49 protein-coding genes (2 of these 49 only partly in view) are annotated in these 57671 nt (G+C 61.7%); 37 read left to right on the top strand and 12 right to left on the bottom strand.

The window, feature by feature from the left end:
• The 8 genes in view from STHERM_RS08045 to STHERM_RS12565 are tightly spaced (at most 53 nt apart) and all read left to right on the top strand, a layout consistent with a single transcriptional unit that may run on beyond the window.
• Positions 1-1013, top strand: partial view of a GTP-binding protein gene (locus tag STHERM_RS08045; protein ID WP_013314396.1) — the 3' portion only. 805 nt of this gene lie to the left of the window's left edge; 1013 of the gene's 1818 nt are visible here — the last part of the coding sequence; its start codon lies off the left edge, out of view; it ends in the stop codon at positions 1011-1013.
• Positions 1014-1022: 9 nt separating this feature from the next.
• The gene (locus STHERM_RS08040) at positions 1023-1463 is read left to right on the top strand and encodes a precorrin-2 dehydrogenase/sirohydrochlorin ferrochelatase family protein (protein WP_013314395.1); all 441 of its coding nucleotides are present in this window, start codon (positions 1023-1025) and stop codon (positions 1461-1463) included.
• On the top strand, positions 1435-2472 hold the full coding sequence (locus tag STHERM_RS08035; RefSeq protein ID WP_013314394.1) for a glutamyl-tRNA reductase: 1038 nt from the start codon (positions 1435-1437) through the stop codon (positions 2470-2472). Before STHERM_RS08040 ends, STHERM_RS08035 begins: the two co-directional genes overlap by 29 nt.
• Positions 2381-4399 carry a uroporphyrinogen-III C-methyltransferase gene (cobA, locus tag STHERM_RS08030; RefSeq protein ID WP_013314393.1) on the top strand — a complete coding sequence of 673 codons (2019 nt, stop codon included), beginning with the start codon at positions 2381-2383 and terminating at the stop codon, positions 4397-4399. Before STHERM_RS08035 ends, cobA begins: the two co-directional genes overlap by 92 nt.
• The gene (gene hemB / locus STHERM_RS08025; RefSeq protein ID WP_013314392.1) at positions 4386-5357 is read left to right on the top strand and encodes a porphobilinogen synthase; all 972 of its coding nucleotides are present in this window, start codon (positions 4386-4388) and stop codon (positions 5355-5357) included. The genes cobA and hemB overlap by 14 nt, the downstream gene beginning before the upstream one ends.
• Entirely contained in the window at positions 5350-6609 is a 1260-nt protein-coding gene (hemL, locus tag STHERM_RS08020; protein WP_013314391.1) for a glutamate-1-semialdehyde 2,1-aminomutase, read from the top strand. The genes hemB and hemL overlap by 8 nt, the downstream gene beginning before the upstream one ends.
• Before the next feature lie 53 nt (positions 6610-6662).
• A complete protein-coding gene (locus STHERM_RS08015) occupies positions 6663-7598 on the top strand; it encodes a ribonuclease Z (protein ID WP_013314390.1) in 936 nt (311 codons plus the stop codon).
• A 2-nt stretch (positions 7599-7600) separates the two neighbouring features.
• Positions 7601-8524, top strand: a complete 924-nt coding sequence (locus STHERM_RS12565) for an ABC transporter ATP-binding protein (RefSeq protein WP_013314389.1) — start codon at positions 7601-7603, stop codon at positions 8522-8524.
• On the opposite strand, the gene STHERM_RS11900 is transcribed toward STHERM_RS12565, so the two are convergent.
• A complete protein-coding gene (locus STHERM_RS11900) occupies positions 8499-8666 on the bottom strand; it encodes a hypothetical protein (RefSeq protein WP_158304553.1) in 168 nt (55 codons plus the stop codon). The genes STHERM_RS12565 and STHERM_RS11900 overlap by 26 nt on opposite strands.
• Positions 8667-8687: 21 nt before the next feature.
• On the bottom strand, positions 8688-9119 hold the full coding sequence (locus tag STHERM_RS11895) for a hypothetical protein (protein ID WP_158304552.1): 432 nt from the start codon (positions 9117-9119) through the stop codon (positions 8688-8690).
• On the opposite strand from STHERM_RS11895, the gene STHERM_RS08005 reads away from it, so the two are divergent.
• Complete coding sequence (locus STHERM_RS08005; RefSeq protein WP_013314388.1) at positions 9048-10685, top strand: GldG family protein; 1638 nt, start codon at positions 9048-9050, stop codon at positions 10683-10685. The two genes, STHERM_RS11895 and STHERM_RS08005, sit on opposite strands and share 72 nt — an antisense overlap.
• Entirely contained in the window at positions 10672-11547 is an 876-nt protein-coding gene (locus STHERM_RS08000) for a DUF4340 domain-containing protein (protein WP_013314387.1), read from the top strand. Before STHERM_RS08005 ends, STHERM_RS08000 begins: the two co-directional genes overlap by 14 nt.
• Here STHERM_RS08000 and STHERM_RS07995 read toward each other — a convergent pair.
• Positions 11499-12698, bottom strand: a complete 1200-nt coding sequence (locus tag STHERM_RS07995) for a hypothetical protein (RefSeq protein ID WP_237223237.1) — start codon at positions 12696-12698, stop codon at positions 11499-11501. The two genes, STHERM_RS08000 and STHERM_RS07995, sit on opposite strands and share 49 nt — an antisense overlap.
• A gap of 58 nt (positions 12699-12756) precedes the next feature.
• Here STHERM_RS07995 and amrB point away from each other — a divergent pair, with 58 nt between their 5' ends.
• The 7 genes from amrB to STHERM_RS07955 all read left to right on the top strand — a co-directional run bounded on the left by amrB (position 12757) and on the right by STHERM_RS07955 (position 20472).
• Complete coding sequence (gene amrB / locus STHERM_RS07990; protein WP_041623458.1) at positions 12757-13584, top strand: AmmeMemoRadiSam system protein B; 828 nt, start codon at positions 12757-12759, stop codon at positions 13582-13584.
• A 13-nt stretch (positions 13585-13597) separates the two neighbouring features.
• Positions 13598-15031 (top strand): RtcB family protein, encoded by a 1434-nt coding sequence (locus STHERM_RS07985; RefSeq protein ID WP_013314384.1) that lies wholly within the window; start codon positions 13598-13600, stop codon positions 15029-15031.
• A gap of 214 nt (positions 15032-15245) precedes the next feature.
• Positions 15246-16097 carry an NAD(P)-dependent oxidoreductase gene (locus STHERM_RS07975; protein ID WP_013314383.1) on the top strand — a complete coding sequence of 284 codons (852 nt, stop codon included), beginning with the start codon at positions 15246-15248 and terminating at the stop codon, positions 16095-16097.
• A 104-nt stretch (positions 16098-16201) separates the two neighbouring features.
• Positions 16202-17938, top strand: coding sequence for a threonine--tRNA ligase (gene thrS / locus STHERM_RS07970; RefSeq protein WP_013314382.1), 1737 nt, complete (start codon positions 16202-16204; stop codon positions 17936-17938).
• Positions 17939-17973: 35 nt separating this feature from the next.
• On the top strand, positions 17974-19494 hold the full coding sequence (locus STHERM_RS07965; RefSeq protein WP_013314381.1) for a carboxypeptidase M32: 1521 nt from the start codon (positions 17974-17976) through the stop codon (positions 19492-19494).
• Entirely contained in the window at positions 19475-20161 is a 687-nt protein-coding gene (locus STHERM_RS07960) for a hypothetical protein (RefSeq protein ID WP_071650344.1), read from the top strand. Before STHERM_RS07965 ends, STHERM_RS07960 begins: the two co-directional genes overlap by 20 nt.
• Positions 20162-20178: 17 nt before the next feature.
• Entirely contained in the window at positions 20179-20472 is a 294-nt protein-coding gene (locus STHERM_RS07955; RefSeq protein ID WP_013314379.1) for a WGR domain-containing protein, read from the top strand.
• A gap of 5 nt (positions 20473-20477) precedes the next feature.
• Here STHERM_RS07955 and STHERM_RS07950 read toward each other — a convergent pair whose 3' ends face one another.
• Positions 20478-22370: a methyl-accepting chemotaxis protein gene (locus STHERM_RS07950; RefSeq protein WP_013314378.1), complete on the bottom strand. Its 1893-nt coding sequence runs from the start codon at positions 22368-22370 to the stop codon at positions 20478-20480.
• Positions 22371-22467: 97 nt separating this feature from the next.
• Positions 22468-23781 (bottom strand): alpha-amylase C-terminal beta-sheet domain-containing protein, encoded by a 1314-nt coding sequence (locus STHERM_RS07945; protein WP_013314377.1) that lies wholly within the window; start codon positions 23779-23781, stop codon positions 22468-22470.
• A gap of 368 nt (positions 23782-24149) precedes the next feature.
• On the opposite strand from STHERM_RS07945, the gene STHERM_RS07940 reads away from it, so the two are divergent.
• The 3 genes from STHERM_RS07940 to STHERM_RS07930 all read left to right on the top strand — a co-directional run bounded on the left by STHERM_RS07940 (position 24150) and on the right by STHERM_RS07930 (position 29859).
• Entirely contained in the window at positions 24150-26153 is a 2004-nt protein-coding gene (locus STHERM_RS07940) for a glycogen-binding domain-containing protein (protein ID WP_013314375.1), read from the top strand.
• An 18-nt stretch (positions 26154-26171) separates the two neighbouring features.
• Entirely contained in the window at positions 26172-26756 is a 585-nt protein-coding gene (locus tag STHERM_RS07935) for a hypothetical protein (protein WP_013314374.1), read from the top strand.
• A gap of 85 nt (positions 26757-26841) precedes the next feature.
• The gene (locus STHERM_RS07930; protein WP_237223235.1) at positions 26842-29859 is read left to right on the top strand and encodes a glucodextranase DOMON-like domain-containing protein; all 3018 of its coding nucleotides are present in this window, start codon (positions 26842-26844) and stop codon (positions 29857-29859) included.
• Between the two features lie 160 nt (positions 29860-30019).
• Here the strand turns inward: STHERM_RS07930 and STHERM_RS07925 are convergent, their stop codons facing one another.
• Positions 30020-30829, bottom strand: a complete 810-nt coding sequence (locus tag STHERM_RS07925) for a CDP-alcohol phosphatidyltransferase family protein (RefSeq protein ID WP_013314372.1) — start codon at positions 30827-30829, stop codon at positions 30020-30022.
• A 147-nt stretch (positions 30830-30976) separates the two neighbouring features.
• Here STHERM_RS07925 and ileS point away from each other — a divergent pair, with 147 nt between their 5' ends.
• The 5 genes from ileS to STHERM_RS07900 all read left to right on the top strand — a co-directional run bounded on the left by ileS (position 30977) and on the right by STHERM_RS07900 (position 36754).
• The gene (gene ileS, locus STHERM_RS07920) at positions 30977-34123 is read left to right on the top strand and encodes an isoleucine--tRNA ligase (protein ID WP_013314371.1); all 3147 of its coding nucleotides are present in this window, start codon (positions 30977-30979) and stop codon (positions 34121-34123) included.
• 2 nt (positions 34124-34125) lie between these two features.
• Positions 34126-34944, top strand: coding sequence for a hypothetical protein (locus STHERM_RS11890; protein WP_013314370.1), 819 nt, complete (start codon positions 34126-34128; stop codon positions 34942-34944).
• Between the two features lie 65 nt (positions 34945-35009).
• On the top strand, positions 35010-35624 hold the full coding sequence (hisH, locus tag STHERM_RS07910) for an imidazole glycerol phosphate synthase subunit HisH (protein ID WP_013314369.1): 615 nt from the start codon (positions 35010-35012) through the stop codon (positions 35622-35624).
• 9 nt (positions 35625-35633) lie between these two features.
• A complete protein-coding gene (gene hisF, locus STHERM_RS07905; protein WP_013314368.1) occupies positions 35634-36419 on the top strand; it encodes an imidazole glycerol phosphate synthase subunit HisF in 786 nt (261 codons plus the stop codon).
• Positions 36420-36520: 101 nt separating this feature from the next.
• Complete coding sequence (locus STHERM_RS07900; protein WP_041623454.1) at positions 36521-36754, top strand: FmdB family zinc ribbon protein; 234 nt, start codon at positions 36521-36523, stop codon at positions 36752-36754.
• 42 nt (positions 36755-36796) lie between these two features.
• On the opposite strand, the gene thiI is transcribed toward STHERM_RS07900, so the two are convergent.
• Together thiI and STHERM_RS07890 are read right to left on the bottom strand one after the other, a co-directional pair.
• On the bottom strand, positions 36797-37978 hold the full coding sequence (gene thiI / locus STHERM_RS07895) for a tRNA uracil 4-sulfurtransferase ThiI (protein WP_013314367.1): 1182 nt from the start codon (positions 37976-37978) through the stop codon (positions 36797-36799).
• A gap of 94 nt (positions 37979-38072) precedes the next feature.
• Positions 38073-39227: a cysteine desulfurase family protein gene (locus STHERM_RS07890; RefSeq protein WP_013314366.1), complete on the bottom strand. Its 1155-nt coding sequence runs from the start codon at positions 39225-39227 to the stop codon at positions 38073-38075.
• 348 nt (positions 39228-39575) lie between these two features.
• Between STHERM_RS07890 and STHERM_RS07885 the strand changes: the two genes are divergently transcribed.
• Positions 39576-39896 carry an ArsR/SmtB family transcription factor gene (locus tag STHERM_RS07885; RefSeq protein ID WP_013314365.1) on the top strand — a complete coding sequence of 107 codons (321 nt, stop codon included), beginning with the start codon at positions 39576-39578 and terminating at the stop codon, positions 39894-39896.
• A 103-nt stretch (positions 39897-39999) separates the two neighbouring features.
• On the opposite strand, the gene STHERM_RS07880 is transcribed toward STHERM_RS07885, so the two are convergent.
• Entirely contained in the window at positions 40000-41472 is a 1473-nt protein-coding gene (locus STHERM_RS07880) for a polysaccharide biosynthesis/export family protein (RefSeq protein ID WP_013314364.1), read from the bottom strand.
• 124 nt (positions 41473-41596) lie between these two features.
• Positions 41597-41902, bottom strand: coding sequence for an RNA recognition motif domain-containing protein (locus tag STHERM_RS07875; RefSeq protein WP_013314363.1), 306 nt, complete (start codon positions 41900-41902; stop codon positions 41597-41599).
• 420 nt (positions 41903-42322) lie between these two features.
• On the opposite strand from STHERM_RS07875, the gene STHERM_RS11885 reads away from it, so the two are divergent.
• Positions 42323-44257: a glycosyl hydrolase family 18 protein gene (locus STHERM_RS11885; RefSeq protein ID WP_013314362.1), complete on the top strand. Its 1935-nt coding sequence runs from the start codon at positions 42323-42325 to the stop codon at positions 44255-44257.
• Positions 44258-44370: 113 nt separating this feature from the next.
• On the top strand, positions 44371-45414 hold the full coding sequence (aroB, locus tag STHERM_RS07865) for a 3-dehydroquinate synthase (protein WP_013314361.1): 1044 nt from the start codon (positions 44371-44373) through the stop codon (positions 45412-45414).
• Here the strand turns inward: aroB and STHERM_RS07860 are convergent, their stop codons facing one another.
• Complete coding sequence (locus STHERM_RS07860; RefSeq protein ID WP_013314360.1) at positions 45415-47928, bottom strand: helicase-related protein; 2514 nt, start codon at positions 47926-47928, stop codon at positions 45415-45417.
• Positions 47929-47979: 51 nt separating this feature from the next.
• The gene (gene hisS / locus STHERM_RS07855) at positions 47980-49293 is read right to left on the bottom strand and encodes a histidine--tRNA ligase (RefSeq protein WP_013314359.1); all 1314 of its coding nucleotides are present in this window, start codon (positions 49291-49293) and stop codon (positions 47980-47982) included.
• A 121-nt stretch (positions 49294-49414) separates the two neighbouring features.
• Here hisS and pcnB point away from each other — a divergent pair, with 121 nt between their 5' ends.
• The 9 genes from pcnB to STHERM_RS11505 all read left to right on the top strand — a co-directional run.
• On the top strand, positions 49415-50482 hold the full coding sequence (gene pcnB, locus STHERM_RS07850; protein WP_237223233.1) for a polynucleotide adenylyltransferase PcnB: 1068 nt from the start codon (positions 49415-49417) through the stop codon (positions 50480-50482).
• Between the two features lie 27 nt (positions 50483-50509).
• Positions 50510-50869: a nucleotidyltransferase family protein gene (locus tag STHERM_RS07845; protein ID WP_013314357.1), complete on the top strand. Its 360-nt coding sequence runs from the start codon at positions 50510-50512 to the stop codon at positions 50867-50869.
• Positions 50870-50886: 17 nt separating this feature from the next.
• Positions 50887-51177 carry a DUF86 domain-containing protein gene (locus STHERM_RS07840; protein WP_237223231.1) on the top strand — a complete coding sequence of 97 codons (291 nt, stop codon included), beginning with the start codon at positions 50887-50889 and terminating at the stop codon, positions 51175-51177.
• Positions 51178-51295: 118 nt separating this feature from the next.
• Positions 51296-52801 (top strand): hypothetical protein, encoded by a 1506-nt coding sequence (locus tag STHERM_RS07835; RefSeq protein WP_013314356.1) that lies wholly within the window; start codon positions 51296-51298, stop codon positions 52799-52801.
• Positions 52802-52854: 53 nt separating this feature from the next.
• Positions 52855-53904, top strand: a complete 1050-nt coding sequence (locus STHERM_RS07830; protein ID WP_158304551.1) for an MraY family glycosyltransferase — start codon at positions 52855-52857, stop codon at positions 53902-53904.
• 61 nt (positions 53905-53965) lie between these two features.
• Positions 53966-55285 (top strand): glycosyltransferase family 4 protein, encoded by a 1320-nt coding sequence (locus tag STHERM_RS07825; protein ID WP_237223229.1) that lies wholly within the window; start codon positions 53966-53968, stop codon positions 55283-55285.
• 2 nt (positions 55286-55287) lie between these two features.
• Positions 55288-56424, top strand: coding sequence for a GDP-mannose 4,6-dehydratase (gene gmd, locus STHERM_RS07820; protein WP_013314353.1), 1137 nt, complete (start codon positions 55288-55290; stop codon positions 56422-56424).
• A gap of 16 nt (positions 56425-56440) precedes the next feature.
• Positions 56441-57553, top strand: a complete 1113-nt coding sequence (locus tag STHERM_RS07815) for a GDP-L-fucose synthase family protein (RefSeq protein WP_013314352.1) — start codon at positions 56441-56443, stop codon at positions 57551-57553.
• Positions 57554-57566: 13 nt separating this feature from the next.
• On the top strand, positions 57567-57671 hold the start of the coding sequence (locus tag STHERM_RS11505; protein WP_071650343.1) for a flippase. 1242 nt of this gene lie beyond the right edge of the window; the window shows 105 of its 1347 coding nt (coding positions 1-105); its start codon is at positions 57567-57569; its stop codon lies off the right edge, out of view.

Raw genomic sequence — 57671 nt, 5'->3', positions numbered from 1 at the left:
TCTATCCCTCGGGGAAGAGGAGCAGGGTGAAGCGCATAGAGTCGTTCAATGAGGAGCCGCCCTCCCTCCTCTCGGCAGGGGAATCGAAGGGGTTTACCCTCGAGACCCAGGTGTACGTGCGTCCTGGCGAGCTTGCGGCCAAGGTGGGCGAGCCTTCCCCCGAGGTGGCCTCTGCCTTCAGGGTGACCCTCTTCTGGCTCTCCCCTCATCCCATGGTGAAGGGCAAGCGCTACACGCTCCGCCTCGGGGCGGCGAGGGAGGCCGCCTACCTCTCGGAGATCAGGGCGGTGGTGGATTCCTCGGAGCTCACCACCGAGAGGGAGAAGGAGGTGGTGGAACAGTACGATGTGGCCGAGTGTGTCCTCTCGACCCTCAAGCCCGTGGCCTTCGACCTCTACCACCGGGTTCCTCCCACAGGGAGGTTCGTGATCATCGACGAGTATGAGATTGCAGGCGGTGGGGTGATCCTCGAGGCCCTGCCGATCTCCGGTGTGGACTCCTACGTGCGGGCGAGGGAGGAGCGGTGGCGGAGGGGAGAGGTGGGCGCCGATGAACGGGCGATGCGCTACGGACAGAGGCCCTATGTGCTCCTGGTTACGGGCGAGGAGCCCTCGTGTCTCGATGCCCTCGCGAGGAGGGCTGAGCGGACCCTCTTCGAGAGGGGGTGGAACGTCTACTATCTCGCCTCGGAGAACCTCATGCGAGGGCTTGAGGCCGACCTTGTGGTGGAGGACAGGGAGGAACACCTGCGGCGTATGGGAGAGGTGCTCAGGCTCCTTGCGGACACAGGGCTCGTGGTCATCACCACGGTGGTGGGGATGGAAGAGGAGGAGGTGGCCCTCCTGCGTGAGGTGGCCCGTCCCGCGGAGGTGCTCGTGGTGGAGGTGGGGAGCAAGCTCCCCGATGAGCTGCTCGCGGCGAGGCTCAGGGAGGGGGTGTGCGAGGAGGATCTGGTGGAGGACCTCGCCCGGCTCCTCAAGGATCGGAGGATCCTCCTTGAGTATCACCTGTAGGAGGCGGTGGTGAAGCTCCCCTTGCTCCTTGAGTGTGAGGGTCTCCCTGTCGTGGTGGTGGGGGCAGGGAAGGTGGGGCTTAGGAAGGCGCGCACCCTCATGGAGGCGGGGGCGCGCGTGCGGGTGGTGGATCCGGTGGCAGAGCCCCCGGCCTGGTTCAGGGGGGAGTGGCGGCGGGAGGGCTTCCTTCCGGCCCATCTCGAGGGTGTCGTCCTCGTGGTGGCGGCCACCTCCGATGCGGGTCTCAACGCCCGCATCTGCGAGGAGGCGCGTGCCCGGGGGATACTTGCCTGCAACGCGGGGGGAAGGGAGGGGCGGGTGGTCTCGTTCATGACCTCGTTCCGGTGGAACGGTCTGGTCGTGGCCTTGGGATCGGAGGAGGGGGAGGTGCGGAAGACCATCACGGCGAGGAGGATGCTCTATGATCTGCTTATGGGGAGTCCACATTGAGCGGGAGGGGGAGGGGGCGATCGCGCGCCTCTACCTCCCACCGGCAGGGGTGATCCCCTTTCTCCATGGGCTCGGGGTGGGGGAGGCGATGCTCCTCCAGACCTGTAACCGCTGGGAGCTGGTGGTCCCTGATTCCCCCCGGGCCATGGCACGGGTAGGATCGTGGTGCGAGGAGAGGGGCGGCTTTCCCGGGAGGATCTACCGTGGAAGGGAGGCCTTTTTCCACCTCTGCCGGGTGGTTGCGGGCATGGACTCGGTGGTTCCGGGAGATACCGAGATCGTCTCCCAGTTCAAGGCTGCCTGGCGGCAGGTAGCGGAGGCGGGAACGGTGGGGCCTGTGCTCCTCAACCTGTGTCAGCAGGTCCTGGGGGTGGCGAAACGCATCCGGTCGTGCTGCACCCTCTCGCAGGGATACCGTTCGGTGGCGGGCCTGGCTGCGTGGTGGATGAGGGAGCAGCTCGGACCGGGGGGGAGGATCGCGGTCCTGGGGACAGGTCGTGTGGCGAGGGATGTGCTCAGGTACGGGGTCCAGATGGGACTTACGGCGGCGATGGTGGCAGGAAGACGCTACGAGGCCGCCTGTGCCCTGGCGGAGGAGTGCGGGGGGGAGGCGGTCCTCCTGGAGGACCTCCCCCTCGTGTTGGAGCGCGCAGACGCGGTGGTGGGGGCGAGCGCAGCCCCGCATCTTCTCCTGCGGCGTGAGGACCATGCGCCACTCATCGCAGCCCGGGAGAGGCCCCTCCTCCTGGTGGACCTTGCGGTGCCCCACGATATCGACCCCGGTCTTGCGGAGCTTCCCCAGGTGACGTATGTTGACGTGGTGGATCTCGGCCGCCGCCGACAGGAGGTGTGGGAACGCCGGAGGGATGCCCTCGTGAGGGCTGAAGAGATCCTTGAAGAGGAGGGTTCGGCTCGGTATGCGCGTCTTGAGGCTTGGTACCAGAGGAAGCAGGCTCGCCCTCGCCCAGGTGAGGGAGTGGATCGCGCGGTGGAGAGACGCCTCGCCTGAGGCGGGGGAGGTGGAGTGGGAGCCTATGGTCCTCCATCCCAGAGGTGATCGCGACAAGCGCACCCCCCTCCACCTCGTAGAGGGCTCGGACTTCTTCACCGATGCCCTCGATGAGGCCCTCCTGGAGGGGAGGATCGACGTGGCCCTCCACAGCGCGAAGGACCTCCCCGACGAGCTCCGGGAGGGGCTCTCCCTTGCGGCGATCACCCCCCTCGAGGGGCCGCGCGAGGACGTCCTCGTGCTCCACCCCCGATGGGCGTCCGCCTCCTCTGTGGACGAGCTTCCGGCCGGATTGCGTATCGGCACCAGCAGTGCGAGGAGGAGGGAGCAGCTCTCCCACCTCCGGAGCGACTGGGAGCTCGTGGACATACGGGGCACCATAGAGGAGCGCCTCGCACGCGTCTCTTCCGGCGAGATAGACGGGGTGGTGATGGCCAAAGTGGCCCTCACCCGACTGGCACTGGAGGTGCCTCACCTCCCCCTCCCCTTTGTCCCCCACCCCCTGCAGGGCAGACTTGCGGCAGTGGTGCGGGAGGGGGACGAGGAGGTGCGCCGCCTCTGCGCGGTCCTCGACGATCGGGGCCGATGGGGTAGGGTGGCGATCGTGGGTGCAGGGCCCGGCACTGCAGACTTCCTCACGCTGAGGGCCGAAAGACTCCTTCGGGAGGCGGATCTCGTCCTCTACGACGACCTCGTCTACCCCGAGCTTCTCGCAGGGAGGACGGCCGAGCTCGTGGCGGTGGGGAGGCGGAAGGGAAAGGAGCGGTACACCGTGGAGGAGGTGTGTGACCTGATGATCCAGGCCGCCTATGCGGGAAAGAAGGTGGTCCGCCTCAAGGGCGGGGATCCCTCCCTCTATGCGAGGCTCGAGGAAGAGCTCTCCTGGCTGAGGGCGGCGAGGATACCCTACGAAGTGGTGCCGGGGATAAGCGCCTTTCAGGCCGCCTCCGCCTGCACAGAGATCCCACTCACGAGCAGGGAGGGTGCCTCCTCCCTCCTCATCTCCACAGGGTATCCTCCGGAGCGGGCCCTCATCCCCCCGCCGGATGGGCGGCTTTCCTGTGTGTACTACATGGCGGGTGAGGAGTTCCCCCGGATATGCGCCCGCTTCCTGGAGGCGGGGTGGGATCCTCACACCCCTGCGGTGGTGGTGAGTGCGGCGGCCCGGCCCGAACAGACCCACCTCTCCCTCACCCTGGAGGACGGCGCGCGGTGGACCGGATCCCTCCCGCGTCCCGCGCTCCTCCTGGTGGGGGCGACCGGCGTCTCCCGGTCGTGGTGGGAGGACCGTCCCCACATCCTCGTGACCGGGACGCGCGCTGCCCCCTGGCGGGCGCGGGGGGAGGTGGTGCACATCCCGTGCATCGCCACGGTCCCCCGACGCGATGGGAGGGTCCAGGAGGTGATGGAAGGCCTCTCCTCATACACCATGCTCATCTTCACCTCCCGCCATGGGGTGGCCCACTTCGTGGACCGCCTCCTGGAGCACGGTGATCTCCGCCTCCTTGCGGGCATGCGCGTGGTGGCCATAGGCAGGGTCACTGCCGAGGCCCTTAAGGACCGGGGGCTCGTTCCAGACCTCATCCCGGAGGAGGACTCGGCAGAGGGGCTCGTCTCGCTCGCAGCGAAGGAGAACTGGAGGGATGAGAAGATCCTCATCCCCTGTTCCTCGCTCTCGGATCCCTTTTTGCAGGAGGAGCTTTCCCGGCAAGGGAATACCGTGGATGCGGTCCCCTTCTACGATACCGTCCCCGCCCCCTATCCAGAGGCCCTTCCGCTGGAGGTGGGCGCCTTCGACGAGGTGGTCTTCCTCTCGCCCTCCGGCGTGAGGGTCTTCAGGGAGCGCTTCGGCGCCCTTCCACCGGGGATCCGCATCCATACCCCAGGAGCCACCACAAGGAGGGCAGTGGACGATGCTACCTCTTAGAGCCTTAAGAAGGGATGAGGCCACGAGAGATCGGATTGCAGAGACCGCGTGGTCGAGGGACCAGCTCATCCAGGCGCTCTTCGTGACCACCGAGAGCAAGGGGAAGGAGCCCGTTCCCGGCTTCCCGGGGGTCTATCGCCATGGCCTCGAGAGCCTCCTCCACGAGGCAGAGGCCCTGCTGGATGCCGGGATCCGGAAGGTGCTCCTCTTCGGCGTGGTGCCCCCCTCGTACAAGGACGAGACGGCCTCGTGGGCCCTTCGGGCGGATGGGCCTGTCCCCACAGCGGTCCGCGAGCTCAAGCGGCGATTCCCCGAACTGGAGGTCTTCACCGACGTGTGCGTATGTGGCTACACCTCGCACGGCCACTGTGGCCTCGTGCGTGGGGGGGAGGTGCGCAATGACGAGAGCGTGGTCCTCCTCGCCCGGATGGCCGCGGTCCATGGAGAGGCGGGGGCGGACTGGGTGGCGCCGTCCGCCATGATGGACGGTCAGGTCGAGGCGATACGCAGGGCCCTCGACGGGAGAGGACTGTCCCGGGTAAGGATCCTCTCCTATGCGGCGAAGTACGCCTCCAGGCTCTACGGCCCCTTCAGGGAGGCGGCCGGATCGGCTCCGGCCTTTGGAGACAGGCGCTCCTACCAGATGGACGTGCGCAACGGGGCCGAGGCCGTGGTGGAGGTGTGGGCCGACCTGGTGGAGGGGGCCGATGCGGTCATGGTGAAGCCGGCCCTCTTCTATCTGGACGTCATCCAGAGGGTGCGGGCGGCCTTTCCCCGCGTGAGGCTCGCGGCCTACCTCGTCTCAGGGGAGTACGCCATGCTCGTGCGTGCGGAGGAGGAGGGGAGTGTCCCCGGGGCCTTCAGGGAGGCGGTGACCGCGGTCTTCCGTGCAGGGGCCGATCTTCTCATCACCTACGACACACGCCGTATCGCCTCATGGGAGGAAGACCATGGCTAGAGACCAGGTGCGTTCGTATCTAGTAGGTGGGGTGAACTCACCCGTACGTGCCTTCAGGGCTGTGGGTGAGGAGCCGCTCAAGGTGGCGCGCGCGGAAGGGCCCTTTGTCTACGATGAAGAGGGCCGCCGCTATCTCGACTTCATCGGGGGATGGGGTGCCCTCATCCTGGGGCACGCCCACCCTGCGGTGGTGGAGGCGGTGGAGACCGCAGCATCCCGGGGCATCTGCTTCGGCCTTTCCCACCCCGGCGAGGAGGAGCTCGCGGCGAGGATCGCGGGAGCCTTCCCGTGGGTGGAACGGGTGCGGCTCGTGAACTCCGGCACCGAGGCCTGCATGACCGCCGTGCGGCTCGCGAGGGCCGCAACCGGCAGGACCCTGTGCGTGAAGTTCGAGGGGTGCTACCACGGCCATGCCGATGGGTTTCTGGTGAAGATGGGCTCAGGGGGGGCGACCCTGGGACTTCCCTCCTCGCAGGGGGTCCCTTCGGAGATCGCCGGGACCACGGTGGTGCTCCCCTACAACGATGAGGGGATGGTGAGGCGTCTCTTCGCGGAGCGGGGGAAGGAGATTGCCGCCGTGATCATGGAACCTGTGGCGGGGAACATGGGGGTGGTCCCTCCTCGTCCGGGGTTCCTCGAGACCTTGAGGGAGGAGACCCGACGGTGGGGGGCCCTCCTCATCTTCGACGAGGTGATGACGGGGTTTCGGGTCTCCAGGGACGGGGCTGCAGGACGTTTCGGCGTGCGGCCCGACCTTCTCTGTCTCGGAAAGATCATAGGCGGGGGGCTTCCCGTGGGGGCGGTGGCGGGGCCTGCGCGCGTTATGGACCTCCTTTCCCCCGCAGGCCCTGTCTACCAGGCAGGAACCTTTGCAGGTGGACCCGTGGTGTGCGCCGCAGGGAATGCCACCCTCCGAGTGTGCGAGCAGGAGGATGTCTGGGCACTCCTCGAGCGATTAGGGAATGTCCTGGACCGACACCTCTCCTCCCTGGAAGGGGTCTCCTACGTGAGGTGTGGGGGCATGTGGTCGCTCTTCTTCCTGGGAGGAGTGGCTCCCCGGGACTTCCAGGAGGTGCGGCGCCAGGATGGTGCCGCATTCGCCCGGTTCCATGCCGCACTGAGATCCCGGGGCATCCTCGCTCCTCCCTCGGCCTATGAGGCCTGGTTCCTCAATGCCGCCATGGACGAGGCCCTCCTGGAGGAGGCAGCGAGGACGATCAGGGAGGCGGTGGAAGAGGCACGGAGGGGATGAGGGGGCCTCGTGGGTTTCGAAAAACAGGATAATCTGCTAGGGTAAGCCTACCTATGAACATGGAAGTGTTTGTCCTCGGTACCGGCGGGATGATGCCGCTCCCGTACAGATACCTTACGTCCGTCCTCGTCCGGAGGGAGGGGGAGCTGTTCCTCTTCGACTGCGGGGAGGGAACCCAGGTCTCGCTCCGTTCCTTGAACCTCAGGTGGAAGAAGATCTCGGCGATCTTCATCTCGCACACGCATGCCGACCATGTGACCGGGCTGCCGGGGATCCTCATGCTCTCCTCCCAGGTGGATCGCTCTGATCCTCTCTACATCTACGGGCCTCCCAAGATCAGGGAGTACGTGGAGATGAGCAGGCAGGTCCTCGACATGTACATCAACTACGAGATCGTGGTCGAGGAGGTGCCGTGGGGGGAGTCGGTGGTGTGCTACAGGGGGGAGGGGTTTTCGGTGCGCACGATTCCCCTACGCCACACCAAGCCCTGTGTGGGTTATGTGTTGGAAGAGGATCCCCGTCCCGGGGTCTTTCATCCGGAGCGGGCGCGGGAGCTCGGGGTGCCGATGGGGCCGTTATGGTCGCGACTCCAGCGGGGAGAGGTGGTGAAGAACGTGCGGGGCGAGGAGGTGCGGCCTGAGATGGTGCTGGGGCCGCCTCGTGCCGGGAGGAAGGTGGCCTTCGTGACGGATACGCTCTACCTGCCCCACATCAAGGACTACGTGAAGGGGGCGGATCTGTTCATCTGCGAGGGGATGTTCTCCCACGAGCTCGCCGAGACGGCTGCGGAGAAGCGGCACCTCACGGCGAGGGAGGCGGGGAGGATCGCGCGGGAAGCGGAGGGGGTGGGAAAGCTGGGGCTCATACACTACAGCCCGCGCTACACGAATCGGGATCTCCAGGTGCTCCTCGAGGAGGCGAAGGAGGAGTTCCCGGAGGCCTTTCTCTGCCGGGATAGGCAGACGATTCCCATACCGTACAGGGACTAGCCATGATCGAGGTGCGGGGGGTGAGAAAGGCGTACGGCGAGGTGGAGGCCCTTTGTGGGGTGGGGTTCGTGTGTGGGGAGCGGGGGTGTGTGGGGCTCATCGGTCCGAACGGGGCGGGAAAGTCCACCCTGCTGCGTGTCATCACCGGGGCGCTCGTCCCGGATGAGGGGGAGGTGTGGGTAGGGGGGCTGCGGATGGACGAGGATCGGGTGCGAGCCCAGATGATGGTGGGGTTCATGCCGGAGGAGTGTGTGTTCCCCGCCGAGTGGCGGGTGGGGGAGCTGTTGGTGTGGGTGGCCTCCTGCAGGGGGCGGGGGAGGGTGGATGTGGGGGAGGTGCGAGGGGTGGCCGAGCGGGTGGGGGTGGGGGAGGTGTGGGAGAGGATGCTGGGGGGGCTCTCGCGGGGGTTCAGGCAGCGGGTGGGGCTCGCGGCGGCGCTGGTGGGGGGGCCGCGGGTGGTGGTGCTCGACGAGCCGGGGACGGGGTTCGATCCGCCGGCCCAGGCGGGGCTGCGTGCCCTGCTGCGGGAGCTCTCGCAGGAGCGTCTGGTCGTCCTCTCCTCGCACCGGCTCTCCGAGGTGGAGCGTGTGTGCGACCGCGTACTCCTGCTGCACAGGGGGCGGATCGTGGGGGAGGGGAGCGTGGAGGAGGTGCGGAGGCTGCTTCCGGGGAGGCTGGTGGTGGTGCGGTGCAGGGGGCGTGTGGGGGGAGCGGGGGAGCGGGTGGCGGGGTTCAGGGTGCTGGGGGTGGAGGCGGAGGGCGGGTTCCAGGTGGTGCGCGCTGTGAGGGAGGTGCCGGAGGCCCGCCCCGAGGACCTGCTCGCCTGGTGCCGCTCCCGCGGGGGCGAGCCGGTCGGCATGGAGGAGCGGGAGCCCGACCTGGAGGAGGCCTTCCTCGCCCTCACCTCCCCGGAGGCCGCCCCATGACCCGCCGCCTCGCCCTCACCGAAGCCGCCCGCCTCCTCCGCTCCCCCGGCCCCCCCGCCTGGGCCGCCCTCTTCCTCGCCGCCGCCTCGGCCTGGACCCTCCTCCTCTCCGGCACCCTCGCCCGCGGCCTCGCCCCCCACACCCCCTACCTCCAGACCCTCGCCTACCTCCTCCCCCTCCTCGCCGCCCTCACCGCCGTCGCCCTCTGGCGCACCCCGGCTCCCGCGCCCTCCTCCCCCTCCTCCTCACCCTCCCCCTCCGCGACCACGAGCCCGTCCTCGCCCGCACCACCGCTGGCCTCCTCTTCCTCGCCGCCACCCTCCTCCTCTCCCTCTACCTCCCCCTCCTCTTCGCCCCTCTCGCCCCCCCCGATCCCGGCCGGCTCCTCGCAGGCCTCCTCGGCCTCCTCCTCTTCGCCCTGCTCCTCCTCTCCTGGAGCACCCCCCTCCTCCTCCGCGCCCGGACCCTCCCCGGCGGCCTCCTCGCCGCCCTCCTCCTCTCCTACCTCGCCCTCCTCCTTCCCGTGCTCCTCGCCCCCCTGCCGCTCCCCTCCGGCCTCGCCGCCCTCCTTGCCACCCTCTCGCCCGCCGCACACCTCCTGCGCCTCACCGACGGGCTCCTCGACCTGCGGGACCTCGCCTACTTTCTCGGCGGCTCCGTCCTCGGCCTGCTCTGGGCCATCCGCCTCTATGCCCTCCGGCGCGGCCCGGTGCGCACCCCTCACCTTTTCCCCCTCGCCGTACTGGCCCTGCTCCTCACCATCCACGGCCTCCTCACCCCCCTCTCCCTCGACCTCACCACGGACCGCAGGCACACCCTCGGCCCTGCGAGCCGCACCCTCCTCTCACGCATCGTCTATCCCCTCACCATCACCTACTACACCTCGCGCAGACTCGCCGCCGTGAGCCCCACCCCCTCCGAAGTGGAAGACCTCCTCCGCCTCTACACCCGGGCAAACCCGCGGATCCGGGTGAAGATCGAGACCGTGGACGAGCGACGCATGGAGGTCGAGGATCTGGGCATCGTCCCTCAGCAGATCCAGATCACGGAGGCCGGCGAGATCCGCTATCTCACCGTGTACTCAGGTCTCACCCTCACCTACCTCGACCGCATCTGGACCCTCCCCGTGGTCTACAGCGCCGACAGGCTCGAGTACGAACTCGCCTGCGGCCTGCGCGCCCTGATCGAGGACCGGCGGCCGGTGGTGGGCATCCTCGCCCGGACCACCGGGGAGTCCTATCAGACCACCTACCGCAACCTCGTGGGGGTGGCGGCCCGCACCTTCGGCGTGCGTGCCGTCGATCCGGCCTCCACCTCCCTGGACGAGATCGACCTGCTTCTGGTCATCGACGACGGAAGACTCACCGAGGAGGACATCCGGTTCGTCCTCACGGCAAAGGAGGCGGGAATCCCGCTCATGCTCTGCGTGGACGCGGTCCGTGTCGATCCCGATGCCGGCTTCCGGGCCGGCCGGGTGGAGGGGAGCCCCCTCCTCGCCCTCCTCGAGGGCTGGGGCGTGGAGCTGGAACCGGCCCTCGTCGCGCAGCGGCCCGGTCTCCTCCTCCCCGTGGTGGAAGAGGGGGAGTCCTCCTCGGTCCGCACCCTCCACCCCTATCCCCTCTGGTGGGAGGTCCCCCTCCCCGGGATGCCGCACCCCATCACCTCGGTGCTGAGGTCCCTCCACCTCTACTGGGCCTCGCCCCTCACCCTCACGGAGGCCTGGAGGCCCCTCCTCCTCTCCTCGCCCGAGGCCTGGCTCGTGACCGATCCCCTGACCGCATCCCCCACCTCGGGCAGGGTCACCGCTCCCCCCTCCGGAGCACGTCGGGGCCCCTTCGTGCTGGCCGCCGTGACGGAGGGCCCGCCGCGCGTCCTCGTCCTCGGCGATGCCGAGGCGGGATCGGACCTGGTGGAGTTCACCCACGCGGTGGGAAACCTCGACTTCTTCCTCGCCTCGTTCCACTGGCTCCTCGGACAGGAGGATATGCTCACCCTGGTGACGCGCACCCGTACGGTCCCGCTCCTCGACCTGCCCGAGGAGCCGGAGAGGGCCCGCATCGTGCTCCATGTGCTCGATGCCCTCGCCGTGGGCGTGGTACCGGGCCTGCTCCTCCTCCTCTCCTTCGTCCTCGCTCTGAGGAGGCCCCATGCAGAGGACTAGGCTCCTGTGGATCACGAACGCCGTGCTCGCCGTACTCCTCTTCGTACGGCTCGTCGCGGGCGGTCACGACGAGGCCCCCCGCCTCCTCCCCGGTGCGCCGGAGGAGGTGGAGCGTATAGAGATCGAAGGGGATGCGCCCGTCGTGCTCGTGCGTGAGGAGGGGAGATGGTGGCTCGATGAGGAGGGGGGCATGGTGCCGGCGGATGCCTCCAAGGTGACGCGCTTCCTCTCGTTCCTGTACGGCTTTCTCCGGAGCGATGCGGTCACGGAGGACCCTGCGGCCTACGGGGAGCTGGGGCTCGAGCCGGGGCTCCGGGTGGTGGTGCGCGTCGAGGGCGTCGGGCGCGTGGGGCTCGTGTTCGGAGCGGTGGGCGAGGTGCCGCGCACCCAGTACGTGCGGCTCGAGGAGGAGCGCGTGGTCTACCGGGTGGACGCCTCGGCCGGGTTCTACGCCACGCGGGGGCCGCGGTTCTGGAGGGAGGTGCGGCCGTGGGGAGGGGTGGCGCCGGATGAGGTCCTCTCGGTGCGCATCGAGTGGAAGGGAGGGCTCCTCTTCCTCGCACGCAGCGAGCAGGGAGGGGGTGAGGTGTGGGTGGTGCGGAGGGGGGATCGGGTAGAGAGGGTGGGGCGCGAGGATGCCGTCGCCTACCTCGCGGCGCTCACCGAGTGGGAGGCGGAGGACGTGGCGGCGCAGGACGGGGTGGAGGGGGAGGGGCAGGTGGTGGTGGAGTGGGAGGACGGCAGGGTGCGGCGGTGGGTGGTGGGGGAGGAGGGGGAGAGGGTAGTGGTGTGGCCGGAGGGGGCCGCCTACGCCTACTTCGCCCCGCCCGCCTCCTTCTCCAGGCTACTCGAGGGCCCCTGAGCCTTCGCGATGTGCTTCCAGTAGCGCTGGGGATCGGCGTAGAACCCGAAGATGGGTGTGTGGCGTGAGCGCACGGCCCGCTTGAGGGCGCTCCGCGTCTCCTTCAGGAGCACCTCGGCCCCGAGAAGCCTTCCATTCCTGCTCGAGAGACCGAAGTACATGGGGTAGTCGGCTCCGCTCGCTTCCTTGAGCCTGGGGTAGGCCTGTTTCACCAGGGAGAGCCCCTCCTGGATGCTCGTAGCGGGCAGGACCCACAGGAATGTCTGCTCGTCGAGCTTCACAGGGGTACGTTCGGGACCGAAGAGTCGTTCCACCGCCTCCTCGTCGAGGGTGGCGCCCGCGGAGGGGCTGATCGTCCCCAGGACGAGGGTGAGATCCTCGGCCTCCCTCGCGGCCTCGTCCAGATCGTGTTGTATCCGGGCGAGTATGAACTCCTCCGCCACCTCCGTCACAGGGGCGGCGGGCTCCCCGGCTTCGTCCCTGTGGCCCTCCTTCCTCTCGGTCTCCCGGCCTTCCGCCGGCTTCCTCTCCTTTCCCTCGGTCCTCCCGAGGGATTCCCGTCCCCCCTCGTCCGGAGGGGCCCTCCTCACCTCCTCACGGTTCGAGGCGGGCCGTGCGGGGCGGTGCCGGCCTATGAGGGCGAAGAGGAGGGTGACGAGGGTGTGGACCACAGCATACGCGGCGAGCCAGAGGAATGAGCGCCGGAGGATCGAGGCGACCGCCTCGGGCCGCACCTCCCACGTGAGGACCGAGAGCCCTATGCCGGCCTCCTGGATCCGCAGATCGTGGACGCCCTGGAGGAAATGAGTGCGCACCAGGGCCGCGGTCCCCTGTTCGGGCGATCCCTCGAGGAACGAGGTGGAGCGGGCCCGTACCAGGAGGGGGCCGTGCTCGTCGGTTATGAGGAGCGCGAGCACCCGGTCCTCCTCTCTGAGGAGCGAGTCGAAGAAACTGCGGACCGCGGAGACGGCCTTTTCCCTGTCCGCGGAACTCATGATGGCCGCCACCGTGTCCCTCACCCGAAATGCGAGCCGCTCGGCTTCGAGGGCCTCTTCCCGCGCCTCTTCCCTCACCAGGTAGCCCGTATAGCCGAGCAGACCTCCCAGTGTGAGGAGCGCCATCCAGGTGTAGGCGAGCATGAGTTTTTTCATCATAATGTATTATGGAACAAAAATTGAGGAATGTGAACGTTTTTTCGAGGAGGATCCCATGAAAGTGAGGGAGAGGATGCTTCCTCCGGGCTGGTACCCCGACGAAAAGGAGGAAGTGCTCGAGGAGATCGCAGGGTGGAAGCGTCTCGAGCGACGTCTTTCCACTCCTGCAGTGGCCTGTATCGTACCACACGCGGGGTGGTACTTCTCGGGAGAGCTCGCCTTCATGGGGATACGGAGCCTCGATCCCGAGGCGGAGGTGGTGGCCGTGGTGGGGGGACATCTCTCGGAACGTTCGCCTCTCCTCTACATGCCCGAGGACGGACTCTCCACTCCGTTGGGTGACCTCCCGGTGGAACGGCCGCTCGTGGAGACCCTCCGGGAGCACGTGCCCACCGAGCCCGATGTGTACCCCGACAACACGGTGGAGATCCAGCTTCCCCTCGTGAAGTACTGCTTCCCCCATGCGAGTGTGGTGGGCCTGCGGTGTCCGCCCCTCCTCGAGGTGGCCGAGCGCACCGCCCGGGTCCTCTACGACTACGGCAAGGAGACGGGGAAGAAGCCTGTGGTCATAGGTTCCACCGACCTCACCCACTACGGCCCCCAGTACGGGTTCACCCCGGTGGGGGTGGGAAGGCAGGCCGAGGAGTGGGTGCGGTTCTCCAACGACCAGGCCATCATCGAGGCCTTCACCTCGCTCGACACCGCGCGCGCCCTCGATCTCGCCCTCACCCGCTCGGCGGCCTGTTCGTGCGGCGGTGCGGCGGTGGCCATGGAGTACGCACGGCTGTGCGGGAGGGAGAAGGGCACCCTCCTCGCCTACATGCAGAGCTCGGAGAAGCATCCCTCCCGCTCCTTCGTAGGATACGCGGCGGTGGCGTTCTAGGGGGAAGGCGGCCATGGAGCTCGTGCGCGAGAGCACCTATCGTTACGTGATCCCCCCTCATGAGGATATGCGGGTGCCAGCCGTGGTGTACACCACCGAGGACCTTCTCCCCCTCCTCACGAAAGACGAGGCCCTGAGGCAGCTCACTAATGTGGCGCGACTCCCCGGGGTGGTGCGGTGCGCGGTGGGCATGCCCGACATGCACCAGGGGTACGCCTTCCCCATAGGCACGGTGGCGGCCTTCGACATAGAGGAGGGCGTGGTCTCACCCGGCGGGGTAGGGTTCGACATCAACTGTGGGGTGAGGGTCATCCGCACCTCCCTTACCGCCCCCGAGGTGAAGGGGGTCCTCGAGGAGCTCGGGAACATCCTCTTCGCCACCGTACCCGCAGGCCTTGGCTCCCGAGGGCTCGAGAAGTTCTCGCACAAGGAGGCCCGGCGTGCCATGAGGAAAGGGCTCGGATGGGCCCTGGAGAAAGGCATGGCGATGGAGGAGGACCTTGAAGCCACCGAGGAGGAGGGATGCCTCAAGGACGCCGACCCCCAGCTGGTGAGCGACGAGGCCCTCGACAGGGGCCGGGAGGAGTTCGGCACCCTGGGGAGCGGCAACCACTTCCTCGAGATCGACGTGGTGGAGAAGGTCTTCGATCCTAAGAAGGCGCAGGCGCTTGGGCTCTTCGAAGGGCAGGTGGTCATCTGGATCCACACTGGCTCGCGGGGCCTCGGCCACCAGATCGCCATGGACTACATGGAGAAGATGCGGCCCAGGATGGAGTCCTACGGGATCCCCCTCTTCGAGCGCGACTTCGTGAGCCTTCCGGTGAAGGCCCCCCAGTCCCAGGCCTACCTCGGCGCCATGGCAGCGGCCGCCAACTTCGCCTGGGTGAACCGGCAGCTCATCACCCACCGGGTGCGGGAGGCCTTCTCCCGGGTCTTCCGCAGGCCGGGGGACGAGCTCGGCCTCTTCCTCCTCTACGATGTGGCGCACAACATCGCCAAGTACGAGGTGTACAAGGTGGACGGTGCCGAACGGATGCTCCTCGTGCACCGCAAGGGCGCCACCAGGGCCTTCCCCGCAGGCCATCCCGCCCTCAGGGGCATCTTCCGCGAGGTGGGGCAGCCGATCCTCCTTCCCGGGGATATGAAGCGCGGGTCGTACATCCTGCTCGGCACGGAGCGGGCGCTCGAGGAGAGCTTCGGGAGCGTGGCCCACGGTGCGGGCAGGCAGATGAGCCGCCATGCGGCCAAAAAGGCGTTTGGTTTCAAGGAGATGCAGGAGGACCTCGCCCGGGATGAGATCCGCCTCTATGCGGTGGACAGAAGGCGGGCCCAGGAGGAGGCGCCGGGCGCCTACAAGGACGTGGATACGGTGGTGAAACCTCTCGTGGGGGAGGGGCTTGCAGTGCCGGTGGTTCGTACCCGGCCCCTCCTGGTGATCAAGGGGTAGGACGTGGTCTGGTACTTCGCCTACGGCGCCAACATGGACCCAGAGCTCATGCAGCGCCTGGGGTGCCGGTGGACGGAGCGGAGGCGGGGCTTCCTGTCGGCGCATTACAGGGAAAGGCTCCTCGCACGCCCGCTCCTTGACCTCCCGCCGTTCGTGCCTCAGAATAATAGGGACAAAGCTATATAGCACACGCGATGTGTTTCAAGGAGGGACCATGAAGATAGGATTCATCGGGCTCGGCTCACTGGGCTCCGCCATCGCCGGGAGGCTCGCCTCGTGCGGTCACGAGCTCCTCGTGTGGAACCGTACCAGGGAGAAGGCCGAGGCCTCTGGATTCCCGGTCGCTGATTCCCCTGCGGACCTCGTCTCACGGAGCGAGGTGGTGTGCCTCTGCCTCTTCGACAGCACGGCGGTGAGAGACGTGCTGTCGGGGGAGGACGGGATCTGCAGCGTCGATCTCTCGGGCAAGGTGGTCGTAGACTTCACCACCAACCACTACAAGGAGGTGACCTCCTTCTACGACCTCTGTCGTGCCCGTGGTGGGGAGTACCTGGAGTCTCCGGTCCTTGGCTCGGGGGTACCGGCCTCCAAGGGGGAGCTCACCGTGGTGGTGAGTGGAAAGGAGGATGCCTTCAAACGGGTGGAAGCCCCCCTCCTCTCCTGTATAGGCAGGCACATCTTCTATCTCGGTGAACCCGGCCTTGCGAGCAAGATGAAGGTGGTGAACAACCTCACCCTGGGGGTGTTCATGGCGGCCATTGCCGAGGCCCTGGCCGTGGGAGAGGCTGCGGGTATCTCCCGGCAGACGGTCCTCGACATCCTGTCGGTAGGAGGTGGTGAATCGCTCGTACTCCGGGCGAAGAAGGATCGGCTCGTGAAGGAGGATTTTTCCACCCACTTCTCCAACGCGCTCATCTACAAAGACCTGCACTGCCTCGAAGACCTCGCGTACGAGCTCAAGAAGAGCGTGCCCACGGCCGCAGCGGCGAAGGAGCTCTTCGCCCAGACCTTCACGCGCGGGTGCGCGCACGAGGACTTCTCCTCCGTGTGGAAGGTGGTGAGATGACCAGGCCTCTTTCCATGAAGTGAGTGTTCGGGGGAGACCTCCTTTCTTGACAGTCGTGATAAATTCTTTTCATATTGTGAAGACATACCTGCATGGAGGGACTCATGGGCGCACCCGATATAGAGAGGATTCGTCACTCTGCCGCGCACATCATGGCCGATGCGGTGCTCAGGCTCTTCCCGGAGGCAAAGTTCGCCATAGGGCCTGCCATCGATACCGGGTTCTACTACGATTTCGATCTTCCCCGTTCGCTCACGCCCGAGGATCTGGAGAAGATCGAGGAGCTCATGCGCAAGACCATTGAGGAGGACCTTCCTTTCGAGCGCGAGGTGATCTCCAGAGAGGAGGCGCGCGAGCTCTTCAAGGATCAGCCGTACAAGCTCGAGATCCTGGAGGAGATCCCCGAAGGGGAAGAGGTCTCCATCTACCGGCACGGTACCTTCGTGGATCTGTGCCGGGGCCCGCATGTGGAGCGGACCGGCCAGATCAACCCCGATGCGGTGAAGCTCCTCTCCATCGCCGGTGCCTACTGGCGGGGGGATGAACGACGGCCCATGCTCCAGCGGATCTACGGGACGGCATGGCACACGCCCAAGGAGCTCCGTCAGTACCTCGAACACCTCAAGGAGGTGGAGAAGCGCGACCACCGCAGGCTCGGCAAGGAGCTCGATCTCTTCTCGGTGCACGAGGAGGCGGGTCCCGGTCTCATCTACTGGCACCCCAAGGGGGCCCGGATCCGCCTCGAGATAGAGAACTTCTGGCGAGAGCAGCACCTTGCGCGGGGCTACGAGGTCCTCTACACCCCCCACATCGGCAAGGCGTGGCTCTGGGAGACCTCGGGGCACCTCTCGTTCTACAAGGAGAACATGTACGCCCCCATGGAGGTGGACAAGAGCGACTACTACATCAAGCCCATGAACTGTCCCTTCCACATCATGATCTACAAGACCAGGCTCAGGTCGTACAGGGAGCTCCCCCTCAGGTGGGCCGAGCTCGGCACGGTGTACCGGTATGAGCGATCGGGTGTGCTCCACGGGCTCCTGCGGGTGAGGGGGTTCACCCAGGACGACGCGCACATCTTCTGTACGCCCGAACAGATAGAGGACGAGATCTTGGAGACGCTCAGGTTCTCGCTCTTCATGTGGGAGACCTTCGGCTTCTCCGATGTGAAGGCCTACCTCTCCACGAGGCCTGAGAAGAGCGTGGGTGAGCCTGAACGATGGGAACAGGCCACCGGCTCGCTGCGAAAGGCGATCGAGCGAGAAGGGCTCGACTACGAGGTGGACGAGGGAGGCGGTGCCTTCTACGGCCCGAAGATCGATATCAAGGTGAGGGATGCGCTGGGGAGGGAGTGGCAGACCTCCACGATCCAGTTCGACTTCAACCTCCCGGAGCGGTTCGATATCACCTACGTGGATGCCGACGGGAGGGAGAAGCGGCCCTACATGGTGCACCGGGCGCTCCTCGGCTCGCTCGAGCGTTTCTTCGGGATCCTCATCGAGCACTACGGCGGGGCGTTCCCGGTGTGGCTCGCCCCTGTGCAGGTGGTGGTGATCCCGGTCTCGGATGTGTTCGCCGGGTATGCGCAGGAGGTGGTGAGGGCGCTGCGGGAGGCGGGGGTGCGGGCGGAGGCCGACCTCTCGGCGGACCGCATGAACGCCAAGATCCGCAAGGCCCAGCAGGAGAAGATCCCCTACGCGGTGATCGTGGGGCAGCGGGAGCAGGAGGGGCGGACGGTCTCGGTGCGGGTGAGGGGAGGGGAGCAGCGAAATGGGGTGGCGCTGGGGGCCTTTGTGGAGGATGTGGCGCGCAGGATGCGCGAGAGGGTGCTGGAGCTATGAAGACTCACACGAGGCAGCGAGAAAGAGGGGGATACATGCGACCGGATGATGCGGTGAGACGGCTCAAGGACTACTGGCGGGAGGTGGTGCTCCTCTCCCACGTACAGGCCCTCCTGGGCTGGGATCAGGAGACCTACATGCCCGAGGGGGCGGTGGAGGAGCGGGCGGCGCAGCAGGCCCTGCTCCAGGGGCTCATCCACCGGCGCAAGACCGCGCCCGAGGTGGGGGAACTGCTCGCGGCCGCGGGGGCGAGCGAGGAGCGGCCGGAGGGGGCGGAGGAGCTGGGCGAGGTGGAGCGCGCCCTGGTGCGGGAGACCTACCGGGAGTGGCGGAGGGCCACGAAGCTGCCGGAGGACCTCGTGCGACGGTTCGCGGAGACCACCAGCAGGGCCCAGGTGGTCTGGCAGCGGGCGAGGGCCGAGGACGATTTTGGGATGTTCGCCCCCCATCTCGAGGAGATCCTCTCCCTTGTGAGGGAGATCGCAGAGCGGCTCGGGTACGAGGAGCACCCCTACGATGCCCTCCTCGACGAGTACGAGCCGTACATGAAGGCCTCCCAGGTGCGGGCGGTCTTCGACCAGCTCGAAGGGCCCCTGGTCCGGCTTCTTGAGGAGATCATGGAGGCAGGCGAGGTGGACGACTCCCCCCTCCATCGGCACTTCCCGAGGGAAGGCCAGGAACAGGTCTCACGGCGTATCCTCACGGATATGGGCTTCGACTGGAAGAGGGGCCGGCTCGATGTCTCGGCCCATCCGTTCACCACGACCCTCGCTGAGGGGGACATCAGGATCACCACCCGTTACATGGAGGATTTCCTCCCCTCATCCCTCTTCGGTTCCATCCACGAGGGGGGGCATGCCCTCTACGAGCAGGGTATAGCCGAGGATCTGGCGGGAACCATCCTCGCGGACGGCACGTCCCTGGGGATCCACGAATCCCAGTCGAGGTTCTGGGAGAACGTGGTGGGGAGAAGCCGGGCCTTCTGGCAGAAGTACTTCCCGCTCCTCAAGGAGACGTTCTCGTCTCTCTCGGATGTGGAGTTCGAGAGATTCTATCGGGCCATAAACAAGGTGAAGCCCTCGCACATCAGGGTGGAGGCGGATGAGGTCACCTACAACCTCCACATCCTCCTCAGGTTCAGGCTCGAGCTCGCCCTGGTAGAGGGTCGCCTCGCCGTGAAGGATCTGCCTGAGGCCTGGCGGGAGGAGAGCAGGCGGCTCCTCGGCATCGTACCGGAACGGGATGCCGAGGGCGTCCTCCAGGACATCCACTGGTCGTTCGGGGGGATCGGCTACTTCCCCACCTACACCCTGGGGAACCTCTACAGCGCCCAGTTTGCCCGTGCGATGGAGCGCGATCTGGGAGACCTCTCCTCCCTCATCGCCGAGGCACGGTTCGACGCCATCCTCGGCTGGTTGCGGGAAAAGATCCACCGTCACGGCAGGACCTATCCCGCCCATGAGCTGTGCCTCCGGGCCACCGGTGAGACGCTGAACCCAGACTACTTCCTTTCGTATCTCAGAGGGAAGTACTCCGATGTCTACGGCCTATCTTGAGGCCCTCCTCGCATCACCCTCCTTCTGGTCGTTGCTCGTAGGAGCACCGACGGGTCTGGGGCTCGCGCTCGTGCTGTGGCGTACCCGGAAGAAGAGGCCCCGCCTTGAGTGGGGCTTCTTCCTTCTCTCCTTTGCCGTGCTCCTGTGGCTCTTAGGGATCTTCGTGACCGAACCGGAGGTGCTCACCAGCCGTGCGTTCATCCTGGGAGTGGTGTTCTGGGGCGCCATCATCTTCCTATGGAGGGTGTTCCTTCCCGTGGGTGTGGGTCTCTCTCTCGGATTCCTGCTCTTGCAGGTATGGACCCTTCTCGTGTTCCTGCCCGGATGGTATCCCGCCGCTCCTTCGGACACCCTCGCCCTCCTCACTCCCGTACGCGTCGAGGACGATCGAGTGCGGCTGGAACTCCTTTCCCCCCGCTTCCGTGGGGCGGACACCACGTACCTCACCGTGGGGCGGGGTACGCTCACGGTTTCCCTCGTATCCCTCCCTCCGGGTATGTGCCTCCTTCCGGCCCGGGTCTGGTGGCGACCGGGCGAGACCGGGGAGAACCCGGCCCCCTTCCTTGTCCGGGAGATGAAGGTGGAAACTCCCGCTGATTTCGAGCTCTTTGTCACCTATGTGTTGCGGGAAAAAGGTGGTCAACTCCTCCTCGTGAGAGACCGATAAGGACACTGACGGATCCCATGCAGATAGTGCTCTACAAGAAGGCGAAGGATACACACACCCACTACTACGAGATAAACGACCGGCAACTCCATCTCTTCTCGAGCTACGGGTTCACCGTGAGGTGGTGGAGGGAAGGGGCCTCTTCGAGGGAGCGCCACTACTCGTTCCCCTCACGGAGCGAGAGGGACTCCGCCCTCCAACGACTCCTCCAGAGAAAGTATCGAGAGGGCTACCGGGTGCTCTACCACTATTTCCGCCACAGGTTGCCGGCCGCCCTCCCCGGTCTCCTCCGTCGTATGGGAGGGGGATAGGCCCCCTACGGCTTCCCCGCCTCTTCCAGTTCGAACTCGTGGACCCTCTCCTTGAGTTCGTCCATTCGCAGCTTCATTTCCTGGGCGAGGCTGTCCACCTCGTGCATGGCCTTGCTGATCTCCCCGATCCCTCGCTCGATCTCTTCTATGCTCTGTTTCACCATCAGCGACGTGCTTTGCGTGCTCTCCGCTGCCTGGTGGATCTCGGAGATCCTTCCCGCGATTTCGTCCGATTCCCCTTTGATCTTTCCCGTGATCCGGGTGATGGTATGGATGTGTTCGAGGATCTGGGTGCTCGCCGTGGAGAGTTGCGTCATGATGGAAGCGATCTCCTCGAGGCTGTAGGTGAATTTCTTCATCTCCTCCCTGATGTGCTCGAAGGACTCTGCGCTCTCGTTGCTCGTCTGGAGGGCCTTCGTGACCTGTTCCGTCATGCCTTTGAGCGCTCGAGTGATACCTCCTGCGTGCTGCTCGGTGGATTCCGCCAGCTTCCGTATCTCTTCGGCGACGACCGCGAATCCCTTGCCGGCTTCCCCCGCGTGTGCGCTCTCGATCGCCGCGTTCATCGAGAGGATGTTGGTCTGTTCCGCGATGGAATCGATGATCTCGATGATCTCCTGGACGTTGGTGATCTCCCGCGAGACGGTGGAGATGACCTCCTGGGTGCCGGCGATCTTCTCCCCGTTCTCCCTGATGAGCTCCATGAGATGCTGGAGCCCTTCCCTCCTCTCCCGGGCGAGGCTGGAGGCCTGCTGGATGGCGGCATTCATCTCCTCTATGGCCGACGAACTCTCTGCGATGTGTGAGGCCTGCCGCTGTATGTCCTGGTGGATCTCCTCTATCCTCCCTACGATGGAAGAGATGGCCCCTCCGGTCACATCGATCGCCCGTTCGAGATGCTCCACCATTTCTCGGAAGGAGCCTATGTTCCTGGTGATCTCCTCCACGGACGCCGCCGATTCCGAAAGCCCTGTTGCGAGGGCGTTCTTGAGCGCCTCCACCTCCGCTGCCGCCTGCTGGACCGAGAGGAGGAAGGACCGCAGCACGTCCATCACCTGGGAGGTGTGGAGCGCAATCTCACCGAGTTCATCTCTCCGGCCTCCCAGGGTGTCGAGTTCCCTGATGATGGAGGGTGTGATCCTCTGTGTCTTGATCTCGCCGATAAGGGTGTTGATCATCCGGATCCGCTGAGAGAGGCTCCGGGTGATCCGTATGACGAGGAGGGCGGAGAGAAGAATCGAGAGCACGAGCAGAGAGATCACCCCTGTGTGGATCAGCTGTTTCGTTCGTGTGACGTGCGTCTGTACCTCCGAGGAAAGCCGCATGAGTTGTGAGGAGAAGAACTCCTCGGCCACATTGATGGTGGTATAGAGGTAGCCCATGGCTTGGGTGATGTAGTATCCCGCCATGCCTGACTCGCCCTGATTCGTGAGCAGGTCCACCTGTATCTGCAGGAGGCCCCGGCGGAACCGTTGCGGGATCTGGACATCGGTGAGGAGAGCGTTCACCTGCTGCTCAGTCTGGGAGAAGAAGCGCTTGTTGAGCCGCCAGAGGTGGGGGATCGCGAGGATGTCTTCTCTCAGGGATGCCGGAAGATACCGGACTCCACGATGGGTGGAGAGGGCCTCTATCCTCTCTTCCACCGTAGCGATCGCCTCCTTCCACCGGGCGAGGATGTCCTCGAGGTATTCCGTGGATCTGCGGGCGGTGTCGTAGGCGATGAGGTCTTTCGAGGCCGAGATGAAGTCGCCTGCGGCGAGGAGGAGGTTGTGCGTCTGGAGCTGCACATCCTCGAGCAGGGTCGAGAGGTGATTCTGCACCAGGAGGGATCCCATCCCCAGGAGGAGGAGGAATCCCGTAGCGAGCACCACGAGGAACAGCCGGGTTCGTAATTTCATGTATCCTCCGACTAACCCCGGGCCATAGGGCCCGGGGAGTGACAACTGTGTCGTATCCCTTACTATATCGCAAGTTGCTTATAAATCTAATGATTCTCTACTCTTTTGTCCACACGGCCCAGTCGTTCCCGTAGGCGGTGAGGGTCCACTCCGAAGAGGGGTTGTAGGACAGATCCGGCCCTATCTTCACGATGAGTACATCGTCTATACGGGCCACGTACTTCCCCGAGTCGGCGGCGAGCACGTCGACCGAACTCGTGGAAGTGATACCCTTGTTACGCCTTATCTGGATGAGGGTGCTGATCTTGTTCCTGAGGTCGCTTCCCCAGTCGAAGAAGTGGGGCCAATACACGCAGGGAACACCGGGATGGGTGAGGATGTAGGCGTATCCCTCTTCCACCTTGTCGGACGGGAAGGGCCAGAGGTTCTGCCCACCGCCGGGAGAGGGACCGGTATCGTGATTATCGATAAACGTGACCGACATCTGGGGCCACCATCCGATCGCCCCTATGGGCTTTCCTTGAGAGTCGACGAGGCGCCAGTACTCGCTCCGCTCCACGGCGAGCTGCAGCTGCCACTTGGTGGTGAAATCGAAGACCATGGACTTCCCCCCTGTGGCGTCGATCCAGTCCATGAGCCTCTGCCGGTGGTAGTTCACCGCATCTCCCGAGGCATAGTAGTCGCCCGTGATATCGGGCCAGAGTTCCCCCACCGAGAGGTAGGGGCTGGTGGCGTCGTTGTAGATTCCCACGTAGTACCCGCTGTATCCCCGCACGTAGTCGTAGCGCCACCCGTCGAATCCCATGCTGTGCTTGAGCCAGGAGAGCCAGTAGATGATCTCATCCTGTACGTCGTAGTAGGTGTGGTCGAGATCCCTTGCCGCCGAGAAGCCATCTCCGGTGTCGGGGTTCCCGGTTCCGTATCCCCACTCGTCGTCACTGGTGACTGCCCGGGCGTTGTCATCGAAAGCGGGGTCGGAAAAATCGGCCCAGTCGTAGGTCCCGACACGGTGGTTCACCACGATGTCGGCGAGTACCTTTATCCCCCTGCGGTGAAGGGCGCTGATTGCCGAGGTGAGTTGAGACTGCTCCCCATAAGAGGAAGAGAGGTTGTACCACTCCCTGGGAAGGTAGCCCTCATCCGATGCCGCATCGGAGGGAGGGGGAAGCCAGACTACCGTGAAGCCTGCCGAGGCGATGGTATCGGCGTTCTGAGCTATCACATCCCACCAGGGAATGGAGCTTTGATGGGATTCCCAGTGGAACCCCTGGAGCATGACGTCGGCACGCGAACCGAAGTAGGCCGCGCGGGACACCTCTCCTCCCTCTTCATCGTAGTGGGTGGGGCACCCCGTGATGAGTAGGATGAGGAAGAGGAGAGGGAGCCAGAGGTCGCGTCTGTCTCGTCTCATGGCATCCTCCTGTTAAATCGTTTGCAAAGTAATGGTACACCCTGTTTTCGCTTCTGTCAAATTTATTGCTTTAGAAAGTGCTGAAGGATGGCCTTGCATATAACCTCTTGTTTTCTGAACAAATAAAATTCTTAAAATTTTTCTTGCGCTCATGACGGGGTGGTGGTATAATAATGCAAGCGATTGCATAACATGATGGCCGATGTTGAGTGATTTTCTTTCGATTTGGAAGAGGATGAAGATATTATGAACAGTTATATCGTTTTTTTGAAAACAAATAACTATAAAAAGCGTTTACCATCGTTTTGCTCTTATAGTGAAAACGATGCCCTCGGTGAGGGCGATATATGACCTATGAGGAGGTCGTTATGAGAAGAGTCGTCTTGACAACCTTTCTTCTTGCCGTACTGATCCTACCTCTTGCGGCAGAGGTCTCCTGGACACTGGAGGAGGATGGACAGACGGTCACCGTCACCTGGGTCTATGAAGACCCCGATGCCCAGGAGGTGTATATCGCGGGTACGTTCAACTCCTGGGATCCTCAGGCCACCCTCATGACAAAGGAGGATGGAGGACGGTGGACGTATACGCGTCAGTTCTCCATCAACGACACGATCCAGTACAAGTTCGTGGTGGACGGAACGTGGGTCACCGATGAGACTGCCCCCGATTTCAAGGACGACGGTTTCGGGGGAAAGAACAGTTACCTCAACCTCATGCTCCTCATCAGCCAGGAAGCCCAGACTGAAGAGGGTGGGGCTGCCCCCAAGGTGAAGCTGCCCACCATGTCGCCTGTGACCTTCGGTACCTGGACGATTCTGCGAAGCGACACGGGTTTCCTCACGAGGGATCTCGCCACCGGAGAGAAGAGCGGGTTCGAGCTCGACTACTCCCTGCTCTATGCGAGCTCCTACTGGAAGCTCCAGGGCGACATCCTGCCCGGATGGAACATCTATGCCGAGCTGCAGGTGGCCGAAGCGAGCAAGTATCTCTACAAGGCGAGTACGGTGAAAGGGGAAGAACCCGAGGTGCCTTTCAAAGAGGGCCTGGAGGATGTGCTGGAGTCGGCCTTCCATCCTGCTGACGCATGGCTCAATGACACCTCGCCGGTGCTCGGTCATTTCAAAGTCCGCATCACCAATCCCTATGTGAACATCTATACGGGCTACAAGTGGTCGAAGGGGACGGAACACGTCTTTCTCTTCAATACCTCCAATGCCGACGACAACGATGCGAACGCCGGGTTCACCGAGCTCTCTCTCGGTGAGAAGCTCTCATCGATCGGAGATCGGGTGAGCCTCGATGTCGTGGTGGCTCCCAATAAGCGTCTGGGGACGGATGGGGTGTACAGTTGGTTCACCACCACCTATGACGATGCCTACACCCTCGATCTCGCCTTCAACTCCGTGACGGAGGAGGAGAGTCTCTTCAATTACAGCAGGAACCACAGGGGTATGTTCTCGATGGGAATAGGGGCCGAGCCTCTCGATGGGCTCTCCCTCAAGGCAGCATACCTCCTCTCCTACCAGGTGCTGGACAAGGAATTCCAGGACCTGACCGATGACAGTATGGCATGGGGGCTTGAAGGATCGTACCAGCGCGATACCTTCGGGGTGAGCCTCACCACGAAGCTCGCAGGTCCTCAGGCAACCACCATCTATGGGGATGACGATACCGTGAAGCCGGGGAATTTCTATGTGGAATGTACCCCCTGGTTCTCTCTGGATGGGGTCAGTCTTTCTCTCACCACTGAGGCCACCTTCACGAACGAGCTCGATAAGATCGGCGAAGAGGACAAGTCATTCTACTACAAGCCTCAGATCGATGCGGATCTCTCTCGGTGGGTGGGTATACCCCTCACCACCTCGCTCTACACACGGATGCAGATGGACTTTATCGGTGAAGACAGCGATCTCGGTTTCAAGCTCATGGATGTGGGATCCAAAACTTCATTCAAGAACCTCGCCTCGTTCCTTCCTGGGTTGGATGTCTACTATGCGGTGGCTCTCGCATACGGCGACTACGATGTGATCGAGAAAACCTACCCTGCTGAGGTGCTCTACAACACGCTCCTGGTCGATGCAACGCTGCCTCAGCAGATGGGCCTCACCACCGGTCTCATCGTGCGCAGCAACCTCAAGGAGGAGGACGATCCCACGCTTGTACCTTTTGGTATGACTATGGGGGCAAGCTGGACCGTGCCGTCGTCTTCCCTCAAGAATCCTGTGCTCTTCGCAAACATAGAATACAACTTCCATCCCTACGGGAAGGATGGAAAGGATGAGGTCTTCGACCTCGATGAGTATCGTCCCTCCAACCTGGACACCCAAGGCACCGCCAGGTTTGTGTGTGGACTGAGATGGGATTTCTAATGCCATGAGGAGGTTGGTATGAAACGGACGATTGGAAGACTGTTTTCAGTGGGTGTGATTGCGGTTCTCCTCTCCTCGTGTGAGGGAGACCTGCACAATCTGCTCACTGCGGATGTCTACTGGATCCCCAACAGTGAGGTCCAGGCCACTATAGAGGACCTGGGGCCCAGCAGCGTCGACCTCCAGGGCGGCTACGAGGTGGAATTGGTGATCCAGAACGCCCTCTGGCCCGGGGAGACCGAGCTCGCGCTCGCAGGTCAGATCCTGGGAAAGATCGAGAACGGGGCCGCCACTTATTACGGGGACATGTGGGGAACCGCGAAAGACAACCTCACCTTCACCCTGAGTGGAGGTACGGCCACCTACACCTTTGCGGTGATGCCCTCCTCCGGGTTCGAGAACTGGGAGAGGGGACCCTGGGTCACCGCCGATGTCGATGTCTCCTTCGCTGTGTTTGAGGCCGGCACCTGGGACAGGAAGATCGGATGCTGGGATGACGCGAAGGAGGGGGAGGATGGCAACTTCTTCCTCGACTTCGGTAGTATTCCCACAGGCCACAAGGTCCGCATCACTATAAACTGTGCGCTTGCTCAGGACCTGTGAGTTCCCTCCTGACACAGTGGGGAGCGTCGCTCCCCACTGTGTTTCTTTTGCTCTTATGGAAAGAGCGCAGTATATAGTTTTTATTATGAGAGGAGAGCGTATGCGGTACGACGTACGAATGGGTCTCCTCGCCGTGTTCCTGCTCGTTCCCCTCTTGGGGGTGTGGGCGGGAGGTAAGGCCGAGGAGGATGTGCTCTATGTGAACCTCGTGTGGCACCAGCACCAGCCCCTCTACTACAAGGAGGGGGATGTGTACTCCCGCCCCTGGGTGAGGGTGCACGCCACCAAGGACTACTACGACATGGCCGCTATCCTTGAGCAGTATCCCGACGTCCATGTCACCTTCAACCTCACCCCTGTGCTCCTCCGTCAGCTCGACGACTTCATCGCAGGGGCGAAGGACAAGTACTGGGTGCTCGGGGAAAAGCCCGCCTCACAGCTCACCAGGGAGGAGAAGCGGTTCATCCTGGAGCGGTTCTTCGATGCCAATCACGACAACCTCATACGCCCCTTCCCCCGTTACTGGGAGCTCATGAAGAAGCGGGATGCCGCGGGAGGCATCGATCGTGCGATCGATCTCTTCACCGAGCAGGACTTCAGGGACCTCCAGGTGTGGTTCCAGCTCGCCTGGTGTGATCCCGATCTGAGGGTCAAGGAGCCGCTCGCCTCGCTCGTGGCAAAGGGGCGGAACTTCTCGGAAGAGGACAAGAAGGTCCTCTTCGATGAGATCTCGCGCATCCTCGAGGAGGTGGTGCCCATACACAAGAAGCTCATGGCGCGGGGGCAGATCGAGGTGATCACCACGCCCTACGCCCACCCCATCCTCCCCCTCATCTACTCCACGAAGATCATGGAGAAAAACGATCCGGGCTCACCCATGCCTGAGCTCTTCTCCTATCCCAACGATGCGATCGCCCACCTTAAGAAGGCCCGCGAGGTCTACAAGGCCCACTTCGGGAGAGAACCCGTGGGGCTCTGGCCCGCCGAGGGGTCTGTCTCCCAGGAGATCGTGCCTCTCGTCGCGAGGGCGGGCTTCTCCTGGATGGCCTCCGGTGAGCAGGTCCTCGCCAAGTCGCTGGGACTGGAGGGGTTCACCAGGGATGCGAATGACACGGTGGAGCAGGCAGATCTCCTCTACCGGCCCTACTACGTGAAGGGACCGAAGGGCGAGAAGGTGGCTATCGTCTTCCGGGACAACAGGCTCTCGGATCTGGTCGGGTTCGAGTATTCGGGGATGAGCGGCAAGGCCGCGGTGGACGACCTGTTCAGCAGACTCTCTCGCATTAGGCAGAAGCTCAAGGGCAAGGGGGGGAAGGGGCCGTACCTCGTCTCGATCATCCTCGACGGCGAGAATGCGTGGGAACACTACAAGAACGACGGAAAGGACTTCTTCCACGAGCTCTACCGCAGGCTTTCCGAGACCCCCTGGGTGAAGACCATCACCCCCTCCGAGTTCCTCAGGCGGTTCCCCGAGCAGGAGACCATTGAGGAGCTCTGGCCCGGCTGCTGGTTCACCCCCGACTTCAGCACGTGGATAGGAGAGGAGGAGGAGAACAGGGCCTGGAACCTCCTGGGAATGGTGCGCGCCCATCTCGCGAAGTACGACATGTACCACTATCGAGAGGCGCCGCCTGAGGTGCTGGAGAAGGCCCTGGACTACATGTACCTCGCAGAGGGATCCGACTGGTTCTGGTGGTACGGTGCTGACCAGGATTCGGGGGTGGACGAATACTTCGACCACGCCTTCAGAACCCTCCTCAAGCGGGTCTATGAGACCCTGGGCGACCCGGTGCCGGCTCTTCTCGAGGTGCCCGTGATCGCCGAGCGGCCCGTCATGGAGACCGCGAGCCTTGAGACAGCGATACGGCCTATCATCGACGGGAGGATCGAGGCAGCCGAGTGGAAGGGGGCAGGGCGGTACGTGAAGCCCGGCGGTGTGCAGGCGGCCGCCCACGCAGAGCTCTCCGAGGTGCGGTATGGGGTGAGCAAGGAAGGGCTCGTGCTCGCCTATACCTCGCGGAATCCGTGGGACACCATCTTCACGGATGCGAGCATGGAGGTGTACTTCCAGCTTCCGGGATCCCCCGTGACCTCTGTGTTCAGGCTCGACGGGAAGCATGCCGTGGGATTCCCCGCGTCCCACGCCTTGCGGTACGATGGTACAGCCCTCGCATGGTACCAGGCCGATGAGAAGAAGGGCTGGGAGAAGGTGAAGTACGCGCCTCTGGCGGCGCGGGCGGGGCGGAACCTGGAAATCCTCCTTCCCTATGTGGGACTCCCTCCCATGGAGACAGGCCAGGAGGTGAGGATCAAGACCTTCCTCGTGGGACGTGAGGGGACGAGGGATGCCCTTCCCCAGGACGGCCACATCCGCGCGGTGCTTCCCGATACGGGGCAGACCACGACCCTCCTCGATGTGGCCGACCCGGAGGGCGATGACCACGGACCGGGTTCCTACACCTATCCGCTCGATCCTGTGTTCGCCCCGGGTTCCTTCGATGTGGTGGAGTTCTCGGTGGCGGAGGGGGTTGAGGATCTCATCTTCACCTTCCGCATGGCGAGTCCCATCGCCAATCCGTGGAACTCGCCCATAGGGCTCTCGCTCCAGACCTTCGACGTGTACCTCGACGTGATCCCGGGAGAGGGGGCGGCGAACTTCCTCGAGGGGCGGAACCTCACCACAGAAGGCGACTTCCTGTGGGACTACGCCGTCTGGGTGGAGGGATGGAACCAGAAGGTGCTCGTGCCGGCCGATCCTGCCGATCCCGTGTCGGGGTTCGTGGAGTCGACCGAGGTGAAGCCCCAGGTGCTCGTCCAGGCGGGTGCCGGGAAGGTCTCCATCCGCGTGCCCAAGCGCATCCTCGGGGATGCGCGGTCCTTCCGAGTGGCTGCGTGCGTCCTCAGCCAGGACGGCTTCCCCTCGGCAGGGGTGAGGAGGGTGCGTGACGTACAGGCCGAGGCGGCCCAATGGCGGTTCGGCGGCGCGCAAGGGGATACTCCCACCCGGGTGATCGACCTGGTGTGGGACGGAACGCCCTCCCAGGAGGAACAGCTCTCCAGGGGCGAGGTGCAGGCCTACACCGTGGAGAGGCCTGCGCCTTAGCGGGTCTCTCTCATAGCCGTCAGTGGAGAGGGGAGGGCCATGTGTCTTTCCCCTCTCTTTTTGTGGGGGGATCCTGACCGGGCAGAGCAGGAGGGAGGCCCTCGTCTTCAGGGTTCACGTCACATTCCGGAATGGCTATGGATGGAGGGGAAGCAGGGAGTTAGGTCTCCGCGGTGTGGGATTCCTCCTCGTGGGCGTACTGCCAGAGTTTGACGAGCTTCTCGGCGAGCGAGGCGGCGAGGATGACGCTCGCGGCCACGTCCACGGCGGGGAGGATGGTCCTGCTGAGAACTCGTGAGGTGATGAAGAGGTTGAGGATGTGGAGTCCGTAGACCACCATGATGGCGAAGATGCTCGTCTTGGAGAGGAGCGATGTCTCCACCTTCACCTTTCCCTTGATGAGGAGGATGATCCCCATCCCGAGGCCCTGGGTGAAGAGGCGCACGAGGACCACCCAGAGGAACCACATGGGGATGAGCCGGTAGGTGTAGAACACGATGGAGATCACCATGAGCACGGTGTAGTCGCTCATGCTGTCGAGGTAGGTGCCTATCTTGGTGATCTCCCCGGTCCTGCGGGCGATGAAACCGTCGAACAGGTCGGAGAGGAAGACGAGGCCCGTGAAGACCACCACCAGCACGGCGAGGGAGGGGTAGTCCCAGGTGATCACCAGGAGGATGGCGAGGGTGGGCATGGAGCTTATCCGGAAGAGGCTGAGGTAGTTGGGGATGTTGATCCGAAGGAGGAAGCGCCGGTGGGAGAGGTTGTAGAAGTCCTTCCGCTGGATGATGAGGAACCCGGCGAGCATGAGGTGGAAGAGCACCGAGAGGATGTAGTAGAGGAGGATACGGTCGTCGAATCCTATGTCGTAGAGCCAGAGGACGAGGAGCATGCCGAACCACTGGATGAGGCCCAGGAAGAGCACCGTGCCGCAGATGTGGGCGATGGGGATGTACGTCTCTTTTTTCATTGGTTCTACTCTACCCATCGCCCCGCCGGCTGTCAACAAACGATCCCCGAGAACGGTGCGCCTTGACAGGGGCTTTTTCGGATCCATAAAATTGGGTATCTTTTCGATACCACAGAGAAAGATCCTGGACTCTCACGGAGGCGCGCCTTGTACAAGCCTGTCGATCCCAAAGTATCGTTCCCCAAGATGGAAGAGGACATCCTCGCGTTCTGGCAGGAGCATGGTATCTTCGAGAAGTCCATCGCCCGGCGTGCGGGGGCGGAGGAGTATGTGTTCTACGACGGTCCTCCGTTCGCCACAGGGCTTCCCCACTTCGGGCACTTCGTTCCGGGTACCGTGAAGGATATCTTTCCCCGTTACAAGACGATGCGGGGCTACAAGGTGGAGCGTCGTTTCGGATGGGACTGCCACGGTCTCCCTGTTGAGTACGAGATGGAGAAGGAGCTGGGGATCTCGGGGAAACGCCAGATCGAGGAGTACGGCGTGGCGCGCTTCAACGAGGCGTGTCGTTCCATCGTGCTGCGGTACGTGAAGGAGTGGCGCCAGATCGTCACCCGGATGGGCCGCTGGGTCGACTTCGACAACGACTACAAGACCATGGACCCGGACTACATGGAGACGATCTGGTGGGTGATGAAGCAGCTGTGGGAGAAGGGGCTCCTCTACGAGGGGTACTACATCCTTCCGTATTGTCCGCGGTGTTCCACCGTGCTCTCCAACCACGAGCTCAATCTGGGCGGGTATCAGGACGTGCACGATCCCGCCATCACCGTGCGGTTCCGCGTGAAGGACGACAACCCGAAGGGATGGAAGGATACCTACATCCTCGCCTGGACGACCACGCCCTGGACCCTTCCCTCCAACCTCGCCCTGGCGTTGGGGCCCGATATCGAGTACGTGCGGGTGAAGGATGGTGAGGACTACTACGTCCTCGCGAAGGAGCGTCTGTCGACCTACTACCGGAGCGAGGACGAGTACGAGATCGTGGAGACCTTCACGGGCAAGGATGCGGTGGGGATCCCCTACGAGCCGCTCTTCCCCTATTTCGCGGATCTGGCCGGTCAGGGTGCCTTCCGCACCTGGACGGGCGAGTTCGTGACCACGGAGGAGGGCACCGGCATCGTCCACATCGCGCCCGGGTTCGGCGAAGACGACTACCGGCTCCTCAAGGATTCGGGGCTCCCGGTGGTCTGTCCGGTGGATGCCGAGGGGCGATTCACCGGAGAGGTGGGCGACTACGAGGGGCTCTTCGTGAAGGATGCCGACAAGGAGATCATCCGGCGGCTCAAGGAGGAGGGGAAGCTCGTCAAGCGGGAGCAGTACCTCCACGCCTACCCGCACTGCTGGCGGTGTAAGTCGCCGCTCATCTATCGGGCGATCTCCTCGTGGTTCGTCGCCGTGGAGAAGATAAAGGAGAGGATGATCGCGAACAACGAGAAGATCTACTGGATGCCCTCCCATATCAAGCACGGCAGGTTCGGCAAGTGGCTCGAGAACGCGCGCGACTGGGCCATCTCGCGGAACCGCTACTGGGGGAATCCGCTCCCGATATGGCGGTGTGAGGCGTGCGGTCACACCGAGTGTATCGGTTCGCGTCAGGAGCTTAAGGAGAAGAGCGGGGTGTGGCCCGAGGACCTGCACAAGCATTTCGTGGACGAGATCACCTATCCGTGTCCGTCGTGCGGGGGGACCATGCGCAGGATCCCCGAGGTGCTCGACTGCTGGTTCGAGTCGGGGGCCATGCCGTATGCGCAGAATCACTATCCGTTCGAGAACAAGGAGAAGTTCGAACGCCACTTCCCGGCCGACTTCGTCTGCGAGGGGATCGACCAGACGAGGGGCTGGTTCTACACCCTCCTCGTGCTCTCCACGGCGCTCTTCGACAAGCCGCCGTTCCTCAATAACATCACCACCGGCCTGGTGCTCGCGGCCGACGGGAAGAAGATGAGCAAGTCCGAGCGGAACTACACCGATCCCAAGGATGTCATCGAGACCTTCGGGGCGGATGCGCTCAGGCTCTTCCTCATGCATTCGGCGGTGGTGCGGGCCGAGGAGCTGCGCTACTCCGATGAGGGGGTGCGCGAGGTGCTCAAGAACGTGCTCATCCCTCTCTGGAATGCGTATGCGTTCTTCGTGACGTACGCGAACATAGACGGTATCCGGCCCACCGCTCCGCCGGAGGATCCGGCCCATCCGCTCGATCGCTGGATCCTCTCGGAGGCGCAGCGTCTGGTGCTCACGGTGACCGAGGAGATGGACCGCTACGATCTGGTGCGGGCCATCGACCCGATCGTGGCGTTCATCGACAGCCTCAACAACTGGTACATCCGCAGGTCGCGTCGCCGGTTCTGGAAGTCGGAGAGCGATGCGGACAAGCGGGAGGCGTATGCCACGCTCTGGACCGTGCTCATGACCCTGGTGAAGGTGGCGGCGCCGATTGTCCCGTTCATCACCGAGGAGATCTACCGGAACCTCCGCACCGAGGAGATGCCCGACTCGGTCCACCTCTGCGACTGGCCCGAGGTGGACGAGCGGCGCAGGGATACGGTGCTCGAGGAGAAGATGCGGATCGTGCGGCGGGCGGTGAGTCTGGGCAGGGCCCTCCGGAGCGAGCACAACATCAAGACCCGTCAGCCGCTCAAGGCGATCTACCTGGTGACGAGGGACGAGCACGAGCGGAGGGTCCTCATGGAGATGGAGGACATCGTCCGCGAAGAGCTGAACGTGAAGCAGGTGGTCTACCGCGAGAACGAGGACGACGTGGTGGAATACCGGGCCAAGCCCAACTATCCGGTGCTCGGAAAGCGTCTCGGGCCGCTCATGAAGAAGGCGGCTCGGCGTATCGAGGCGCTCTCGATGGAGGAGATAAAGGGGTTGCTCGACGGGGCCACCTTGGTGCTCGACCTCGACGGCGAGCGGCTCGAGCTCACGAGCGAGGGGATCGTGGTGCAGCGGATCGAGAAGGCGGGGCTGAAGGTGCTCAACGAGGGGTCGCTCACGGTGGCGCTCGATACCGAGCTCTCTGCGGAGCTCGTCCGCGAGGGGTTGGTACGGGATTTCGTGCGTGTGGTGCAGAACTTCCGGAAGGAGAAGGGGCTCGAGGTGACCGATCGGATCCGGCTCCACTACCAGGTGCCGGACGACCTCGCGGAGGCGATCGAGGCCTTCAAGGAGTATGTGATGAACGAGACCCTCGCGGTGGCGCTCGTCCCGAGGGATGATGGGCAGGGGCTCGAGCGGGTCTCGTGCGGTGATGCGGAGTGCGGGCTCGTGGTGGAGCGGGTGGAGGAGTAGGGATGCACAGGCGGGCAGGTTGGGGTCTCCTCTTCGTGCTGGTCTTCGCCGGGTGTGCCACCGGGCCTGCGGTGCTCGAACGGGTGTACGTGCCCGAAGGGGGTGCGTCGGTGAGGGTGGATGTGACGAGGCCGGGGGGAAGGGCGTTGGCGGGGTGGTTCGTGGAGAGGATGGGTGCGGGGGAGGTGGTGCGGGAGGTGTTGGGACGGAGCAGGGAGGTGTTCCTGGTGAGGGGCGATGGGGGGTGGTTCGTGTGGTGCGTGGGAGGGTTTCCGGGGACGTTGTGGAGGTTGGGGCTCGGGGTCGAGGGGTGGGAGAGAGGGGGGGAGCTGGACTATCCCGGGGTGGGTGAGGTGGAGTGGTTCGAGGGGAAGGACGGTGAGGGGGTGGTGCTGGTGGGTCGGGCGGCGGTGGGGTATGCGGAGCAGGGGTGGGAGGGGGTGAGGTGGCGTGAGGTGCGGGAGGTGTTCGCCTGGCCGACACGGGATGCGGAGGTGGTGTGGGAGGCGGGGGCGGTGCCGGTGGTGGGGACGCTCGCAGGGATGGAGCGGGTGCGCTGGTGGGGGGTGGAGGAGGAGGGTGTGTGGGAGCACGGGATGCGGTGGGAGTACGGGGAGGGGGTGTCGCTACGGGGTGTGCGTACGCTCCTCCGCCTGGTGCTTCCCGGGATGTTCGCGGCGGTCTTCGAGCGGGATTTTCTCGATACGTGGAACGCGTTGGAGTTCACGGAGGAGGGGGAGGCGTTGGGGGTGCGGTTGCCGGTGGTGTCGCAGGGGGAGCTGGAGCGGGCGTTGGAGGCGTGGTTCGGCTTGGGGGAGTAGTGGGGCCGTGGGGCCGTGGGGCGCACGCCCCGCGGGAGTACGTGATGTACGAGGAGGTATGTCCTATGCGGGATGTCGACGTGGTGGTGGTGGATTACGAGGCCGGAAACCTGAGGTCGGTGGAGACGGCCCTCTCGGCTCTGGGCGTGCGGTACGTGGTGAGCGGGGATCCGGAGGTGGTGCGGCGCGCGGGCCGAGTGGTGGTGCCGGGGGTGGGGGAGGCGAGGGCGTGTATGGGGGTGTTGGGGGAGCGGGGGCTGGATGAGGCGTTGCGGGAGGTGGTGGAGCAGGGGGTTCCCTTCCTGGGAATCTGCATAGGGTGCCAGCTGGTGCTCGAGTTCTCCGAAGAGCGGGAGACCGATACGCTAGGCTTCCTCAGGGGGCGCGTGGTGCGATTCCCCTCCCTACCCGGGCTCAAGGTGCCGCACATGGGTTGGAACGGGGTGGAACACGTGAAACCGCATCCGCTCTTCGAGGGGATCCCCTCCGGTGCCTCGTTCTATTTCGTGCATTCCTACTATCCCGTGCCGGAGGAGAAGGAATCCATCGTGGCCACCACGGAGTACGGCGTGCGCTTCGCCTCGGCGTTCGCAAAGGATAATCTCTTCGCCGTGCAGTTTCACCCTGAGAAGTCGGGTCCCTACGGGCTCAGGCTCCTCGAGAACTTTTTCAGTCTCTAGGGGGCGGATATGTTCAAGAAGCGCATCATCGTGTGCCTCGATGTGAAGGATGGTAAGACCACGAAGGGGGTGAAGTTCAAGGGGAACGTGGACATAGGGGATCCGGTGGAGATGGCGAAGCGCTACTACGAGCAGGGGGTCGACGAACTCGTCTTCTACGACATCACCGCCTCCGCCGAGCGGCGGAAGATCATGACCGAGGTGGTGGCGCGCGTGGCCGAACAGATCTTCATCCCCTTTGCCGTGGGGGGCGGGATCGGCTCGGTGGAGGACATGAGGGCGGTGCTTCTCGCCGGGGCGGAGAAGGTGAGCGTGAACAGCCAGGCGGTGCGCAATCCTGCCGTCATAGAGGAAGGCGCCGGCCTCTTCGGGAGCCAGTGCGTGGTACTGGGGATGGACGTGCTCAAGGACCCCTCGATGCCCTCGGGGTATCGCGTGGTGATCGACGGAGGAAGGACCCCCACCGATCTCGATGCCCTCGAGTGGGCGAAGAGGGCCGAACGGTTGGGGGCGGGTGAGATCGTGCTCAACTCCATCGATGCCGATGGGACGCAGGAGGGGTATGAGCTCACGGTGACGCGCATGATCTCGGAGGCGGTGGATATCCCGGTGGTGGCCTCGGGAGGAGCCGGGCGTCCCGAACACCTCAGGGATGTCTTCATCCAAGGGAAGGCGGATGCTGCCCTCATTGCCTCGATGGTACACTACGGAGCGTACACCATTCCCGGGATCAAGCGATACCTCGCCTCTGAGGGGATTCCTGTCCGGATGGACGGCATCCCTTCGGAAGCCTGACCCTCTTGTCATAGGTTTTCCCCTATAGTATATTCCCTACAAAGCGTGGTTCGTGATGATTCCCACCTAGACGACGAGTATGAAGTGAGAAGGAGGGTGCTATGCCCACGTACGAATACGAGTGTACGAGTTGCGGACATGTGTTCGAGGCGTTTCAGTCGATTTCGGAAGAGCCGATACGAGAATGCCCTGAGTGCGGGAATACCGTGAGGCGGCTCATAAGCGGTGGAACCGGTGTGATCTTCAAGGGGAGCGGGTTCTATGTGACGGACTCGAAGAAAAATTCGTCATCCTCCGAGAAGAAAGAGAAAAAGTCGTCGGACTCTGCAGCATGATGAGCTCGCTCATATGTGAATCGGGCCGAAGGCCCGGTTTTTTTATGTCTTTTCAGGTTCTCCTTGTGTGAAGACGAGGTGTTCCGATCTCTCGGCGGCCTCCTCCAGGTGCGGTTCGAGCTCGAGTGCCTGGTAGGCCGCTCTCATCGGTTCGAAGTGAGGCCGGATGAGAGGATGTTCCGGAGAGAAGAGCGTGCAGCAGTCCGCATAGGGGAGGATGGATGTCTCGAAGGTTCCGATTCGCCGCGCGAGGGCGATGATCTCCTGCTTGTCCATCCCCACGAGGGGGCGGAAGACGGGCAGATCGGTGGTGTGCTGGGTGAACCTCATGCTCTCCGCGGTCTGACTCGCAACCTGTCCCAGACTTTCTCCCGTGATGAGGCAGGATGCACCCACGCGTCCGGCGAGGATGGTGGCGATGCGGACCATGGCGGCCCGCATGTGGAGGGTGATCTCGTTCTTCCGGGCATGCCGATTGATGTGGATCTGGGCCTCGGTGAAGGGTACCACGTGGAGGTCAACCCGCCCCGTCCACCGGCTCAGGATGGCGGCGAGGGTTTCCACCTTCTTGCGGGCGTCGTCCGAGGTGTAGGGATAGGTGTGGAAGTAGGCGGCGTGGAGTGCAAGCCCTCGTTTTGCCATGAGATAGCCGGCCACCGGGGAATCGATGCCGCCCGAGAGGAGGAGCATGCCGGTCCCGCTCGATCCCACCGGCAGCCCCCCGGGACCGGGCACTTCTTCCCAGAAGAGGTAGGCCTTGTCCCTGATCTCCACCTTGATGCTCCAGTCGGGGCGGGTCATCCGAACGGAGAGCCTGGGATCGTGTTCGAGGAGGAGGGCGCCGAGTTCTTTTGCGATGTCGTAGGAGGTGAGGGGGAAGCTCTTGTCGGTACGCTTGGCCTCTATCTTGAAGACGGTAGTCCCGGTGGTCTCTACCGCCTCCCGGGCCAGGAGGAGGGCGGCTTCCTTTATGGCCTCCATCTCCTTGGGAAGCTCGAGGGCGGGTGCGTATTTCACGATCCCGAAGGTCGAGCCGAGAGCCTCCCTCACTCTGCTCTCCTGCTCGGGGCTGCAGGCGATGTAGAACCGCTGGTGTTTGTGCTCGATCTGGACGTCTCCGCCGATGCGTTGGAGTATATTCCTCTTGAGCGTCTCCTCGAAGAAACCCTTGTTCTCGCCCTTGAGGGTGAGTTCGCCGCACATCACGATGAACACCTTCCTCATCCCGTACTCCTTTCGGTCTCAGATTGATGGCTCCACCGACTTCCGTGGGGTCGAAATCCCTATGCGCAGGAGGCGATCCTGCTCCGGCTCGAGATCATCGGGCCACCTTCATGAGGAGTGGGAGTTCCTTCCTCGCATATCGCAGGAACTCCTCGATGTCATCCTCCGTGGTGTCGGGGCCGATGGAAATGCGTATGCTCGAGAAGCTCAGCCCGTCCGGGATACCCATCGCATCGAGCACCCTTCTTCCCTTGCCCTTGTGAGAGGCACAGGCCGATCCGGTGGAGACCGCGAATCCGGCATCGTTCAGGACCCGCTGTATGACCTCGCCGGGGACGGGTGGAAAACTCACGGTGAGGATGAAAGGGGAGTAGCGTTCGGGGGCGACGAGCCGGTCCCGGGGAAGGATGTGCACCCCCTTCATCCCGCACAGGCCCTCGATGAGGCGGCCCATGAGGCGGGAGGCCTGTTCCGCCCCTTCCTCACGTCGGCGTACCGCCCGACTGAGGGCTTCCGCACCCGCCACGATGCCGGGCAGGTTCTCTGTGCCCGGCCGCATCCCCCACTCCTGACCACCGCCCGCGTAGAGCACCTCTATCTGTCGGGCGAGGTAGAGTATCCCCACCCCCCGCGGCCCTCTGAACTTGTGCATGCTCACCGAGGCCGAATCCACTCCCAATGCCTCGAGGTCTACCGGTATCTTACCCACCGCCTGCACCACATCGGAGTGGATGTGGACTCGTCTTCCGGCCCGCTCCCGCACCGCCTCCGCGATTTCTCCCACCGGCTGGATGGCCCCCGTCTCGTTGTTCACCAGCATCACGCTCACGAGGAGGGTGTCGGGTCTCACCGCTTCCACGACATCCTCGGGGTTGAGTATCCCGTCCGGTCGGGGCCGCACGCTCGTCACCTCGTAACCCAGGCGCTTGAGGAGGAGTGCCGGCTCCCAGGCCGAGGAGTGCTCGACGGCGGAGGTCACCACATGGCCCTCTCTCCGCCTGAGCAGCAGCGACGTGAAGACGATGTTGTTCGACTCCGTCGCCCCGGAGGTGAAGTATATGCGTTCCGCCTTGGTCCCGAGGGCCGTGGCCGTTTTCTCCCGTGCCTCGTGGAGCGCCTCCTGGGCCTTGCGGCCCATGGTGTGGAGGGAGGAGGGATTGGCGAACAGGTCTTCCGCAACCCGACGTTGCAGGTCGAGGATCTCGGGATCGGGTGGGGAAGTGGCGGCCCAGTCCAGGTACACCCTCATAGCGGCTCAACTATACCGCAAAGGTCCTCCTCCTTCAAGGCGAACCGCTCATGCGGGGAACGTCCGTGGCGGACGGGCGCCGGGAACGAGGGGGGAATCCGGAAGGGTTCCTCTGGTTCCGGGATCCAATCAAGAGAAAAGATTCGATTACCCTGCCCGTTGTACGTTTGACCGTGATGTCGGTATATTAGGAATATGGTTCATGCGGATCCGTGGACGGAATCTCCTTTTGGCCATTCTTGTTCGAAAAAACATTTGCAATTTTTGGAGAAATTGTGTATCCTGGAGATGCGTCTCAGTCATAGGCCGAGTGCTATTTCTTAATGCGGTAATCATGTGGAGCGGATCATGGACGAGAAGGGAAAGTTGCTCTGTTTCAAGGAAGAGCTCGTGGAACAGTACGCGAGGAAGTTGAAGGCCTGCGGGCATCCCGTACGCCTCAAGTTGTTGTGCCTCATCGCCACAGGGGAGGAACCCTGTGTCTCCGATCTGTGGACTTGTCTCGAGCAACCTCAGCCGGTGGTGTCGCAGCATCTGGCGGTGCTGAAGGAACACGGCATAGTCCGGGCCGATGTGAAAGGCAACAAACGTACCTATTCACTGGTCGACCCTTTTGTGAAGGAACTCCTCTCCCTCATCCTGAGTCGAGAGAGGGAGACATCTCCATGACCTCCCGCGGCTGAGGGGTGTTGGGGGACTCGACGAACAGGAGTAGATGAGGAAGGCCCTCTCTTCTCCAAGAAGAGGGCCCTCTCACATCGGCTTTATCTGTTTAGAACCTTTCGATCAGATTGAGTACGTTTATCCCGAAGTTCACCAGGGTGTTGAAGAAGCCCACCACCACCGAGACATCCGCCATGGTGTCCGTGGCGTACTTCCAGGCATTGTTGCCTGCGTAGATCACCGTGCCCGGTTCCTCCACCACCGTGGTGAGGTCCACCTTGGTGGCCGTACCGTCGGCGGAGACGAAGTAGAGGGCATCAGGACTCCCGGTCTTTGGGTCGAGGCCGTGGGCGAGAGCGAGGTACTCTCCCACCGTGTACCCCGCCGCGAAGGGGAAGGACCCGGGGCTGTTCACGTTGCCCCCCACGAAGACCTTGAGCGGCTTCATGGGCACCACGAAGTAGTCCCCCGGCTTGAGAGGCACATCCATGCCCGTATCACCGGTCTCCCAGAGTGCGGAGAGGTGGGGCAGGACGAGGCTGGATCCGTCTTTCCTGATGATACGCGCCTTCTCGGCGGCGGCGTACGGCGTGGGTCCTCCTACCAGTTTGAGGACCTCCAAGACACTCATGCCCTCGTGATAGGGGATACTCACCCTGACGGGGGTCTCGGGGATGGCACGCGCCTCGGGTTTTTCCGCGCTCGTTCCAAAGAATGCCCCTTCCACCACGACGGAACCCGCCTGTTCGAGCCGGGAGGAGATCGATATGATGTCACCGTTCTGAAGCACGAAGCGGTCCGCCTCATCGAGGGATGTCGTGAGGGTGCGGTACTGGCCTCCCTCGTCGAGTCTGAGCACCATGACATCGGGTGAGGCAGTGGGAAGTACACCCCCTGCAAAGGAGAGCATGGTCGCGAGCGTATCCCCCTCCACGAGCTCAAACGAGCCGGGATTGAGGACCGCGCCCTGTATCTTTACTCCCTGTTCCGCCACCGGCACGTGGATCTTGTCCCCGGGCTTGAGACGGGGGTTCTGGGTCTCGTCCCCGAAGGCGAGAAAGGCGAGAAGGTCGTATGAGGTCACGGTACCCTTTCGTTCGAGCTGCACATGCCTCAGGCTCGCTTCCTCCCTGGGGCCCCCCGCTGCTCCGAGGGCCTCGTAGAGGGTCATGAGGGAGTATGCCGTCGTCTTGCCGGGAGTCTGCACCGCACCGTATACGACCAGATCGAAGACCGCAGGCACGGTGAGGGTGAAGTCCACGTACTGGAGTGAGACTCGGTTTTTTATTCCTTGAAGCACCGCCTTCCGGAGATCCTGGAAGGTCCTCCCACGGGCGTTGATGGTCCCCAGGAAGGGCACTTCCATGGTGTAGTCCTGCTGGAGGGGGATCTGGATGGTTTTCACCTCTCCACCGTTGATGAGCCCCCCCAGGCCCAGGGTGAGGGTATAGACATCACCCGGCACGGGTTCATAGTCGGGTATGTGCTGTATCTTCTGCGCGATCTCTTCTTTGTCGAGTCCGGAAAGGGTGATGTTTCCTGCAACCACCAGTACTGCAAGAAAAAACAGGGTTTTCTTCATGCAGGCATCCTAGCAGAGCGTCCGCAGGGGGTCAACCGGTACTCCCTGGCATCCGGGAATGGGGAACGAAAAAAAGAGACCGGGATGACCCGGTCTCCTGTGCTCTGGATCGTCGTTTTCTTTATTAGTAGTAACGATATGAAGAGCCACGTGAGCGATCGCCTCCGAATGAGGATCGGCCTCCTCGCTCATGGGCCTTGTTGACCCTCAGCTGTCTGCCATCGACCTCATGCTGGTTGAGCGCGCTGATAGCAGCTTCGCCCGCCTCTTCGCTCGCCATTTCCACAAAACCGAAGCCTTTGGAAAAGCCCGAATCACGATCGGTGATGATCTTCACCGACTCGACCTCTCCGTACTGCTCGAAGAGCTGGCGGAGCGTGTCCTCTGTGGTCTGGTAATTGAGATTACCCGCGTAAATCTTGAAAGACATACAAAAAAATCCTCTTTCCCCGAAGGGAGTGAACAGTAACTCTATCTACGATAGAGGAGCATCGGGAAGGATTCAGAGAGAAAGGTTCTTGTGAGCCTGACGTTCTGCCATTCCTGTTACTCACGTGTAAGATATCCCTTCGGGCGACGAATGTCAAGCGGATGTGTGAAATATCCTGACATTTTCCAAGGGTTGCATGCTGAGAGGTGCTTTCCGGGATGGGTGCCGGGGTGATGTCGTACCGGCATGGAGTGGAATCGTATTGAAGAAACACACAGTCATGGCAATTAGTTAATTCATAAAACTTACTTTTTCTCTATATCTTATAATATAGCAATAATTAAATTAAAATAAAAAAATTTGACTAAGTAAATACTCTGTGGTATGCTGTCTGTATATCGTTACCATGGAGGTGATGCCATGAAAAGATCGTTCTTGTGCGTCCTCCTCGCAGGGGGGCTTCTCTTGATCGGGGGCTGCCTCGTTCCACTGGGGCCTTCGGAAAGGGAAGGAGGAGAGTCGGCTCGCGCCGCGGCCGGAGGACTCCCCTACCACATCGTGGTGTACTTCCCCGAGTGGGGTATCTATGCGGGGCACAACTACTACTATCCGGAGCACGTGCCGTTCGAGTACATCACCCACCTCAACTACGCCTTTCTCGAAATAAAGAAGGTGGGTACTAACCAGTTCCAGTTGGGTATTATTGATTCATGGGCAAGTCTTCAGAAGGCGTATGGTACGTGGGATCAGACCGAACGGATGGGGAACATAAGGGAGCTCAAGTACCAGCGAGATCTTCGAAATCCGAACGTGAAGCTCCTGTTCTCAGTGGGTGGATGGTCTAGAAGCGGTTATTTCTCTGAGATGGCCTACACCCCAGAAGGTCGAGCGAGTTTTATCCAGAGCTGTATCGAGTACTTGAGGACGTATGGCTATGATGGCATCGATATCGACTGGGAATGGCCTGGTGTCTACAGAGCGCCTTCTAATAGTCCTCCCGGAGATCAAGGCAATCCAGTCTATGGTACTCCTGAGGAAGATAAGCGGAACTTCACTCTTCTCCTGAAGGAACTCCGAGCTGCCTTGGATCAGGCTGGTCAGCAGGATGGTAAGCATTATCTCCTCACTGTGGCAGTGGGTGCCGGAAAAGACAAGATCGATATGACAGAACCGAATGTGTACCACCAGTATGTCGACTACATTGGACTTATGACATATGACTTCCATGGTGGATGGGAGAACGTGACGAATCATCAGTCTCCCCTCTATCCTAATCCCAATGATCCTTCAGAGTATCGTGACACCTATAACATAGATTGGGTGGTGAAGTACTTCAGTGGGCAGTACAGTGTGCCTAAAGAGAAGTTAGTGGTAGGGCTCCCCTATTATTCTCGTGGATGGAAAGGAGTAGATCCAAATACCGGGATCAATGGTCTTTTTGCTCAGGCTCAGGGTGCGGCTGATACAGGGGCATGGGATGGCCATACCGCTCCTTACTATCAGACTCGAGCGTGGGGACAGGGGGCAGATGGATTTATCCGCTACTGGGATGATACGGCGAAGGTTCCATGGCTTTACAACCCCTCTACAGGGTATATGTGGACATTCGAAGATCTTGAGAGCATCACCATTAAGGCCAACTATCTGAAGCAGAATGGGTATGGAGGATTCCTTATCTGGGATATTACGGGTGACTATCCGAATGTAGCAAATGGAGAAAAGGGAGCGGAGCTTACCAAGGCTATTTATGAGCTGTTTGGTGGTGATAGTGTTCCATCCCCCACGCCTACGCCTAGCACTACACCCACGCCCTCACCCACTCCTACGGCGACACCTAGCCCGACACCGACGCCTACACCTACGTCCACTCCTACCTCTACACCGAGTCCCACTCCCACGCCGACCGTGACGCCCACCCCGACACCTACGGGGACCGCGTATCCGGTGTGGGATCCGTCCCAGGTGTACGTGGGCGGTGACAGGGTGTACTGGAACGGCCATAACTGGGAGGCGCGGTGGTGGACGAAAGGGGAGGAGCCCGGGACGACTGGTGAGTGGGGTGTGTGGAAGGACCTGGGTCCAGCTGAGGGGGCGACGCCGAGTCCCACGCCCACGCCCACACCGACACCCACGCCCACTGCGACACCCACTCCCACGTCGACCATGACGCCCACGCCGACGGCCTCGCCGACTCCCACGCCGAGCGGAGGGCCGGCCGAGTGGCAGGCGTACACCGCGTATGCGGTGGGAGACAGGGTGAGCTACGGTGGGGTGGTGTACCGGTGCCTCCAGGCACACACCTCGCTCCCCGGCTGGGAGCCGCCCAATGCCCCTGCCCTCTGGCAGGCGGAGTAACCGCGATCGGCCTTGCCCACAGGTGCAGGTTGGATCTCCAGCCTGCACTTTTTTATATCTCTATGTCACAGCCGTCATTGAGAGGAATCTCCCCTCCTGGTATACTCGAGGCCATGGAACGGCTATTCTCGGTTCGGCTTGGGGAGTTCACCACCACGGTGGTACGGAGCTCACTCGATGAGGTCTTTTCGGGGTTCGAAGACAAGGACGTGCTCCTCGTGACCGACGAGCATGTGGCGGCGCTCCTCCCTCCCACCCTCAGGTATCCGCAGGTGATCCTTCCCCCCGGGGAGCAGGGGAAGCGTTGGGAGAGCGTGGAGCGCATCCTCGAGGAAGGATTCTCCCGAGGCTTCGGCAGGGATGCGGCCTTCCTCGGGGTGGGGGGAGGTGCGGTCACCGACGTGACCGCCTTTGCCGCTTCGCTCTACATGCGAGGGATAGAGGTGGTCCTCGTCCCCACCACCTTGCTCGCCATGGTGGATGCGGCTCTCGGCGGGAAGACAGGCATAGATTTCCTTTCCTACAAGAACATGGTGGGCACCTTCTATCCCGCGCGGGAAGTGCGCCTTGCGGTGCCCTTCGTGGCGAGTCTGCCCGAGCGGGAGTACCGGAGCGGACTCGCAGAGGTGATAAAGAGCGCCATGCTGGGCGACGAACGGCTCTTCGGCCTCCTGGAGGAGGAGCGGGATCGGATACTCCTTCGGGAGAAGACGCTCGTGCAGGAGATGGTGGAGCGGGCCCTGAGGGTGAAGGCCAGGGTGGTGGAGGCGGACTTCAGAGAAGGGGGGATGCGGGCATTCCTCAACCTTGGGCACACCTTTGGACATGCCCTCGAGTCGGTCACCGGTTTCTCCCGTTTCACGCACGGCGAGGCGGTGGCCTGGGGTATCCGCTGTGCCCTGGATCTGGGGAGGAGGCTCGGCCTCACCGATGCGGCCTATGCGGAGAGGATCACGGCCCTCCTCGATGCCTATGGGTATCCCTCCACTGTGGGCGGAGGGATCTCCCCTCCCGCTCTTCTCGAGGCCATGCGCATGGACAAGAAGAAGCAGCGAGGGAAGATCCGGTGTGTGGTCCAGCGTGGAATGGGAGACACCCTCCTGGTGGACCCGGAGGAGACCCTCCTCACAGACGTGGTGAAGCAGTTCGTGGAGTGACTACTCCTCCTCCCCCTCCACCGGTTCCTCTTCCAGGAGTACGGCCTTCGAGAGCTTGCGGTATATCCTGTTCACGGTCTCGTGTATCGCCGGGTCCTCTACCGAGGCGAGCTGGTCGATGAGGTACTCCAGGGCTGCGAGGCTTTCTTCTGCCGCCATGAGGTAGTTCCGCATCGCAGAGAACCAGAAGGTCCCTATCCCGTCGGTCCTGAGGGCGAGGAAGCCGAGGCGCTTGCCCTGCTTCTTCACCGGCGCCACCTTGAGCACGAGGGGAAGGTGCTTCACCAGGTCGTTCAGCATACGGGGCACGGAGAAGTTCTTCCCCCGGGGCCAGCGCTCGGTGAAATCGTGTGGGAGGCGCACGAGCCGCGCGACCTCCACGAGCTCTTCCAGCTTTTCACCCGACATGATCTCGTAGTTCTGGTAGAGGATCTTGCCCTTGAGATCACGATAGAAGTGCGGGAGCACGGCCCCCTCCCGAACCACGGCCTCCCTGAGTTCTTTCCAGGGGAGGATCACCATCTTCTTCTTGCTCTTGGACGTGGCGAGGGGAAAGGTATGGCGTCCCAGGGTGATCTCCTGCTCGGCCTTTCTCCTCCTTCCCTTCTCGGTTTTCAGTGCCTTCTTCTTCGCCTTTTCGGCGAGCTTCTGGGCGAGTCCCAGGGCGATCTCGTCGAGCCACTCCTCCTTGAGGGGGGAGACCGACCGGGCAAAGGTCTTGCTCGTCCGCACGATCTCGCCGGCTACGATGTAGTCCGGCCGCTCCCGGTACATGACCGACCCGGGGTGTATCTCTATCTTGTCGGCGGTGAGCGTGCGGTACGTGTTCTTCCCCGAACGGATGCACACGAATTGGATGTGACCACGCGCCACGGCGCACAGGTAGTGCTTGAGGGGGCCTCCTTCCTGAAGGGGGAGCCCCAGGTCCACCACGATCTGCTCGAGCTGACCCTCTATGTTGAGGATCTCGTCCATCACCCGCTCGTCGAGGTAGTAGCGCCGGCAGAACCGCTCCTTGTCCCGCGCCGCCTGGTAGGCGCGGAAGAGCTTGAGATACGAGACGAAGTCACCCAGCTTGTCCCTGAAGCTGTGGTGGGCGCTCCGGGCCTCCAGTTCCTCGTCCTGGGGGAGGAGGAAGGGATTCTTGGTGGTGAGGAACGACGCGGCGATGAGCACCTCACGCATCACCTCGGGATACCGGTAGGCCGCCTCCAGGATCATGCGCGAGTGCCGTGGCAGGAGGGGAAACTCCACCATCATCTGGCCGATGGGGGTGAGGTTGTTCCCCTCGTCGAGGGCGTCGAGGAGGTGGAGGGTCTCCACTGCAGAGATGATGCCGGCGCGCTCCGGCGGGGAGATGAAGTCGAACGAGGCGAAGTCGCGTATCCCCAGGTCGGCCATGCGGAGCACCACCTCGGAGAGGTCGGTGCGGTAGATCTCCTCCACGGTGAAGGCGGGCCGGTTCTGGAAGTCCTCCTCCGTATAGAGGCGGTAGCACACCCCCGGCCGTGTACGCCCGGCCCTCCCGCGTCGCTGCTCGGCCGACGCCTTGGAGATGGGCATCTGTATCAGGGAGGAGGTGAAGGTCTTGGGGTTGTAGTAGTTGATCTTGGCCGTACCCGGATCGATCACCGTGGTGATCCCGTCGATGGTCACGCTCGTCTCCGCGATATTGGTGGCCACCACCACCTTCGTCCTGCCCGGAGGGGCGGGAGGGAAGACCGCCTCCTGTTCCTCCTTGCTGAGTCGCGCATAGAGAGGGAGGACGTAGAGCCTGTGGGCGAAAGGGGTGGAGAGGAGTGCCCCGATGGTCGCCTTTATGTCGGCCTCCCCCGGCTGGAAGATGAGGATATCCCCTTCCCGCTCCTCTTTCACCACCACCTTTTCCACGATCTCTACGATCTTGTCGTACACCGCATCTTCGCCCAGGTTGGGATCGGGGGGATCGTAGACGACCTCCACCGGATAGGTGCGGGTATCTATGGAGATGATGGGGCAGTCCCAGAAGTATTCGGAGAAGATCCGGGTGTTGAGGGTGGCCGAGGAGATGATGACCCTGAACTCGGGCCGTACCTGCACGATCTGTTTGAGGAGTCCCAGGATGAAGTCTATGTTGAGACTCCGCTCATGGGCCTCGTCCACGATGAGGACCGAATACTGTGAGAGCTCGTAGTCCCCTTTGAGCTCCTGGAGCAGGATACCGTCGGTCATCACCTTGATGCGTGTGGACGGGGTGGTCATGTCCTCGAACCGCATCTTGTAGCCCACCAGGCCGGGGACACTCGTGCCGAGCTCCTTGGCGATGAAGTCGCTCACCGATACGGCGGCGATCCGTCGAGGTTGCGTGATACCCACCATCCCCTCGTGGGTGTACCCCGCCTCATGGAGGATGATGGGAAGCTGCGTCGTCTTTCCAGAACCCGTCGGGCTCTCGACCACGATCACCTGGTGCGTCTGCAGTGCTTCGAGAATCTTGTCCTTTTGCTGATATACCGGCAGCTTTTTGGGATCCATAGACACATGTTACTCCATGATCGAAAATTCTTGTGACAAACATACACATATTCAGGACGGATGCACACCCTCACGTCGGTACTCCACCGCGTCCACCACCTCCTCGAGGCCCTGTACCACGCGCTGGGTGCGGGCGACGAGATCCTTCAGTGCCATGGTGCCGGCGGCGATCTCGTCTTCACCCATGATGAGGGCGAACGGTATCCCCTTCTTCTCGGCATACGAGAACTGCTGACCCAGCTTGCGTGCCTGTGGGTATACCTCGGTCCGTACACCGCGGGCCCGCAGGGCTGCGGCCACCCCGTGGTAGTGGGCGAGGAACCGTTCCTCCATGCACACCACCAGCACCTCGGGCGCCATGGTGGGGATCGCCTCGAGCATGCCCAGCTCTTGCATGGCCGCCATGAGCCGGTCGAGCCCGATAGACGCCCCCACCCCGCTCATGCTCTGCGTGCTGTAGAGCCCCACCAGGTTGTCGTACCGTCCGCCGGAGCACACCGAACCTATGTCGGGCAGATCCGAAAGAAAGGTTTCGAACACCACCCCCGTGTAGTAGTCGAGCCCCCTGGTGATGGAGGGATCGATGGTGAAGAACCCGGCGAGCCCCAACTCCCCTATGACCGCCCAGATCTCCTTGAGCCTCGCGAGGTGTGGGTTGTCGGCACCCACCCCCTCCTCCATGCGGGAGAGCGCCTCCTCCGGCTCCGAACCTGGGGCGATGAAGTCGAGGATACGGCCGGCCCGTTCCTCGTCGGAAAGCTGTGCGAGCGTCTCCCGCACCTTCTCCCGGCCGATCTTGCGGATCTTGTCCACGGTGCGCAACACCTCCACCGGTTCAGACACCCCGAGCCGGGCGAGGAAGTCCTGGAGCACCCCGCGGTGGGAGAGGTGGATGGTGAACCGCTCCATCCCCAGCGAAGCGAGGGCCTTCTGCATGATGAGGAGCACCTCGAGGTCGGCCGACGTGCTGTCAGGCCCCACGATGTCGAAGTCACACTGCATGAACTCCCGGTAGCGGCCCCGCTGGGTATTCTCTCCACGGAACACCTTGGCGATGTGGTACCTCCTGAAGGGGAGGTAGAGCTCGGCCATGTGTTGGGCCATGAAGCGGGCGAAGGGCACCGTCAGATCGAACCTGAGCGCCACGTCCCTCCCTCCGTGGTCGGTGAACCGGTACACCTGTTTCTCTGTCTCGCCACCCGACTTCCCCAGGAGGATCTCCGCGTATTCGAGTACCGGGGTATCGATGGGAAGGTAGCCGAACGAAGTGAACACCTCCTCGAGGGTGCGGACGATGGACTTCTTCCTCGCCTCGAGATCGGGGAGGAAGTCTCTAAATCCTTTGAGAACACGAGGTTGTATCATGAATCCCCTCTCCTTGTGTTTTTCCCATCTTTTCGTATAGAATGTGGAAGATACTCTTGTGTATCATATATTTCTGTGTGAATAAAGGGAAGGCTTGGGCAACGTGCGGATACGTTATCGAATGACCGAGGATGGGACACCGGTCCCGTTTGCCAGGGTGTACGGGGTCGAGGAGCATGGCATACGGCGAGAGGCGATCGACCACCATGCCCTCATGGTGATACGCCGACTGAGGAAGGCGGGGCACGCCGCCTACGTGGTGGGCGGCGCGGTGAGGGATCTCCTCCTGGGAAAACACCCGAAGGACTTCGACATCGTCACGTGCGCCACCCCGGGGAGGATCAAACGACTCTTCCCCTATGCGCGGGTGATAGGGCGCAGATTCAGGCTGGTCCACGTGTACGTGACGAAGGAGGAGTACGTGGAGGTGACCACGTTTCGATCGGCCCGAGCCGACGACCCCAACGCGTACGGCAGCATCGAGGAAGATGCCTTCCGCAGGGACTTCACGGTGAACGCCCTCTACTACGATCCCTTCTCCGAGGAGATCCTCGATTTCGTCGACGGGTTCACCCACGTGAGGGAACGAAGGCTCGTCCCCATCATCCCGCTCGATCGGATCTTCGAGGAGGATCCGGTGCGGATGCTCAGGGCCGTGAAGTATCACGCCCGGATGGAGCTCGAGATGCCCAAAGAGCTCGTGCGGAAGATACGGGACGATGCCTGGCGGCTCGAAGAGGTCTCGGCCTCGCGGCTCACCGAGGAGATCTACAAAATCCTGGCTTGCGGCGAGGCGTCGTCGGTGTGGGACGCCCTGCAGAGGTTCCATCTGTTCGACCACCTCCTGCCTCACGTGCATGAGGTACTGGGTGCTGCCGGGCCGGGGATACCCCACGAGCGGTGGCGCGAGGAATTCGAACGGCTCGACAGGCTGGTGCGGGAAGGGGAAGTGGACCGCGACGCCCTCATCGTGCCCTTTGCGAGGCTCTTCGTGGAGCGCGACGGGATGAGGGAGCTCCCCTTCAAGGAGCTCTACCGGGCCTTCAAGGAGTTCCTCAGGCCCTTCACTCCCCCCAACCGCGACGTGGATGCGGCCCTCAGGCGGGTGCTGCGCAAGAGGCGGCGGAAGCGGCGGAGGCGACGCTGCGTGCGACACGCGGCCGTACAGGATGCGAGAGGGGAGGGGTAGAGTGGCGAAGAGGATGACAGGTGGTGTATGCTTAAAGAAGGATCGAAGAAGAAACAGCACAAGGGGGGGGAACTCGTGCCTATGAAGAATGAGAAGATGAACCGACAGGAACTCATCAGTCTCTTGAGAACCCTTAAACCTGTGCTCGAAGACCGCTATCGAATCCGGAGCATCGCATTGTTCGGATCTTTTGCCAGGGATGAGCAGAGCCAATCGAGTGATATTGATTTGCTCGTGGAGTTCGAGGAAGAGGCAGATCTCTTTGATCTTGTGGGGGCTTCACAGTATCTTGAAAGGCACCTCCACCGTCCTGTCGATCTTGTATCCTCTAGAGCCCTCAGGGAGAACCTCCAAGAAAGCGTGCGTAAGGACGTTGTTTTTGTATGAGAGATTATACCCTCTACATGAAGGATATCTCTGCTGCCATAGAGAGTATAGAATCCTTCATCGAAGGAATGGATATCAATGAGTTTATGACTGACGATAAGACATCGAGCGCTGTTCTTCGAAAACTCGAGGTAATAGGAGAAGCTGCGAAACAAATACCTCTTGAGCTTCGAGAGAGATATCCCCATATCCCCTGGAAAGAGATGGCGGGAATGCGGGATAAACTGATTCATGCCTATTTTGGGGTGGATTATCATCTCGTATGGAAGACTATTACACAGCAAGGAGCAGATCAGACTGATCCTTGACTCGTTCCTATGAGCCCCGGTTCGAAGGAGGGGCACAGTGGCCCCCACCTTGATTGAGGTGTTTTATGATGCTGTATTTTCTTTCCGGCCTTTGCTATAGTTGCAGGAGGAGACCAACATGCGCTCGTTTCTCCCTTCCCTGTGCCTCGCCTCCAGCCTCCTCGTCTCCCTTCCGATCCATGCTCAGCTTGCAGACCATCCCTTCGCCTCGCCCGTCCCGGTGGAGTGGGCGGGACTCCCCCGTACGGCCGGCCTTCTCCTTCGGTTCCAGCCCTTCGTGGGAGTGGGCGACTGGCCGGTGGACCTGGTCCGAGGCGATTACTGGGCCGCAGGCGTACCCGTAAACCCCGCCGAGCACCTCTTCTACCTCTCCGAACACATCCCCCCCTTCCTCCTGCTTCGGGTTTCAGGACACGCAGGCCCCTTCGGGCTCTACATTGAGATCCCCGTCCAGAAGGAATACCTCTCCCGTGCCACCTATCCTTCCACCAACTACCTTACCGACTCGCTCACAGGAATCTTCGACATCACCCGCTACTCCTTCGACATGACCTTTCCCCACACCGCCTACCTCTACTACGCCTCGGAGCCCTTCTTTCTCGCCGCAGGCAGGTTCCCCCTCAAATGGGGCAGGGCCCGGTATCCCCTCACCATCTCCCCCACCACCTACCAGGACAACCTCACCGCACGGTGGCGGACCCCCTCCTTCCAGTACACCTTCCACGTCATCTCCTCCTCTCCGCTTCTGGGGAACGAAGAGAAGGAGATTCAGACCTATTGCCACGACTACCTCTCGGAGGGACGAACCTTCTCCGAACCCTACAAGACCATCGCGGCCCACAGGCTCGATCTCCTGGGGCCCTTCTGGCGCCTCGGGATAGGCGAGCTCAACGTCATAGGAGGCAAGGCACCCGATCTCCTCGATGTGAGCCCCCTCATGTACTATCACAACACCTACGGCGAAGGATACTCCAACGTGGTCTTCGTCCTCGATGGGGACCTCACCCTGTGGGACTCCCTCACCCTCTACGGCGAGGCCTCGTTCGATGACGCCGACGTACCCCTCACCGAATCCGGGGTGGACTACAAGCCCGGCGCCTACGGCTTCAACCTCGGCCTCGAGTGGACCCGGCCCGGATGGCAGGTGTGGGCCGAGTACGACTACACCAGCGAGTGGATGTACGTCACCAGCTATCTTCCCTACCTCCACGTGAACGTCCGTCACTTCTACATCGACAACTACACCAGCCCGAGCAGGATACTGGTGGACTACCCCCTGGGATTCATCTATGGCCCCGATGCCCACATGGCCTCGGTGGGAGGCTCCTTCAATCGTGCAGAAATTGCTTGCGGCCTGGAGTATAATGTGTTAATAAAGGGAACGGTGAAGGATGGGGACGAGGTGCGGTGGAAGTGGTTCTGGGACGGCTGGCCTGAGAGCGTGCGGAGTACCGATACGACCGAGGTCGATCCCTCAGCCCTTTCTCCCGGTCCCGACCAGGTCTACCACATCCTCACCCTCCAGGCCTCGTGGCGAGAGTTCAGCCTCTGGGCCCGCATGGTGGCGGGCGCCGAGTGGCGCTGGTTCGCGGGGATCTCGTGGAAGAGGGAGGTGAGGTGGTAGCGAGCTTCCTGAGGAAGAGGACCGTATAGATGCTCGGTGAAGGAGGATCTGCTTTGATCATCGTACCGGGAGCACTCATCTCGCTGATAACGAGCATCGCCCTGATGCCGCAGGTCATCAGGTTTTCTCGAAGACACAAGCTCTTCGACCCCAAGGATCAGAGGAAGATCCACACCCGGGAGATCTCCCGCTTGGGTGGGGTGGGTATGGCAGGGGCTTTAGTCCTCGGCCTCGTGTTCCTCGGGATGGGGGCAGAGGAGGTACGATTATGGCTTCTCGATCCGTCAGTCCTCCCTGGGGTAGTGGGGATCCTCCTCATGTGGGTGGTAGGACTCCTCGATGATCTCTTTTTTCTGAGAGCCCGGGTGAAGCTCCTCCTTCAGATCTTCGTTGCCTCTGTAGTTGTCCTCATGGGCGGATACTCTATCGAGGCCTTCATCGTGCCTTTCTGGAACATCCCTGTGCCGTTTGGAATGGCGGGCTATCTCCTCTCGATATTCTGGATCGTCTCGATCGTGAATGCCGTGAATCTCATCGATGGAATGGACGGCCTTGCAGGGAGTGTGGTGGGAATGGCAACCCTGGTCCTCGCGGTAGTGAGTATCCTGGAAGGAGACATGACACTTGCGGCCTTCCTCTTTGTACTCCTTGGCGCCATAGGAGGATTCCTCGTCTTCAACTTTCCTCCTGCGAAGATTTTCATGGGAGATGGGGGAAGCCACTTCCTCGGTATGAGCCTCGCAGTCGCACCCTTTCTCTTCGACGGTCCTTCTATCACCACCCTTTCCCTCATCCCTGTGATCCTGCTTTTGAGTGTGCCGATTTTCGATACCATCGCCGCCATCCTGAGGCGGACGAGGAAGCGGATTTCCATAGGAGAGCCCGACAACGAACACATCCATCACAAACTCCTCGCCTTGGGACTTTCCTCCAGGAAGGTGCTCCTTACCCTCGTTTCCTATTCCTCACTGATGGGGGCGATTTCCCTTTACTGGCGGCTCGAGGGAGGCTTTCTCGGAATGTTCCTGGCCCTTGCAGGTGGTGTAGGAGGCATGATTCTGTTCTTTGCCGTGTCAGCGGCCTATCATCGGAAGGTAGGGTAATTCATGGAGCGGAACCAGGACCGAATTGCCGAAACAGAAGCAGATCTCGATCACGCCCGTGATGATCTCGAGAAAGGGTTCTACAACTGGGCCAGTTTTCCTCTCGGCAGGCCCCCGGGAAGGCAGTGAAGGGAGAGGCTCATCCACATGGCACAGGCCTCCATATCAACACGATATTCGGGGCTGGAAGGCGCGTGCTGGAAAAAGTGATGGAGGGAGGGGTGAGGAGTTTCTACTGTATAAATCAGGGGTTCAGCGTGTGGCTATGAAAGTTGGTCTCGTATATCTCGGTAGAAAAGGAGCAGGACCGATATTCAGCCTGGAACTTGCGAAACGGCTTCATGAGCGTGCCGATCTGCGTTGTTACGTAGCTGAGAACATGGAAGGGCTTGCCTCGTGGACCGGTTTGTCGGTGGAGACGTTCCAGGTGTTTTCATCGGGCAAACCTTTTAATGATCTCTTCCTTCTCTTCTCAAGGGCGAAAACGATTGCCAACGCAGTGCTCGATTTCGCACCTGAGATCGTGTTGTTCACGATGACCCATCCGTTGAACTGGTACATCATTTCACAATTAAAACGACGCAGCATCCATCAGCCTTTGGTTACGGGGATCATCCATGACCCCATCCCTCATCGTGGGGAACGCGTGTGGGTACGGTTGCTTCAGCTTCTGGAGATGAAGAGATACGACAGACGTATCGTCTTGAGCGAGAACTTCAAGTACTATCTTCTGCGAAAAGGATGGAAAAACATCGCGTGTCATCCTCATCCCTTGCTTCCGCTGGGGGTCTCTTCCTGTTCAATGGAACTTGCTGCACCTCCGGCTGAAGAGAAAGCGCTCAAGCTTCTTTTCCTGGGACGATTCGACAAATACAAAGGGATTCCCTATCTCCTTCGTGCATTCGATCTTCTTCCATCGGAGGTCCGTAAGAGAGTCCATCTCACACTCGCAGGAACGGGGCGTCTCGATAGAGTCTCAAGGCGACTTATCAAGAAATATAATGATTCTCCTTCTTTCTCGCTTGTCAACAGGTGGCTTTCAGAAGACGATATCTGCTCACTCATGAAACAGTGCGATCTCGTTGTGCTTCCTTATACTCATGCCACTCAGTCGGGGGTTGTCCCTATCGCTTTTCATTACCGAAAACCTGTACTGGTGACCGCCACGGGGGGATTGCCTGAGCAGGTACAATTCGGAAGGCTTGGGTTCGTGGTGGAAGCCGCGAACGATTATGCGCTCTTGAGTTGTATCCTCACGGTGTTCCATAATAGGGACATGCTCAAAGAGAAAAGAGAGAACGTCGTGCGGTTCATGGAAAAGGGAGAGTACCCGAAGTGGGAGACGCTCGCTGAGCTCATTCTTACCCCGGAGGGAGGCTGACCGTGGCTCTACGTGCACTCATCACCGGCATCACAGGACAGGATGGATCATACCTCGCTGAATTTCTCCTTTCTAAAGGTTATGAGGTACATGGACTCATTAGAAGAGCAAGCACCTTCAATACTCATCGTATAGATCACCTCTACACTGACCCTCACAACCCAGGAGTTCGCTTTTTTCTACATTATGGAGAGCTATCAGATTCCGGTCGACTCACCAACCTCATCTATGAAGTACAGCCACATGAAGTATACCATCTGGGTGCTCAGAGTCATGTCCGTGTGAGTTTCGATATGCCGGAATATACAGGTGATGTTACTGGGCTCGGAACCACTCGTCTTCTTGAGGCCATACGCCGTAGCGGGGTGAAAACCAAATTCTATCAGGCCTCGTCCTCCGAAATGTTTGGGGCTGCACCACCCCCTCAGAACGAATCAACTCCCTTTTATCCCCGGAGTCCCTATGCTGCTGCCAAGGTGTACGCCTACTGGATGACGATAAACTACCGGGAAGCCTACGGGCTCTTCGCCTGCAATGGCATTCTCTTCAACCATGAATCTCCTAGGCGAGGTGAAACCTTCGTGACTCGTAAAATCACCCGAGGACTCTCTCATATCCTTGCAGGTAAAGAGAAGAAGCTCTACCTTGGTAATCTTGATGCACAGAGGGACTGGGGTTTTGCTCCCGAGTATGTGACGTGTCAGTGGCTCATGCTCCAGCAAGAGGAACCTGACGACTATGTGATAGGCACGGGGGAGACCCACAGCGTGAGAGAGTTTGTCGAGGAGGCATTCACTTATGCAGGCGTGGAGCTCGAATGGAGAGGAAAAGGAATCGAAACAAAAGGGATAGTAAAATCAGTGAGGGAGGAATGGTCAGATAAAATATCCCCAGGAGATGTGGTGGTAGAGATAGATCCGAGATACTTCCGGCCTACAGAGGTGGATGTACTTCTAGCCGATGCTACCAAGGCTGAAAAAAGGTTGGGTTGGAAGCCTCGGGTCACTTTCACCCAGCTGGTAAGAATTATGGTAGATGCAGACATGGAGCGTGTGGGATTGACATCTCCGGGTGAGGGTCTGAAAATCTTGAAGGAGCACGATATCTTGTGGACTCAAAACACCCTTACCATGGGGTAAGTCTCGAGGAAGACCTATGGAAAAAAAGAGCAAGATATATGTAGCAGGACACACCGGGCTTGTTGGAGCAGCGCTCGTGCAGGTGTTGAGGAAGAAAGGATATACGAATATCCTCACCAAACCCCATAGCGAACTCGACCTCACTGATCAGGAGGCAGTCTCTCGTTTCTTTGAGAATGAGAAGCCAGAGTATGTCTTCCTTGCCGCAGCAAAGGTGGGGGGAATCTGGGCCAATAATGTCTATCGAGCAGAGTTTATCTATCAGAACCTCATGATTCAGAGCAACGTCATTCACTACAGCTATCTCCATGGGGTGAAGAAACTTCTTTTTCTTGGATCTACATGTATTTATCCACGTCTTGCCCCCCAGCCGATGAAAGAAGAGTACCTTCTTACCGGCGAACTCGAGTATACCAACGAACCGTACGCGGTAGCAAAGATTGCTGGCATGAGGATGTGCGAGAGCTATAATCTGCAGTATGGGACTAATTTCATTGCTGTAATGCCTACAAATCTTTATGGTCCCAATGATAACTTTGATCTAGAGACCTCGCATGTGCTTCCTGCCCTCCTTCGAAAGTTCCACCTTGCAAGGGCTCTCGAAGAAGATAATTGGTCCGTTATTAAGAGTGATCTCTCCCATCGCCCTTTAGAGGGAACAAACGGTGATGCATCAGAAAAGAAAATTCTCGACCTATTAGAAAAGTACGGAGTACGAAGGACACCCCACGGAGTGGAGGTGGAAATATGGGGGACTGGTACTCCAAGAAGAGAGTTCCTCTGGGTAGAAGACCTCGCTGATGCATGCGTGTTCCTTATGGAACGGATAGATTTCGATGATATAGTAAAAAATTTCTTAGCTGGTCGAAAAGAAATTAGAAACACCCACATCAATATCGGAACAGGCGAAGACATTAGGATTAAAGAGTTGGCCGAGCTTATAAAAGAGGTGGTAGGATTTAAGGGTGGTATAGTGTTTAATCCCGAGAAACCCGAGGGCACACCGGTGAAGCGAACCGATGTTTCAAGACTCCACTCCCTCGGCTGGCGGCACTCGGTGGAGTTGAAAGAAGGGGTGGAGAGATTGTATGAGTGGTATGTCTCCAGAGATGTACGGTTGAGGGGATAGAAAAGGGAATAGGATGCGCGAGAAAGTTCTGAAACTGAAAGATCATAGTGGAGCGATAAAGTATTTTCATAATACTTCTTGGTTACTTTTTGATAAAGTATTAAGATTATTCCTTGGT

The organism is Spirochaeta thermophila DSM 6192, assembly GCF_000147075.1.
Classification (GTDB): Bacteria; Spirochaetota; Spirochaetia; order Winmispirales; family Winmispiraceae; genus Winmispira; species Winmispira thermophila_A.
This window is presented reverse-complemented; position numbering and strand designations above follow the sequence as displayed.

What these genes read in the sequence shown, in the direction of transcription:
- STHERM_RS08035 (WP_013314394.1), top strand. Translation starts at nt 1,435, where the DNA reads ATGATCTGCTTATGGGGAGTCCACATTGAGCGGGAGGGGGAGGGGGCG.
- cobA (WP_013314393.1), top strand. Translation starts at nt 2,381, where the DNA reads ATGCGCGTCTTGAGGCTTGGTACCAGAGGAAGCAGGCTCGCCCTCGCC.
- hemB (WP_013314392.1), top strand. Translation starts at nt 4,386, where the DNA reads ATGCTACCTCTTAGAGCCTTAAGAAGGGATGAGGCCACGAGAGATCGG.
- hemL (WP_013314391.1), top strand. Translation starts at nt 5,350, where the DNA reads ATGGCTAGAGACCAGGTGCGTTCGTATCTAGTAGGTGGGGTGAACTCA.
- STHERM_RS08015 (WP_013314390.1), top strand. Translation starts at nt 6,663, where the DNA reads ATGAACATGGAAGTGTTTGTCCTCGGTACCGGCGGGATGATGCCGCTC.
- STHERM_RS12565 (WP_013314389.1), top strand. Translation starts at nt 7,601, where the DNA reads ATGATCGAGGTGCGGGGGGTGAGAAAGGCGTACGGCGAGGTGGAGGCC.
- STHERM_RS08000 (WP_013314387.1), top strand. Translation starts at nt 10,672, where the DNA reads ATGCAGAGGACTAGGCTCCTGTGGATCACGAACGCCGTGCTCGCCGTA.
- STHERM_RS07995 (WP_237223237.1), bottom strand. Translation starts at nt 12,698, where the DNA reads ATGAAAAAACTCATGCTCGCCTACACCTGGATGGCGCTCCTCACACTG.
- amrB (WP_041623458.1), top strand. Translation starts at nt 12,757, where the DNA reads ATGAAAGTGAGGGAGAGGATGCTTCCTCCGGGCTGGTACCCCGACGAA.
- STHERM_RS07985 (WP_013314384.1), top strand. Translation starts at nt 13,598, where the DNA reads ATGGAGCTCGTGCGCGAGAGCACCTATCGTTACGTGATCCCCCCTCAT.
- STHERM_RS07975 (WP_013314383.1), top strand. Translation starts at nt 15,246, where the DNA reads ATGAAGATAGGATTCATCGGGCTCGGCTCACTGGGCTCCGCCATCGCC.
- thrS (WP_013314382.1), top strand. Translation starts at nt 16,202, where the DNA reads ATGGGCGCACCCGATATAGAGAGGATTCGTCACTCTGCCGCGCACATC.
- STHERM_RS07965 (WP_013314381.1), top strand. Translation starts at nt 17,974, where the DNA reads ATGCGACCGGATGATGCGGTGAGACGGCTCAAGGACTACTGGCGGGAG.
- STHERM_RS07960 (WP_071650344.1), top strand. Translation starts at nt 19,475, where the DNA reads ATGTCTACGGCCTATCTTGAGGCCCTCCTCGCATCACCCTCCTTCTGG.
- STHERM_RS07955 (WP_013314379.1), top strand. Translation starts at nt 20,179, where the DNA reads ATGCAGATAGTGCTCTACAAGAAGGCGAAGGATACACACACCCACTAC.
- STHERM_RS07950 (WP_013314378.1), bottom strand. Translation starts at nt 22,370, where the DNA reads ATGAAATTACGAACCCGGCTGTTCCTCGTGGTGCTCGCTACGGGATTC.
- STHERM_RS07945 (WP_013314377.1), bottom strand. Translation starts at nt 23,781, where the DNA reads ATGAGACGAGACAGACGCGACCTCTGGCTCCCTCTCCTCTTCCTCATC.
- STHERM_RS07940 (WP_013314375.1), top strand. Translation starts at nt 24,150, where the DNA reads ATGAGAAGAGTCGTCTTGACAACCTTTCTTCTTGCCGTACTGATCCTA.
- STHERM_RS07935 (WP_013314374.1), top strand. Translation starts at nt 26,172, where the DNA reads ATGAAACGGACGATTGGAAGACTGTTTTCAGTGGGTGTGATTGCGGTT.
- STHERM_RS07930 (WP_237223235.1), top strand. Translation starts at nt 26,842, where the DNA reads ATGAGAGGAGAGCGTATGCGGTACGACGTACGAATGGGTCTCCTCGCC.
- STHERM_RS07925 (WP_013314372.1), bottom strand. Translation starts at nt 30,829, where the DNA reads ATGAAAAAAGAGACGTACATCCCCATCGCCCACATCTGCGGCACGGTG.
- STHERM_RS11890 (WP_013314370.1), top strand. Translation starts at nt 34,126, where the DNA reads ATGCACAGGCGGGCAGGTTGGGGTCTCCTCTTCGTGCTGGTCTTCGCC.
- hisH (WP_013314369.1), top strand. Translation starts at nt 35,010, where the DNA reads ATGCGGGATGTCGACGTGGTGGTGGTGGATTACGAGGCCGGAAACCTG.
- hisF (WP_013314368.1), top strand. Translation starts at nt 35,634, where the DNA reads ATGTTCAAGAAGCGCATCATCGTGTGCCTCGATGTGAAGGATGGTAAG.
- STHERM_RS07900 (WP_041623454.1), top strand. Translation starts at nt 36,521, where the DNA reads ATGCCCACGTACGAATACGAGTGTACGAGTTGCGGACATGTGTTCGAG.
- thiI (WP_013314367.1), bottom strand. Translation starts at nt 37,978, where the DNA reads ATGAGGAAGGTGTTCATCGTGATGTGCGGCGAACTCACCCTCAAGGGC.
- STHERM_RS07890 (WP_013314366.1), bottom strand. Translation starts at nt 39,227, where the DNA reads ATGAGGGTGTACCTGGACTGGGCCGCCACTTCCCCACCCGATCCCGAG.
- STHERM_RS07885 (WP_013314365.1), top strand. Translation starts at nt 39,576, where the DNA reads ATGGACGAGAAGGGAAAGTTGCTCTGTTTCAAGGAAGAGCTCGTGGAA.
- STHERM_RS07880 (WP_013314364.1), bottom strand. Translation starts at nt 41,472, where the DNA reads ATGAAGAAAACCCTGTTTTTTCTTGCAGTACTGGTGGTTGCAGGAAAC.
- STHERM_RS07875 (WP_013314363.1), bottom strand. Translation starts at nt 41,902, where the DNA reads ATGTCTTTCAAGATTTACGCGGGTAATCTCAATTACCAGACCACAGAG.
- STHERM_RS11885 (WP_013314362.1), top strand. Translation starts at nt 42,323, where the DNA reads ATGAAAAGATCGTTCTTGTGCGTCCTCCTCGCAGGGGGGCTTCTCTTG.
- aroB (WP_013314361.1), top strand. Translation starts at nt 44,371, where the DNA reads ATGGAACGGCTATTCTCGGTTCGGCTTGGGGAGTTCACCACCACGGTG.
- STHERM_RS07860 (WP_013314360.1), bottom strand. Translation starts at nt 47,928, where the DNA reads ATGGATCCCAAAAAGCTGCCGGTATATCAGCAAAAGGACAAGATTCTC.
- hisS (WP_013314359.1), bottom strand. Translation starts at nt 49,293, where the DNA reads ATGATACAACCTCGTGTTCTCAAAGGATTTAGAGACTTCCTCCCCGAT.
- pcnB (WP_237223233.1), top strand. Translation starts at nt 49,415, where the DNA reads ATGACCGAGGATGGGACACCGGTCCCGTTTGCCAGGGTGTACGGGGTC.
- STHERM_RS07845 (WP_013314357.1), top strand. Translation starts at nt 50,510, where the DNA reads ATGCTTAAAGAAGGATCGAAGAAGAAACAGCACAAGGGGGGGGAACTC.
- STHERM_RS07840 (WP_237223231.1), top strand. Translation starts at nt 50,887, where the DNA reads ATGAAGGATATCTCTGCTGCCATAGAGAGTATAGAATCCTTCATCGAA.
- STHERM_RS07835 (WP_013314356.1), top strand. Translation starts at nt 51,296, where the DNA reads ATGCGCTCGTTTCTCCCTTCCCTGTGCCTCGCCTCCAGCCTCCTCGTC.
- STHERM_RS07825 (WP_237223229.1), top strand. Translation starts at nt 53,966, where the DNA reads ATGATCTCGAGAAAGGGTTCTACAACTGGGCCAGTTTTCCTCTCGGCA.
- STHERM_RS07815 (WP_013314352.1), top strand. Translation starts at nt 56,441, where the DNA reads ATGGAAAAAAAGAGCAAGATATATGTAGCAGGACACACCGGGCTTGTT.